This is a genomic window from Methylobacterium nonmethylotrophicum (assembly GCF_004745635.1).
GTDB classification, from domain to species: domain Bacteria; phylum Pseudomonadota; class Alphaproteobacteria; order Rhizobiales; family Beijerinckiaceae; genus Methylobacterium; species Methylobacterium nonmethylotrophicum.
In genome coordinates this window covers 1-47,371 of sequence record NZ_SRLB01000045.1, presented here as the reverse complement: position 1 = coordinate 47,371, position 47,371 = coordinate 1, and the positions used below count along the sequence as shown (strand labels likewise).

Below are 47,371 nucleotides of genomic sequence, written 5' to 3'. Positions count from 1 at the left end.
AAAAGACCGCCGTCAGCTTCATGGGCGTCCTTTGCCTTGCCTCCACACTACTGTGGTTCAAGTGACAACAGGCCCTAGTCCCGGCTCACCGTCCAGGTCGTCGTCCCGTCCTTGTTGTCCTTCACCGTCACGCCAAGCGCCGTCAGGGCCGCGCGGAGGCGGTCGGATTCCGCCCAGTCCTTGCGGGCGCGGGCCGCCTTCCGCTCGGCGATCAGCCCCTCCACCGCCGCCGCGTCGACGCCGGAGGCCGCCACCGCCGCCTGGTCGCGCGCGGTCCGGGTCTGGCCGAGGAGGCCGAGGAGACCCGCGCCGGCCCTGAGCGCCGCCGGGTCGGCGAGGCGGTGGACCTCGCCGAGGGCCGCCGGGGTGTTGAGGTCGTCGAGCAGCGGCTCGAGCACCGTCTCCGGCGCGGGACCGGGCGCGGCGTCGCCGGCGGCCTCGTACCAGCGGTCGAGGGTGCGGCTCGCCTCTTCCAGGCCGCGCAGGGTCCAGTCGATCGGCTGGCGGTAATGGGTGCGCAGCATGGCGAGGCGCACGACCTCGCCGGGCCAGTCCGCCAGCACCGCGCGCAGGGTGACGAAGTTGCCCAGCGACTTCGACATCTTCTCCCCCTCGACCTGCAGGAAGCCGTTGTGGAGCCAGATGTTGGCCATCACGGGCGTGTCGAAGCAGCAGCGCGACTGCGCCACCTCGTTCTCGTGGTGGGGAAACACCAGGTCGATGCCGCCGGCATGGATGTCGAAGGTCTCGCCGAGATGTTTCCAGGCCATCGCCGAGCACTCGATGTGCCAGCCCGGGCGCCCGGGCGCCGCGATGCCGGCCGGCGAGGGCCAGGACGGCTCGGCCGGCTTAGAGGGCTTCCACAGCACGAAGTCGAGGGGCGAGCGCTTGTAGGGCGCGACGTCGACCCGGGCCCCGGCCTCCATCTCGTCGAGGGGGCGGCGCGAGAGCGCGCCGTAATCGGGCATCGACGGCACGTCGAACAGCACGTGGTCCGCGGCGACGTAGGCGTGGCCGGCCATGACCAGCCGGTCGATCAGCGTCGTCATCTCGACGATGTGGTCGGTCGCCCGCGGCTCGATCATCGCCGGCGGCTGGCCCGCGACGTTCACGTCCTCCGGCATCAGGATGCCGAGGCGGCGGATGTCGTCGTGGAACTGCGCCAGGGTCTCGTCGGTGAGGGCCCGGATGGTGATGCCGCGCTCCGCCGCCCGGGCGTTGATCTTGTCGTCGACGTCCGTGACGTTGCGGGCATAGGTGACCGCGTCCGCCCCGTAGAGGTGGCGCAGCAGCCGGAAGAGCAGGTCGAAGACGATCAGCGGCCGGGCGTTGCCGATATGGGCGGCGTCGTAAACGGTCGGCCCGCAGGCATACATCCGCACCCGGCCCGAATCGATCGGCCGGAGCGGCTCCTTGGCCCGGGAAAGCGTGTTGTAGAGGCGCAACAGCGAGGCCATGAAACACCTGCGGGAGGGGGTCGGGCCGGGCCGCCGCGGGGCGCTCCGGCCGAGGTTCTAAGTCGTTGCCGGACCGAGGCTCAGACCCGGCCGGCCCCGGTCCCGGGCGCCGCCGGCGCGGGCGACCGGGCGGCGGCCTGTTGCACGGTGGAGACGCCCCGGCGGGCGGATCCGGGTTAGCCCAATTCGGCGAGCAATTCGAGACGCCAGGCGCCGCGGGCCTCAAGCCCCTGCCGGACCCTGCGTAATCGGTGCGCACGCACGATGCGTACAGAATTTGTTTACCACCCACGCCCAGTGTCGGGCCGGAGCCGGATGCCGACGGCTCCGTTCAGAAGGTTTCCCCCATGCGTCGCACCCTCGCCGTCCTCAGCGCCCTCGGTGTCCTGGTCTTTGCCGGAACGCCGGCCCTGGCCGCCGCGCAGACGGCCGGCGTGGAGAAGACCTTCCTGATCCCCTCCAGCGACGGCTACGGCGTCGCCGAGTGCCTGACGACCGGCGGCGAGTGCGGCCAGGTGGTGGCGGATGCCTGGTGCGAGTCGCAGGGCTACGCCAAGGCGGCCTCCTACGGCGTCGCCGCCCAGGACGAGTATACCGGCGCGATCGAGACGGCCCCGGCCGTGAAGGTCTCCGAGCGCCCGATCCGCATCACCTGCCGGGATTGAACCGGGCGCGAGGTCAGCCCGGCTGCCGTCCGGGCACCCTCCCGACTGCATTCCGGGCTGCGTCCTCCCCGACACTCCGGGGCTCGGCCCGATCGCGTGACGTTTCCCGCCGCGAACACCGCAACGGCGGTGGCCGGGCGGCCATCGGCGGCAGCCCGCAACGATCGTGGCGATGGACCGATCATGCGAATGTCTGCCGAAGATCGGGACGAGGCCATGACCCGGCCCGTGAACACCACGCTGGCCGACAAGGGCTTCGTCGCGCGGGACGAATTCAGCGCAGAGGATGAGGCGGTCATCGGCCACATTGCCGGCATCGACGATATCGTCGGCTTTCACGCCGAGAGCGTGCCGGAACTGGTGAGCGCCTTCCGCGAGGCGGCAGACGATTTCGTCGGGACCTGTGAGCGGATCGGCAAGGCGCCCGAGACGATGTTCTCCGGCGAGCTGATGGTCCGGGTCGATCCGAGCGTTCACGCGCAGGCCGCGCGGGCTGCGGAACGCGCCGGCAAGAGCCTGGCGCAGTGGACCGAAGATGCGCTGCGGGCGGCAGCCCGGAAGAGCCGGCCGAGGGCGCTCTCATCGCGTCACCGGACGACCGGTCGCGCGGAGCGACCATAGGCCCGATCCGGCACTCTTCCAGACCGACGCTACTTCCCCGGCGCCGCGTCGCTCGACGTGGTGAACGTCCCCTCGAACCGGCCGCGCTGGGTGTCGGCCGCGCAGGCGACGGTGGCGCGGCCGGAGGCCGCGGGCGGGAAGCGGCAGGAGCCGACGGTCATCAGGGTGTCGCGGGTGATGCCGCCGTCGGCGCTCTTCACGCTCAGGATCACGGCGCTCACCGGCTGGAGCGCGTCGACGCCGACCTCCTCCTGGCGGTCCTGCGGCATGCCGGTGCCGCTGAAGCTCACCGTGGTGCCGTCGCTGGAGGTGAAGTCGAACGAGGTTCGCCGGCCCTGGACCAGGTTGACGATGCTGTCGCCGCAGGTCGGGCTGACGTCCCGCCCGGCGATGACGAGCTTCTCGCAGGCGCCCTTGAGGACGTTGCGGGTCAGGGGCTGGGCCCGGGACTCGGCGGCGCAGGCCAGGCCGATGAGGAGCAGCAGGGTGACGAGGCGCGTGAGCATGGCGGGGATGTAGGCGTCGGTCCCGGAAAGCCAAACGGGACCTTAGTGCAGGGCCGCCGCGATCGCGTCGGCCGCCCGCTCGCCCTCCGCGAAGGCGCCGCCCGCCGTGCCCCATTGCGCCCGCGACAGGGCCTCGCCGGCAAACCAGATCCGCTCGGCCACCGGCTCCTTCAGGAGGTCGCGGGCCCCGGCATGGCCCGGCGGGACCACCGCCCAGGAGCCGCGGGACCAGGGATCGTGGCGCCACTCGGTCACCGCCGGCACGGCGAGGTCACGCAGGCGCCCGCGGCCGACCTGCTCGGCCAGCGTCTCGCGCACCAGCCGCCGCGCGCCGTCGGCCCCGGCCCGGGCGGCGTCGAGGCGGAGGGCCAGCGGCACGTCGAGCTCGAAATAGTGGAACGGGGTGCCGTCGACCCGCGTCAGCAGGCCCGGCGGCTGCAGCCTGCCGCCGATCAGGCTCGCCAGCCGGTCGCGGCCGCGGAACGGCGAGGACGGCCAGTGCAGCACCACGTGCTCGTAGACGCCCGGGCGAAAGCCGTCGATGGCCGCGCGCACCGGATCCGGCAGGGCGGGGGCGAAGCGCAAGGCCGGGCTCGGCTCCTGCATCACCATCATCGGGGCGGTGACGAGGGCGGCCCGCGCGCGCAGGGCGCCGCGCGGGCCGAGATCGAGCCGTACCCCCTCCGCCGACCAGTCGAGGGCGGCGACGGGCGCATCGAGCGCCACCGGCAGGCCGGCAGCGAGGCGGGAGAGGTAGGCGCCGTAGCCGCCGGCGATGAAGAAGTTGTCGCCGTACTCCATGCTGGGGAAGTCGTGCAGGCTGACCTCGGAGAGCGGCCGGCCGGAGACGAGGCCGTGCACCAGGGCGACCCGCTGCCCCCAGGGCCCGAGGCCGGGCGGCAGGGCGGCGGCGGCGGGCCGGTCGGCGCCGTGGAGCCGGGCGCCGTCGGTCATCGCCCGGTCGGCGACCGCCCAGGCGCGGCCGAAGGCGGCCTCCTCCGCCGGCCTCCCCGGGCGCCGGCCGACCCAGAGATGGCTCTCCTGCGCGGCCCGGCGCAAGGGCTCGCCGCGTTGGAAACCCAGCGTCACCAGGGGGTTGATCGGCCCGGCATGGAGCCAGTGCGCTCCGAGATCGACCGGGTGCCCGCGCAGGGACGTGGTCACCGTGCGGCCGCCGAGCCGCGTGCGGGCCTCCAGCACCGCCACCGACAGGCCGTGGGCCCGCAGGCGCCGCGCCGCGCCGATGCCGGCAGCCCCGGCGCCGATCACCGCGACGTCGGGCGTGGCGGGCAGATCCGCCAGCGGCGGAACGCTGGTGGGCGGCAGGTGCTCATGGGCGGGGTGCTGTTGGGCGGGGTGCTGTTGGGCGGCGCGCGGCATCCGGGTCATCACCCCTTGGTCGATTCGGTTCCGGCCGCCGCCGCGATCCCGTCGAGCCAGCGGGTCAGGCGCGCGCGGCTTGTCGCCGGGACCGGGCAGCCGGCCTGGCTGCGGATGTAGAGCGCGAGGCTGGAACGGCCCTCCCCGCGCCCGACGATCTCGACCGTGACGGTGTCGGGGCAGCGAAGCACGGCGGAGCGGGCGACGTAGCGGTCCTGCTCGCCCCAGCGGTCGGTGAAGACGAGCGCCGTCCGCGGCTCGGCCTCGGCGAACGACCGCACGATCTCGCGCAGGCGCGCGCCCGCGACGGAATAGTCCGGCGGCACCGCGTCGGCCGCGGCCAGCGGACAGACATCGGGCGCGCAGGCGAGCGCATCGGCGCGGGAGGGCCGGCGGCGCAGGGCGGCGAAGTCCACCGGGCCGAGATCCGGCGGGCCGAGGAGGGCGATCCACACCTCCTCGATGCCGCCGGGCTCCTCGCCGCGAGCGACCGCCAGCGCCGCCGCCGCCAGGGCCGCGAGGACGAGGGCGAGGAGCAGGAGTGCGGCGATTCGCCCGATCACCAGAAAAACCTCACGGCGCCGGCCGGAGGCGCCAGACCCGCAACGGCGTGCCCTGCACCGGGACCGGCTCGAGCCCGGGCGGGGCGACCTCGCCGCGGCCGAGCCGGGCCGCGAAGGTCGGCACCTCGTCCGGCTTGGCCGGGGCGGCGCAGGCCACGATGTAGTCCGCCCCCACCCGCGCGGCCACACGCGGCAGGGCCGCAGCTTCCTGGAACGCCTCGAGCGCGGCGGACAGCCCGGGCAGCGCCCGGTGGTAGGGGGCCGCCACGACGGCGTGGTGGCTGTGCAGCAGCAGGTTCGGGCCGAGATCGATCTCGGCGAGGATCAGCCCGGGCGGCAAGACGTCGAGGGCGGCGACCGCCTGCTTGGCGCCGCAGCCCTGCCAGGCGGCGTGGTCGGCCTCCAGGGTCTTGTCGGTGCCGGCGAGCGCCTGCGGCAGGGCGGCGGCCAGGAGCCAGACCTTGCCGCACAGGGCGAGGCTCAAGGCGAGCGCGCCGAGGCGCCGGCGCGGGCTCGCCTCGGGGGCACGCAGGAGCGCGACCGCCCGGTCGAAGACCGGGCCGGCCACCAGGGGCACGAAGGCACCGGCGACGTAAAGGCCGCGGAACTGCACCGCGCCGAGCGCGAGGCCGAGCCAGAGCACGCCGGCCGCGATGCCCATCAGGCGCCGCTCCGCGGACTCCGGCCCCCGCAGGGCCCACAGGCTCGCGGCGGCCGCGCCGAGCAGCACCGGCAGGTAGCCGGCGAGCACCGCCTCGGGCGCCATCCGGGCGACCTGCCAGACCGGCCGCATCTCGCGCACCTGCAGCAGCCAGCCCTCGCGCACGAGATCCGGCATGGCGGTGAACGGCCCGGCGGCGCAGGCGGGGAACAGCGCCAGGAACCCGCCGGCCGTGGCGAGGCCGCCGGCGGCGAGGAGCCCGAGCCGCGCGCCCGGTCCCCCGCGCAGGAGGGCGGCGGCCGCGGCCGTGACGGCGGCCGCGGCGCAGAGCCAGAGCCAGGGGGGCGACAGGGCGTCGCAGGCGCTCGTCGACCACAGCGCCGGCGCGGTCTGGGCGACGTAGAGCGCCGGGGCGACGAACCCGAGGGCGAGGCCGAAGCCCAGGAAGGCCGGCAGGGCCGGGCGGCCTTCCCGAAGCCATGTGGCGGCGAGCACGAGCCCGGCGGCGGCGATGACGGGCAGCGCCTCGAGGCCGACCGCCAGGGAAAGGGCGGCGAGCGCCCCGGCGAGCGCCCCGTCCCGTCCGGTCGGCGCCGGGCGGGCGACGAGAAGGGCGAGGCCGAGCACCGCGCAGATCTGGACGTTGTGGTGATCGATCCGCCCGGGCGCGAACAGGCCTGTGACGAACACCGCCTGCGTGCCGGCGAAGACCGCGAGCGCCCCGGCGCGCCAGCCGAAGGCGCGCCGCACCCCGCGGTAGAGGATCACGGCGTAGAGGCAGAAGAGCAGCAGCGGCCACAGGATCGCGGCCGCGCCCTCCGCCAGGGCCGCGCCGAGGACGGGGCGCGCCAGGATGACGAGGGCGGCGATCGGCGCGTCGACGAGGCGCGACCAGTGCATCGGGGGAGCGCCCGCATGGCGGTGCTGGGCGAGGTCGAACCACGGCTGGCCGGCCAGGAGGTCGCGCACCTGCAGGAGCCGCATCGCGTCGTCCGTATCCGGCAGGCGCAAGGCGCGAAGGACCGCCCCGAGATCGGGCCAGGACAGGACCCCGGCGAGCCCGGCCGCGACGATGAGCCAGACGAGGGCCGGACGCTCGAACGGCGAGCGCCCCGCCGCCTCTCCGGATCGGGCCTGGGGGAGCGGGGCGGCGAGCATGGCGGGATCCTGCGGACCTCGAGATCGGTCGGTCCCGATTCGCACGGCCCCCTTACCCCGCGGTTAGCGGCTTGGCTGGCACGAGTTGGGGTTGAGCGGTTCTTTACCATCCGGGCGGTAAGGCTTGGGGAGTGCCCTCTCCATGCGGAGCGGCCGAGCCGGCCCCGGAGTTGCCCGAGCGATGAGCCTTCACACCGAGACGCTGGTGATCGGCGCGGGACCGGCGGGCCTGACCACCGGCTACATGCTGGCCAAGGCCGGCCGCGACGTCGTGGTGCTGGAGCGCGATCCGACCCAGGTCGGCGGCATCAGCCGCACGGTGGAGTACAAGGGCTTCCTGTTCGACATTGGTGGCCACCGCTTCTTCTCGAAGGCGAAGGAGGTGGTCGATCTCTGGAACGAGATCCTGCCCGACGACTTCATCGAGCGGCCGCGCCTGTCGCGGATCTACTACAAGGGCAAGACCTACGCCTACCCGCTCAGGGCCTTCGAGGCCCTGCGCAACCTCGGGATCCTCGAGAGCACGGCCTGCGTCGCCTCCTATCTCTGGGCCCGGGCCCGGCCGATCGCGGAGCCGCGGAGCTTCCACGACTGGGTCCGCAACCAGTTCGGCGAGCGGCTCTTCTCGATCTTCTTCAAGACCTACACCGAGAAGGTGTGGGGGATGTCGTGCGACGACATCTCGGCCGACTGGGCGGCCCAGCGCATCAAGGGGCTCGACCTCGGCGCCGCGATCCGCGACGGGCTCAAGCGCTCGCTCGGGCTGCACCGGCGGGCGTCCGGCGACGATCCGGTGATCAAGACCCTGATCGAATCGTTCCGCTATCCCCGCCGCGGCCCCGGCATGATGTGGGACGCCGCTGCCGCGGCGATCCGGACGAAGGGCGGCCGGGTCCTCCTCGACCGGCGGGTCGACGGCCTGACCTACGATGCCGGCACGCAGCTCTGGACGGTGAGCGCGCGGCGCGCGGACGGCGGGCGCGAGACCTTCACGGCCCGCCACGTCGTGTCCTCGGCGCCGATCCGCGAGCTCGTCGGCGCGATCCGCCCCGCCCCCCTGAGCACCTTCCAGGCCCGGTCCCTGCGCTACCGCGACTTCCTCACCGTGGCGCTGATCGCCCGGGCGAAGGACAGCTTTCCGGACAACTGGATCTACGTCCACGACCCGGCCGTGAAGGTGGGCCGCGTGCAGAACTTCCGCTCTTGGTCGCCCGAGATGGTGCCGGACGAGTCCTACACGTGCCTGGGCCTCGAATATTTCTGCTTCGAGGGCGACGGCTTGTGGAACGCGCCGGATTCCGAGCTGATCGCCCTCGCCCGCCGGGAGATCGGGCTCATCGGCCTCGTCGACCCGGCCAGCGTGGTCGATGCCTGCGTGGTGCGCCAGCCCAAGGCCTATCCGGTGTACGACGACGCCTACCGCGCCCACGTGGCGACGATCCGCCGGGACCTGGAAGGCAGCTACCCGACCCTCCACCTCGTCGGCCGCAACGGCATGCACAAGTACAACAACCAGGACCACGCGATGATGACCGCGATGCTGACCGCGCGGAACATCCTGCTGGGTGAGCGCCGCTACGACGTCTGGAACGTCAACGAGGACGCGGAATACGCCGAGGCCGGGCTGTCGGGGGCGCGGGAGGCGCTGGGCAGCGAGCGCATGGTGCCGCGCAAGGTCGCCTGAGTCGCGCACGGCGCCCGGCGAAGCCTCGTCGGCGCTGCATCGGCCGTCCACGCGGTCCCGCGACGAGGCCCGACGAGGCCCGGATCTCCGCGGCGACGGCCCTTCCGGGACGATGACGGCCTGCCGGTCAGCGCGCCGCCATCGGCGGCCCACCGGGGCGCTGGCGGATCAGCCGGTCGATCTGGGACGGCGAAAGCCGGCCGGTCGCCTCCTCGCGCAGTCCGCGCTGGTACCTCGCGATCGCCGCCCTGGTGCTCTCCCCCGGGCTGCCGTCGGCCTTGCCGGTATAGTAGCCGGCCCTGCCCAGGGCGTGCTGGACCAGCCGCCAGTCGTCCGGCCGGAGCGCAGCCTCGGTCCTGGTCGGGGCGGGATCGGCCTTCGCCGGCGGGGACGGCGCTCGGGCGGGCACGGGGCTCACGGTGGCCGCCGCACCGGCGAGCGAGTCGCTGAGCGCGGCGAGCCGGATCTTGAGCGCCGACAGCGACCGGTCGACCTCGCCGCCCCCGGCGGAGAGGTCGGCGAGGTGCTGGCGCTCCCGGGACACCGCGTCGCGAACCTCCGCGACCGCCCGCGCGGTCTCCTCCATGCCGTCGATCATCCCGGCGACCCGGTCGAGGGCCGCCCGGACGTCCTGCGCCGTCCTGTCGAGCGCCCCCACGTGGTCGCCGAGCGCGGCAAGGCGGTCGCGAACCTGCCGGATGCCCGCCTCGCCCTCGCTCCGGATGACGTCCGCCTTGCCGGCCTCCTCCGACACCGTCTCGCGCATCGCGCCGAGCCCGGCTCGCGTCGCGGCGATGTCCGTCACCACGGTGGCGAGCGCCTCGCGCTGCTCCGCCGCCTGCGCCCGCAGGGCGGCGGCCTCGCCGGTCGCCGCGTCCAGGACCGCCCGAACCTCGGCGGCACCGGCCGCGGCCGCGGCTGCGGTGCGCCGGCTCTCCTCGGCCTCGTCGGCGGCCCGGCGGGCGGTCTCGGCGCTGCTCCGCAGGCGGGCCGGGAGGGTCTCGTCGGCGGATGCCGCTTCCGCGACGTGCCGCAGACGCGCGATCACGGCATCGAGCGCGCCGAGCTCGTGCTGGCGACGCGCGACGGCCTGCCCGACGGCCTCCATCTCGGCGGCGAGCCGCTGCGACCGCGCCGCAAGCTCCCGCGACGCAGCCGGATCGTCCCGCTCGACCCCGCCGGCGTCGCCGGCCGGCCGGCCGGATGCCTCCTCGGCGGGGGCGGCACGCACCCGGCCGAGGAGGCCGGCGGCGTTCCGGACCCCTTGATCGGCGGACGCCACCAGGGCGGCGACGCCGACCGGCCCGCTTCCGGGCGGAAGGAGCGTCGTCCCGGCGAGGAGGCCGAGGATCACGACCGCCGCGATGCCGGCGGCGAGGCGGTATCCGCGTCCCCGACGGGGCCGCCCGGACGGTGCGACCACAGCCGGCGTCGCGCCTGTCCGGCTCCGGTCGGCCGTCATCTCGGGGAAGCAGCCGGCATTCCGGAGATCGATCAGGATCTGCACGGCTCCCTGAAGCTCGCGCACGCTGACGAGCAGCCGCTCCTTGTCCTCGAGCTTCAGCAGACTCAGCGGAAGCGCCCGATCGACCGCCGCCGCGACGCTCGGAACCTCATCGACGTACCGTGAATACTTCGGGTGATTTCTGAGGATTTTAGCGATGACAGCATATTTGCTGCGAATCGAGTAATAGTTGTCATCCTCGAAACCGCTGTTGATAAACCTCGCGATATCAACCAGTTCGGCGAGTTGACTTGCCAAAATTTCAAGATCGTCGGTCGAAGAACCAGACCTTTCATGGCGTGCCTTCAGCAACATTCGGGCAAACAGCCAGGGTGCCAACGCAAATACCGCGATGAGAGTGGTCAGCGCGACCGCCATGGATGCGTTCGGCATCTTCGTTCCGCCCGTTCATTTGATTTTTTATCGGTATTCGACGATATATTTCCTTCCGTTCGTTGCAAGGATCATCGCCGCATATAGCCGTAAACTCGCTGCCCGCCGACAGCCTCGCGCAATCCTGGGGGCTTCCCGTCCCGGCGACGAGCCTCCGGACGGGCGTGATGGCGGCGACCCGCGCGAACGGCCCCGCGCCGGCGCGCGTCCGGCCCGCAGCGCAGGGTCAGCAGCTCGTCCAGCGTCGGATCGAACCCGGCGACCCACCGCCCCCAGACCGGCGCCGTCGCAGCCGTCAGGGCGAGACCCAGCACGATCCACGGCAGCGCCGCACGCATCACCGGCGGCCCCGCACCAGCAGCGCGCCCATCACCGCCATCGCGGCGCCCCAGGCCAGGAACCCGGCATCCCACCAGGGCCAGGCCGCCCTCGGCACCGTCTCGTTGACGTGGTGCACGCCGAGCACCTGGTGGTCGATCACGCCCTCGACCAGGTTGAACGCGGCCCAGCCGATGAGCACGGAACCGGCGAGGGCCCGGCCGTCATGCGGTCCGCCCCGGCGCCAGAGCAGGAAGACGCCCAGCACCACGAGTACGTAGGTGGCGCTGTGGAAGTAGCCGTCCCAGCGGGTGTTGAGTTCGAGAGCCGCGAGCGAGGTGATCGGGTGCCAGCTGCTCAGCATGTGGTGCCATTGCAGCAGCTGGTGGAGCACGATGCCGTCGAAGAACCCGCCGAGGCCGAGGCCGATCAGGAGGCCGGGGGCGAGGCCGGGACCGGTTCGGATGGGCGGTGTCATGCGGGGCGAACGGTGCCGAACTGCCTGCGTTCCCGGCCCCGCGGCAGCGCCGGAGCTTCACAGGGCCCGTCCCCTCGACTAAGGAGCCGGCACGAGCGCCGGGCCGGTCGCCCCCGGCCGGTGACCCCGGCACGCCCCCTCCGGCCAAGACCCGCGGAAGGACCCCACGACCATGACCGGCTTCGACACCGTCGGCCTGACCCGGCCCGCCTCGCAGCTCGTGACCGTGTTCGGGGGATCGGGCTTCCTCGGCCGCCACGTCGTGCGGGCGCTCGCCAAGCGCGGCTACCGGATCCGGGTGGCGGTGCGCCGGCCCGACCTCGCGCAGTTCCTCCAGCCGCTGGGCCGCGTCGGCCAGATCGTCGGCGTGCAGGCGAACCTCCGCAACCCGGCCTCGATCGTGCGCGCCGCCGAGCACGCCGACATCGTGGTCAACCTCGTGGGCATCCTGCAGGAGAGCGGCAGCCAGAGCTTCCAGCGCCTGCAGGCGGAGGGAGCGGGCGAGGTCGCACGGGCGGCGGCCGCGGTGAACGCCCCGATGGTGCACGTCTCGGCGCTCGGCGCCGACGAGGCCTCGCCCTCCGCCTATGCCCGCTCGAAGGCGATCGGCGAGGCCAACGTATTCGCGGCGCGACCCGACGCGGTGGTCTTCCGTCCGTCGATCGTGTTCGGGCCGGGCGACAGCTTCTTCAACCGCTTCGCCGCGCTCGCCCGGATGCTGCCGGTGCTGCCGCTCGCCGGGGCCGGGGCCCGGATGCAGCCGGTCTTCGTCGGCGACGTCGCCGAGGCGATCGCCCGGGCGGTCGAGGGCCGGCTCCAGGGCGGCCGGGTCTACGAGCTCGGCGGGCCGGAGATCCTGACCCTGCAGCAGCTCGTCGAGTACACCCTGAAGGTCACGATGCGCAGCCGCGTCCTGCTGCCGCTGCCCGCGCCCGCCGCCCGGCTCCAGGCCCGGGCGATGGAACTGGCCGATACCCTGACGCTCGGTCTCCTGCCCGACACCCTGAAGCTCACCCGCGACCAGGTCACCCTGCTGCAGAGCGACAACGTCGTGTCGGAGGCGGCCAGGGCCGAGGGGCGCACGATCGAGGGGATCGGGATCGCGCCGACCGCGATCGAGGCGGTGGTGCCGGGCTATCTCTGGCGCTTCCGCAAGGCCGGCCAGTTCGCCACCGGCCGCGGCTCGCCCGACATGGCCGCGACCCCGGACCTGATGGCCGCCGACCCGATGGGCGAGGGCTCGCAGCACCATCCGGGCAATGCTTCGGGGCCCGCCGTCGGGCAGCTCGCGGCGGGCGCGGGCCCGGCGCCGGGGGTGCGCTGGGGCAAGCGGCAGTGAGGGCGCGCGTCCGGTGAACCGATAGACGCGGACGACGCGCCGACGATCGGGCGCAGAGTGGGAAGGGCCGCCGGCGGCGGCCCTTTCGCGCGATCAGGGCACCGGTTGGTCAGGGCACCACTTGGTCAGGGCACCACTTGGCCCGGGGCCGGGGGCTGCGGCGCGCTGAAGCTCGCGATCGGGATGTCGCAGAAGCAGCGGGCGCCGAGCGGGCGAGGGCCGGGCAGCGGGCAGGAATACGGCCGCGGGCCGGTCAGGCCGCGCTGCACCGCCTCGCAATTGTAGCCGACGGCGCGGCGCGGCGCCGGACGCTCGTACCGCTCGTAGCCATAGCCCGGCGGCGTGTTCTCCCGGTAGTATTGCGCGTGTGCCGCGCCGGTCAGGACCGCGACCAACAGGACGGCCGACGACAGGCCGGCGCGAACGAACCCTCGCATCATTGCGTTCCTCTCTGGCGGGACGGTATCCTGGGCAACGCCGTCAGGTGGCGTGATGCCGTGCCGGCGCGCGGCCGGCCTCCCGGCGCCGCATCGGTAGCCGAACCGGTCCGGCCCGGCAAATCGCGGCCGGTGTCGCGCGACCGAAGTCCTTGAATCCGAGCCCTTGACCCCGAGCCTTGGAGATCCGCCGTGACGACCTCGGCACAGTGGCAGCGCACCCTCGATGCGGTCGTCGTGATCGCGGAGGAGATCGCCCGTCTTTCGCCGGACTGCGCCGACCGGGCGATGCAGATCGTCCGGCTGATCCGCGCCGTCGATCCGCCGGCCCGCCGCGGGGGCGCCGCCACGACCGACGACATGGATGACGACGAGGACCAGGAACTCGGCATCGGCCCGCTGCACCGCAACAAGAGCCAGGACCGGGTCTGAGCGACGGCATGCGGGAGCCAAAAAAGGGGCCGCGCCCCGAGGGGAGCGCGGCCGTCACCGTCGGCGTGCCTCTGCCACCGGCCCCCGACGGGCCGGGCGCCTCTTAGGACGCGGCGTCCTTGGCGGCGTTGGCGGCGTCGTTGGCGGTCTTGCGGGCGGCGTCGGCGCTTTGCTGCATGGCGTTGCGGGCGTGCTCGGCGCCCTGCTGCATCGCCTGCTTGGCGTTCTCGGCACCCTGCTGCATCGCGCTCTGGGCCAGGCCGCCGAACTCGCGGGCCTGCGACTGCATGGCGGCGAACTGGCTGCGCACGAACTCGGCCTGATGCTGCATCGCCTCCTGCACGTCCTTGGAACGGACGAGCTTCTGGGCGAGGTCGAACGCGGCGTTGACGTTCTGCTCGGCGAAGGAGAAGCCGCGGCTCGACACGTCCTGGGCGTTGTTGCGGGCCATCTCGGCCGAACCCTGAAGCGTGTCGGCGGTCTTGCGCGCGGCGCCGAGGAAGGAGTCGAACGCCTTCCGAGCCTGCTCGACGCTCTTCTCCGCGAAGTCCCGCATCTCGGTCGGGATCTCGTAGTTCGGGGTCTGGGTCATGTTCGTCTCCTCATGTTTGGCGCGGCCCTTGGCGCGGCACGCTGTGGGCCCGGCACGTATTGTGCACCGCACAATAACATGCCCTGGGCAAAATGCCACCTTCCCGTGGGTCGTTAAGGTTGACGGCGTGATAACGCCGAGAGTGCGCATTTCGTGCCGGTGCGGGAAGGGGCCAGTTGGTTTAAAGCATCCGGGGTGAGTCCGGTTTCCCACGCGGGTTGCGTCGCGGGACACCGGCCGCTGCGCGCGGCGCGAAGGAGAGGCAGTGGGTCGGGACGTGCTCTTCGAGACGACGATCGAGGCCCTGCGGGCCGTTCCGGCCTTCGGTCAGCGAATCGCCGGACCCGACGCGGCCTTCCTGCTGCTCGACCGGTCCGCCACGCACCTGCTCCACGCCTCCCCGGCCGCCGCCGCGTTGCGGGAGACGATCGCGGACGCCGCCGGGCGGATCGACCCGAAGCTCGGCCTGCCGGCGCAGCTGCGCGGCACCCTGACCCTGCCCGCCGGGACGCAGCAGCCGCGGCTCGAGCGCCTGCGCCTCGCCGGCCGCCTCGCCCCGCCCCTCCTCTGCGCCTGCCTGCCCGCCGCCCTTCCGGACGGCAGCGCCGGCCTCGCCCTCGCGATCCTCGATCCGCTGCCGGGCCGCCGGCCCCGCCGCGCCCCGCCTGCGCCTTCCCCCGTACCGGAGCCGGAGCCGGAACACGCCCTCGCGGCACCCCGGTCCGCGCCCGGTCCCGGCCTGCGCTTCCTGTGGCGCAGCGACGCCCGCGGCTGCCTCGTCGAGGCGACGGCGCGGCTCTCCGACACCATCGGCGCCTCGCCGGTCGGCCGGACCTGGGACGACCTCCTGGCCGGCCCCATCGAGGCGGAAGCCGACCTCGCCGAGGCGCTGGCGCAGCGCCGCACCTTCCGGGCCGTGCCGGTGCGCTGGCGCCGGGCGGGAACCCGCGAGGCCGTGGCGGTCGATCTGTCCGGGGCGCCGCGCCTCGGCCCCGGCCGCGCCTTCGCGGGGTTCAGCGGCTTCGGGGTAATCCATCCGGACAGGGTCGTCCCGGCGGCCGACCGGCCGGAAGCCAGCGAGGCGAAGCCGCCGCGCCCGTCGCTGCGCGAGCGCGCCGCCGCGGTGATCGCCATCGGTCGCCCCCACGCCGGAGAGCCGGACCACCCGCCCGGTGCGATTCCCGCGAGCATCGACCCGACGCCGTTCCCCGCCGCCCGGCCTCGCGCGACGGAGCCGGGGCCGGACGCACCCGATTTCGCGGCGCTGGCCGGGGCCACCATGGCGGAGTTCGCCGGCCTGATGGCGGCGCCCTTCGCCCAGCTCGGGATGAGCTGGGGCTTCGGCACGCGGCTGCCCTGCCCGAACCCCGCGCCGACGGGGACCTCCGCCCCCGCGCCGTCCGCCCCCGAGGCCGCGGCGCCGGAAAGCCGGCGCGGCGAGAGCCAGGTCGACGGGAGCCAGGCCCAGGAGAGTCCGGATGGTGGAAGTCCGGATGGTGGGAGCCCGGATGACGAGCATCCGGTCGATGAAGGCCCGGATCAAGAGAGCCCGGTTCATGGGGCGCCGTCCGTCGCGGCGCCCGAGCCGTCTCCCGAGGTTGTGGCAGAGGAGCGCCCGCGCTCCCTGTCCCTCAACGAGCACGCGGCCTTCCGGGAGATCGCCCGGGCGCTCGGCGCCCGATTCGCCGGCGACCCCGACGGCGCAGAGGTCGTGGCGCCGGCGCCGCAGAGCGTCCGGGGTGCGGTGACGCCGTTCCGGGGCGGGCAAGGGCAGCTCCAGGCCCTGGCCCGCCAGCCGGAGCGCGGCGGCGAGGCGGCCCTGGCGCGCCTCGTCGACCGCCTGCCGGTCGGGCTCCTGGTGCATCGTGGCGACGAGGTGCTGCTCGTCAACCGCCAGCTCCTGACGCTGTCGGGCTACGACAGCGCCGAGGCGCTCGCGACCGCCGGCGGCCCGGGGGTGATCTTCCGCGGCCGCGACCCCGCGGTGCAGACAGGCCCCGGCGAGGGCGGCACCGGCGAAGCGGGCTCCCGTGAAGCGGGCCCGATCGCGCTCGCCACCCGCGCGGGCGGCAGCGTGCCGGTCGGCGTCAGCGTCAGCGTGGTCGAGTGGGACGGGGCGCCGGCGAGCGTCCTCACCGTCCGGCGCCTGCCGGACGCCGACCCGGCCCAGTCCCTCGCGGCGGCCGAGGCCAGCCTCGCCCACCGCGACGCGCATCTGCGCGAGACCACGGCGATCCTCGACGCGGTCACCGACGGCGTCGTGGTCCTCGACGAGGAGGGCCGCGTCGTCGGGATGAACCGGGGCGCGCAGACCCTGCTCGGCACCGACCCGCGCGAGGTCGCGGGCGAGTTCCTGACCAGCCTGCTCGCCCCCGAGAGCCGGCCGGCGGCCCAGGCCGCCCTCCTGCGGGCGAGCACGGGAAGCCCGGCCTCCACCGGCGACGAGGTGCTGGCGCGGGGACCGGACGGGCCGCTGCCCCTCCTCCTCACCCTGGCGCCGGTGGCGAGCCCGCAGCGTCGCACCGCCGCGGTCCTGCGCGACGTCTCGGCCTTCCGGCGCACCGAGGCCGAGCTGGTGCGTGCCCGGCGCGAGGCCGAGCGCGCCAGCGCCCAGAAATCCGACTTCCTGGCCACCATCAGCCACGAGGTCCGCACGCCGCTCAACGCCATCATCGGCTTCGCCGAGGTCATGCTGGAGGAGCAGTTCGGGCCGGTCGGCAGCGAGCGCTACCGCGACTACCTGCGCGACATCCGGGCCTCCGGCGAGCACGTGGTGAGCCTCGTCAACGACCTCCTGGATCTCGCCAAGATCGAGGCCGGCCATCTCGACCTCGCCTTCGCGGGCGTTGCCCTCAACGACCTCGTCGCCGCATCGGTCGCCCTGATGCAGCCTCAGGCCGCCCGGCAGCGGGTGGTGATGCGCACGAGCTTCGCGCCGGGCCTGCCGGCGGTGCTGGCCGACCAGCGCTCCTTGCGTCAGGCGGCCCTCAACGTGATCTCGAACGCGATCAAGTTCACGGATGCGGGCGGGCAGGTGATCGTCTCGACGGCGGCGACCGACCGGGGCGGCGTGGCGCTCCGGGTGCGCGACACCGGCATCGGCATGAGCCCGGAGGAGGTCGAGACCGCGCTCCAGCCGTTCCGCCAGATCGCCACCACCCAGCGCCGCGGCGGCGGCACCGGCCTCGGCCTGCCCCTGACCAAGGCCCTCGTCGAGGCCAACCGGGCCTCGCTGCGCATCACCAGCCGCAAGGGCGAGGGCACGCTGGTCGAGGTGCTGTTTCCCGCAGGCCGCGTGCTCGAATCCTGACCTATCGCCCGGCCTGTCCCGGGCGTAGGCTGGCCGCCGCCGCCCGGATCACCGCCTTCAGGACACGGCCATGCCGCCCCGCCTCGCCGTCACCGCCTGCCTCGTCACACTCCTCGCGTCCCCTGCGGCAGCGGAGGACGGCCTGCGGCTGACGGTGCTGACCGAGCGCAGCGGCCCGATGGCCGCCTCCGGCACGCCGGCGGCGAACGGCGTCTACGACTACCTGACGATGCTCAACCGGCGCGACGGCGGCGTCGGCGGGATCCCCCTCGCGGTCGAGGAATGCGAGACCGGGGGCGAGATGGCCCGGGCCCGCGCCTGCTACGAGGCGGCGGTGGCCCGCGGCAGCGTCGCGGTCGTCCCAGGCAGCGCCGATGCGGCGCTGGCGCTGCTGCCGCGCCTGCCCGCCGACCGGATGCCGCTGGTCGCCTCCGGCTACGGACCGGCCGTGATGGCCCGCGGGGACGCGGCACCCTGGGCCTTCGCGCCGCCCGCCACCGTCTGGGACTCCTTGAGCGCGACCCTCGCCCATCTCGCCCAGGGCGGCAGCGAGGACAGCCCGCAGGGCCGCAGCCTCGCCTACATGCACCGCGACAGCCCGGCCGGGCGCGAGCCGGTGCCGGTGCTGCGGGCGCTGGCGGCGGAGCTCGGCCTCGGCTTCCGCGCCTATGCCCTGCCGGACGAGCCGGGATCCGACCCGGCGGCGCCCGATCCCTGGCGCAGCGCCAAGGCCGCGGATCCCGACTTCGTCGTCCTGGACGCGACGGCCGGCCTCTCCGGCACCCCCTTGCGCGACGCGGCGGCCGCCGGGATCCCGCTCAACCGCATCGTCGCCCTCGGCTGGACCGGCGAGGACGACCTGCTGCGGCCGGGCGCCGCCGGCCGGGACCTCACGGCCAACAATCTCGCGGCCAGGGGCCTGCGCATCGTGACCTGGCATGCGCCGGGCGACAGCTTCCCGGCCTTCGACCAGATCGACCTCCTGGTAGTCGATGCCGGGCTGTCGCGCACGGGCAAGGACGAGGGCGCCGGCCCGCTCTACAACCGCGGGGTCTATGCCGGGGTGATCCTGGCCGAGGGCATCCGCAACGCGCAGGCCCTCGGCGGCGAGCGGCGCATCGACGGTCCCGCGATGCGCCGCGGGCTCGAGGCGATCAATCTCGACCCGGTGCGCTGGAAGGAGCTCGGCCTCGTCGGCTTCGCCCGGCGCCTGCGCCTCTCCTGCGCCGACCACAGCGGCCACCGGCCGGTCGTGGTGCAGGAATGGACCGGGGCCCGCTGGGTGCAGGTCGGCGACGAGATCGCGCCCCTGCGCGAGCGGCTGGCGCCGCATCTCGACGCCGCCGTGGCGGCCTATGCCGAGGGCGCGACCAGCGAGACGGGCGCCTCCGGACTGAAGCCGCGGGACGCCTGCGCGGCGCGGCCGTGAGACGTCTTCGCAAGATGGAAGCGGCGCGGCGGACTGTCGGTCCCGCCCCGCTTCGTGTCTCGACCGTCGATCAGGCCGGGACACAGGAGGCGGTTCCTGCCGTCCCGACCCTGCGTCATGCCGCTAACCTTGCGTCGAGCCGGGCCGTGCCGGAAAAACAGCAGGACGGGCAGCGCTCGGGGCTGTACCCGGGGCGATCCTTCTCTTAGTCCCTGCGCGACGTCGGCGCCCGGCGGAGACCCGCCGCCGACACCTGCCACCCGGCGAGGAGACCGAACCCGCGATGACGACCACCGCCCAGAGCCGGCCCGGAGCCGCGCGGCCCCCCGCCGCCGACAGCCTCGCCTCGCAGGACACCACCATCGCGGCCTACGACAACAAGGCCCGCATCAAGGCCATCATCGGCTCCTCGTCGGGCAACCTCGTCGAGTGGTACGACTTCTACGCCTATGCCTTCACGGCGATCTACTTCAAGGACGTGTTCTTCCCGGGCTCCGACCCGACGGTGCAGCTCATCAACACCGCGGCGGTGTTCGCCATCGGCTTCCTGATGCGGCCGATCGGCGGCTGGCTGTTCGGCCGCGTCGCCGACCGCTACGGCCGCAAGACCTCGATGCTGATCTCCGTGATGATGATGTGCGCCGGCTCGCTCGTCATCGCGATCCTGCCGACCTACGGCCAGATCGGCATCTTCGCGCCGATCCTGCTGCTGCTTGCCCGCATGGCGCAGGGGCTCTCGGTCGGCGGCGAGTACGGCACCTCGGCGACCTACATGAGCGAGGTGGCGCTCAAGGGGAAGCGAGGCTTCTACGGCTCGTTCCAGTACGTCACGCTGATCGGCGGCCAGCTCCTGGCCTCCCTCGTCGTGGTGCTGGTGACGCTCACCCTCGACGACAAGGCGATGACCGCCTGGGGCTGGCGCATCCCGTTCCTGATCGGCGCCGGTGCCGCCGTGGTCGCCCTCTACCTGCGGCGCTCGCTGCACGAGACCTCGACCGCCGAGACCCGCACGTCGCGGGAGGCCGGCAGCATGGCGTCGATCTGGCGCAACCACCGCCGCGCCTTCCTCACCGTGCTCGGCTACACCGCCGGCGGCTCGCTGATCTTCTACACCTTCACCACGTACATGCAGAAGTACCTGGTCAACACCACGCACATGGACAAGAAGACCGCCAACCTGGTGATGACGGCGGTGCTGTTCACCTACATGGTGGCGCAGCCCTTCTTCGGCATGTTCGCGGACAGGTTCGGCCGCAAGACCGCGATGCTGCTGTTCGGCGCCTCGACCACGCTGCTGACGGTGCCGCTGCTGCACGCGATCGCCGATGCGCGGAACCCGATCCTGGCCTACGGGCTGATCACCGCGGCGCTGCTCTGCGTCTCGTTCTACACCTCGATCAGCGGGCTCGTGAAAGCCGAGATGTTCCCGGCCGAGGTGCGGGCGCTGGGCGTCGGCCTGTCCTACGCCATCGCCAACGCGATCTTCGGCGGCTCGGCCGAGTTCGTGGCGCTGAGCTTCAAGGAGGCCGGCTCCGAGACCACCTTCTACTGGTACGTGACGGCGATGTGCGCCGTGGCGTTCCTGGTCTCGCTGCAGATGCCCGACAGCCGCCGCTCCGGCTACCTGCAGGGCGACGGGACGGCGTGAGGCGCACGCTCCCGCGTGCGTTTGTCGGGGCCCGTCCGCCCGCTCATCCGTAGCGACACCCTCCTGGGCGTTCCGGGGCCGCGATGCGGAGCCCGGAACGACCAGGGAGTCGATGAGCGGCGACTCTGATGCTCAGCGCGCCGGCTCCGGCGCGCCGTGATGGTCGTCGACCCCGCGCCAGCGGTTGAGCCGGATCAGGATGTTGCGGATCACCACGTAGAAGACCGGGGTCAGGAACAGGCCGAAGATCGTCGCCCCGAGCATGCCGAACAGCACCGCGGTGCCGAGGGCCTGGCGCATCTCGGCGCCCGGGCCGGTCGCGAAGGCGAGCGGCACCACGCCGAGGATGAACGCGAAGGCGGTCATCAGGATCGGCCGCAGGCGCAGGCGGCAGGCCTCGACGGCGGCGGCGACCGGTCCGCGGCGCTCGCTCTCCTCGATCTGGTGGGCGAACTCGACGATCAGGATCGCGTTCTTGGCCGCCAGACCGATGAGCACGATCAGGCCGATCTGGGTCAGGATGTTGTTGTCCTGCGCCCGGAACTGCACGCCGGCCAGCGCCGCCAGCACGCCGGTCGGCACCACGAGCAGGATCGAGAGCGGCAGCGCCCAGGACTCGTACTGCGCGGCGAGGACCAGGAAAACCAGCAGCACGCCGAGTGCGAAGACGTAGATCGCCGTGTTGCCGACCGCCTTCTCCTGGAACGCGATCTCGGTCCACTCGAAGCTCATGCCGTCCGGCAGGGTCTGGCGGGCGAGCTTCTCCATCGCCTCGAGGGACTGGCCCGAGGACACGCCCGGCCGCGAATCGCCCTGGACGGGAATCGAGTAGTACAGGTTGTAGCGCTGGACGATCTGGGGCCCGGCGATGTCGCGGATGCTGGCGAGCGTGCCCATCGGCACGAGGGCCCCGGTGGAGGAGCGAACCTTCAGCCGCTCGATGTCCTCCTTCTCCATCCGGTAGCGGGCATCGGCCTGGGCCCGGACCTGGTAGATGCGCCCGAAGGTATTGAAGTCGTTGACGTAGGCGCCGCCCAGGTTGACCTGGAGGGTCGAGAACACGTTGGCGAGCGGCACGTTCAGCATGCGCGCCACCGTGCGGTCGATGTCGAGATAAAGCTGCGGCGTGTCGTTGCCGAAGGTGGTGAACACGCGCGTCAGGTTCGGGTCACGGTTGGCCGCGCCGATCAGGTCGCCCGAGACCTGGAGCAGGCGGGCGATATCCGAGCCCTCGCGGCTCTGGACCTGCATCTTGAAGCCGCCGGCATTGCCGAGGCCGCGCACCGGCGGCGGCGGGATCGCGATGATCCGCGCTTCCTGCATCGGGGCGGTCTTGGCGAGCACGTCCTGCAGGATCTTGCCGGCGGTGCGCCCCTTGGCGAGGCGCTCGGCGAAGGGCTTGAGCGGCAGGAACATCACCGCGCCGTTGGTGGTGTTGGTGAAGGTGGCGCCGTCGAAGCCCGAGATCACCACGGTGTTGCCGACGCCGTCGATGTCGAGGGAGCGGCGCGACACCTCCTGCACCACCGCCGTCGTCCGCTCGAGGGACGAGCCCGGCGGCAACTGCACCACCACAAGCAGGTAGCCCTGGTCCTGGAGCGGGATGAAGCCCGTCGGCGTGGTGCGGGCGAGATGCAGCACGCCGTAGATCACCCCGCCATACAGGGCGAGCATCACGAGGAGCGGCACCAGCCGCCCGGTGAGGAAGCGGATCGTCGCCGCGTAGGCGTTCGCCGTCGCGTCGAAGGCGCGGTTGAAGGTGTTGGCCGCCCACGCGCCGAACCGCGCCACGAAGAAGCGCGGCCGGTGATGCTCGGTATGGGGCTTGAGCAAGAGCTTGCAGAGCGCTGGCGACAGCGTCAGCGAGTTGAACATCGAGATGATGGTCGAGGCCGCGATGGTGAGCGCGAACTGCCGGTAGAACTGGCCCGAGATGCCCGGGATGAAGGCGGTCGGGATGAACACCGCCGACAGCACCAGCGCGATCGCCACCACCGCGCCGCCGACCTCGTCCATGGTCTTGTGGGCCGCCTCGCCGGGCGAGAGCCCCTCGGCCATGTTGCGCTCGACGTTCTCCACCACCACGATCGCGTCGTCGACCACGATGCCGATGGCGAGCACGAGGCCGAACAGCGTCAGGTTGTTGAGCGAGAAGCCGAGCAGCGCCATCACCGCGAAGGTGCCGACGAGAGACACCGGGATCGCGATGATCGGGATGATCGCGGTGCGCCAGCTCTGCAGGAAGACCAGGATCACCACCACCACGAGGACGATCGCCTCGCCGAGGGTCTTGTAGACCTCGTGCACCGACTCGGCGATGAACTCGGTCGGGTTGTAGGCGATGCGGTACTCGAGGCCGGGCGGGAAGTCCTTGGCCAGGGTCTTCATCAAGGCCTGCACCTGCTCGGCCGCCTGGAGGGCGTTGGTGCCGGGGCGCTGGAACACGCCGATGCCGATCGCCGGCTGGCCGTTGAGGAACGACTTCGTCGTGTAGTCCTTCTGCCCGAGCTCGACCCGGGCGATGTCGGAGATGCGGACCAGGCGCCCCTCGGCCGCCTTGACGATCACCTTGCGGAACTCGCTCGGGTCCTGGAACCGGCCCTGCGTCTGCACCGTGAGCTGGAACGCCTGGTCGGCGGGGGCCGGCGGCGCGCCGAGCGCGCCGGACGCCACCTGCACGTTCTGCTCCTGCAGCGCGTTGACCACGTCGGTGGTCGAGAGCTGGTAGGAGGCGAGCTTGTTCGGGTCGAGCCAGAGCCGGAGCGCGTATTCGGAGCCGCCGAACACCGTGATGTCGCCGACGCCGTTGAGGCGCAGGAGCGGATCGCGCAGGCGCAGGTAGATGTAGTTGGCGAGATAGTTCTGGTCGAAGGTGCCGTCGGGCGAGAGCACGTGCACGACCATCATCAGGTCGGGCGAGGACTTGCGGACCGTGACGCCGAGGTTGCGCACGTCGCCGGGCAGGCGCGGCTGGGCGACCGAGAGCCGGTTCTGGACCAGCACGTTGGCGATGTCGAGGTTGGTGCCGAGCGCGAAGGTGACGGTCAGCTGCATGTTGCCGTCGTTGGTCGACAGCGACGACATGTACAGCATGTTGTCGACGCCGTTGATCTCCTGCTCGATCGGCGTCGCGATGGTGGCCGCCACGGTCTCGGCGTTGGCACCCGGATAGGAGGCGCGCACCACCACGGTCGGCGGCACGATCTCCGGGTACTGGGAGACCGGCAGCGAGATGTACGAGACGTAGCCGATGATCAGGATGACGATCGAGGTCACCGAGGCGAAGATCGGCCGGTCGACGAAGAAATGGGCAAAACGCATCGGTGGGCCTCTCGCGCCCTGTCCGGGCGTGGCGCCCCCATGACGGGAGCAGTGGCGTCCTGATGGGAGCGCCGCCCGACAAGGCGGCGCGTCGCGGCTTACTGGCGGACCGGCGGCAGGTCCTTGCGCTCGGGCGTGACCTTGGCGCCGGGGCGGACCCGGGTGAGGCCGGTGACCACGATGGTCTCGTCGCCCTTGAGCCCGTCGCGCACCACCCGGTAGCCGTCGATCTTCGGGCCCGGGCGGATGTTGCGCGGCTGGACCACGTTGTCGTCGCCGACGACGTAGACGAGGCGCTTGTCCTGGTTGGCACCGATCGCCTCGTCGGGGATCAGCACGCCGCGATAGGGCCGGGAGGCCGGCATGCTGACGATGCCGAACAGGCCCGGCTTGATGAAGCGGTCCGGGTTCTCGACCGTGGCGCGCAGGAGCACCGTGCCGGTCGCCTCGTCGACGCGGTTGTCGACGAAGTTGAGCGTGCCCTTGCGGGTCGGCTTGTCCTCGCCGGTGAGCGCCACCAGGATCGGCACGGTATGCTCGTTCTGGGTCGCCCCCATGCCGATCTTGAGCGTGCCCTGGTAGGCCAGGAACGACCGCTCGTCGACCGTGAACGAGAAGTAGATCGGGTCGAGGGAGACGATCGTGGTCAGCATCGTCTGGTCGGTGATGACGATGTTGCCCTCGGTGACGAGGCGCTGCGAGATCCGCCCGTCGATCGGCGAACGCACCTCGGTGAAGTCGTAGTTGAGCTGGGCCTGGCGCAGGGCCGCGGTGGCGCTGTCGACGTCGGCCTGGGCGGTGAGCGAGTTCTGCCGGCGCTGGTCGGTGACCTGCTCGGAGATGTTGCCCGAGCGGCTGAGCGTCTGGGCGCGCTCGAGGTCGGTCTGGGTGAAGTTCAGCCGGGCCTGGGCCGAGGCCAGGGCCGCCGTCGCCTGGTCGAGCGCCGCCTTGTAGGGCCGGCGGTCGATGGTGAAGAGCAGGTCGCCCTTCTTCACCACGGCGCCGTCCTGGAAGTGGATCTTCTGCAGGTAGCCGGTGACCCGGGCCCGCACCTCGACATACTCGATCGCGTTGAAGCGGCCGGTGAAGTCGTCGTGCTCGATCACCTCCTTGACCACGGGCTTGGCGACCGTGACCGTGGGGGGCGGCCCGCCGGGAGCCTGGGCCCGCGCCGGGATCCCGGCCATCAGCAGGAGCGCCGGGATCACCGCCGCCAGCCTCAGCCTGCGCATACTCACTCTCCCGTTCATCTCGTGCATGCGGCCCGTCTGACGCGCGTCAGAGATGGGCCGGAACCCATCCGCGTCCAGGGGCTGGCCGTCGACGGGAACCGCGCCGCCCTCGGCGCGGCCCTCCCGGGGCCGGGGGATGTCGAACCGCCCCGAGGGCGGGGATGTCGCGGCCGGAGAACCGGCCGCAATCAGCTACTCCACGGTCTCGCCGGCATTGGCCCAGTCCTTGAACCCGCCCGCATAATGCTCGGTCAGGGGGATGCCCTGGCTCTGGAGGTAGTGCAGCGCACGCGCGGAGCGCACGCCCGCCGCGCAGGACAGGACGGGACGCCGCCCGTCCGCGGCGATCATCGCCTGGAGCTGCTCGACATCGAAGCTCGAGAGCGGGAAGGAGACCGAGCCCGGGATGTGGCCCGAAGAAAATTCGTGCGGCTCGCGAACGTCGATCAGCAGGACCGAGCCGTCCGCCAGACCGTTCTTCACCGCATCCCGATCCAAATCGACGATCGCCATTGTCTCACCCGAACGCCGAACCCCCGGCGACCGCGATACTAGGCGGCGCGGCCGATCCTTGTCACCGCGACGCAACGGAGCGGTGACGATTGCGATAAATCATCATTGCTCAGCGTTGCAAGAGCGACCATCCCGCCTCTCGGCCCCGTCTTGTGCGCTGCCGCACAGGACGGGCCCGGATTGGGCTTTGTCGCTGCGGCTGTGTAGGACGACGGCCACGGATCGTCACCGCATCAAGGACTTCATGCCGAACCCCGCCGTCGCCCTCGACCTCACCCGCCTCGTCACCCGCCTGCGTCACGCGAGCCCGACCGGGATCGACCGGGTCGACCTCGCCTATGCCCGGCACCTGCTGGCGCAGGACGGGGCGCGTTTCGGCGTCGTCTCGACGCGGCTCGGCCCGCGGATCCTCGACCGGGAGCAGATGGCAGGCCTCGTGGAGGCGGCGGTGGCGGCCTGGACCGAATCCGTCGCGGCGGGGGACGACCCGGTCTATCGCGACCTCGCGCCGCCGCTCGGGCTCGCCGTGGAGGCCGCCGGGCCCGGCCCGGCAGCGCCGGACGGGGCGAGGGCCCGGCGGGCGCGGCAGCTGCGGGCCTGGCTCGACGCGCTCCGGGCGCCCGGCCCGGGCCGGCTGCCGGCGGGCAGCCTCTACCTCCACACCTCGCACCTGCGCCTCGACCTGCCGGCGCGGTTCGACTGGCTCTACGACCGGCCCGACGTCAAGCCGGTCTTCTTCGTTCACGACCTGATCCCGATCGCGTATCCCGAATACGGCCGCCCCGGCGAGGCGGAGCGGCACCGGGTGCGGATGGAGACGGTGGCCCGCCACGCCCGGGCCGTGGTGGTGAACTCGGCCGATGTGGGCGCGCGCTTTTCCGCCCACCTCGCCGGGCTCGGGCGCCGGGTGCCGCCGGTCACCGTCGGGCCGCTCGGGATCGAGGCGGTCTTCAGGGGCGCTCCATCGGCGCCCTCGGCCCGGCCGTTCTTCCTGGTCTGCGGCACGATCGAGCCGAGGAAGAACCTGATCACGCTGCTCACCGCCTGGCGCGAGCTCGGCCTCCGGCATGGCGAGGCGACGCCGCGCCTCGTCGTTGTCGGACGCCGGGGCTGGGAGAGCGAGAACGTGGTCGACCTCCTGGAGCGCTGCCCCGCGGTACGGGCTCACGTCACCGAGGTCTCGGGCCTCTCGACCGCCGGGCTGGTGCGGCTGATGGGGAGCGCCACCGCCCTCCTGATGCCCTCCTTCGCCGAGGGCTACGGCCTGCCGGTGGTGGAGGCCGCCGCCTGCGGCCTGCCGGTCGTCGCCTCCGACATCCCGGTCCACCGCGAGATCGCCGGGTCCTTCGCCGAGTTCCTGCACCCGCTCGACGGCCTGGGCTGGATGCGGGTGGTCGAGGAACTGGCGGCACCCGGCTCGGGTTTGCGCGCCGCGATGGCCGGGCGCCTCGCGGGCTACGAGGCGCCGACCTGGGATGACCATTTCGCCCGGGTCGACCCGGCCCTGGCGGCGCTGGCGGGGTAGTTTTTGCGCCTGCGCGCCGGCACGGCTAAGGTTGCTGGACGTTTTCCCCGACGGCCGCCCCGCTCCTCTGGTTGCCGGGCCAGGCGCGGCTCCCCTCTCCCGTATGGGAGAGGGGCCGGGGGTGAGGGTGACACGCTCCAGTGTGAAACGCTGCGCGTCGTGCTCGGAGCGGAACGATCGGAGATCGATCCGGCACCGTCTCCACCCTCACCCCAACCCCTCTCCCACACGGGAGAGGGGATCCCGCGCCTTTCCCGGCCCCCGATGAGCAGTCCCGGCCTCCACCGGATCCGCCCATGACCGATACCCCCTACCCCCGCGACCTCGTCGGCTACGGCCGCACGCCGCCCCACGCGCAATGGCCGGACGGCGCCCGCCTCGCGGTGCAGTTCGTCATCAACTACGAGGAGGGCGGCGAGAACTGCCTGCTGCACGGCGACCGGGCCTCGGAGGCGTTCCTGTCGGAGATCGTCGGCGCGCAGCCCTGGCCGGGCCAGCGCCACATGAGCATGGAATCGATCTACGAGTACGGCTCCCGGGTCGGCTTCTGGCGCCTGCACCGGCTGTTCACCGCGCGCAACCTGCCGGTGACGGTCTACGGCGTCGCGACCGCCCTCCAGCGCAACCCCGAAGCTGTCGCGGCCATGCGCGAGGCCGGCTGGGAGATCGCCTCGCACGGCCTGAAATGGATCGACTACCGCGACTTCTCCTACGAGGAGGAGAAGGCCCACATGAGCGAGGCGATCCGGATCCACACCGAGGTGACGGGCGAGCGCCCGCTCGGCTGGTACACCGGCCGGACCTCGGAAAATACCCTGCGCCTGGTGATGGAGGAGGGCGGCTTCCTCTACTCGGCGGATTCCTATGCCGACGAGCTGCCCTACTGGGTCGACGGCCCACGGGCGCCCCAGCTCGTCGTGCCCTATACCCTCGACGCCAACGACATGCGGTTCGCCACCCCGCAGGGGTTCAACAGCGGCGACCAGTTCTTCGCCTACCTGCGCGACTCGTTCGACGTGCTCTACGCCGAGGGCGCCGAGACGCCCCGGATGCTGTCGGTCGGCCTGCATTGCCGCCTCGTCGGCCGGCCCGGCCGCATCGCGGCGCTCGCGCGCTTCCTCGACCACGTGGCGGCGCATGAGGACGTCTGGGTGACCCGGCGCATCGACATCGCGCGGCACTGGGCCAGGACCCACCCGCCCGCCGGCCTGACCCCGAGCCGGATGGGCCGCGCCCTGTTCGTGGAGAGCTTCGGCGACGTGTTCGAGCACTCGCCCTGGGTGGCCGAGGGCACCGTTGCTGCCGGGCTCTCTGGCATGCAGGACAGCGCCGACGGGCTCCACGCCGCCATGGTGGCGGTGATGCGGGGGGCCGAGCCGGAGCGGCAGCTGGCGCTGATCCGCGCCCATCCCGACCTCGCCGGCCGGGTGGCGGCGGTCGACCTCGCGCCGGAATCCCGCGCCGAGCAGGCCTCGGCCGGCCTCGACGCCCTCGACCAGGAGGGCCGCGCGCGCTTCCTCGACCTCAACGAGCGCTACCGCGCCCGTCACGGCTTCCCGTTCGTGATGGCGGTGCGGGGCAAGGGACCGGACGAGATCCTCTCTCAGCTCAGCCAGCGCCTCGACAATCCGCCAGACGAGGAGCGGGCCCGGGCGCTCGCCGAGATCGAGACCATCGCGCTGCTGCGCCTGAGGCAGAGGCTGCCGTCATTGCCGGACGTGTTCTCGACGACGGGCTGAGAGAGCCGGTCTTTGAAACCCCACGGTACACGACAGTGCAATCCATTGGCGGTCACGTGCCTCCGATCCTCAAACCTCATCCTGAGATGTCAGGCCATCGCAGATGGCCTGACCTCGAAGGAGGGCTCCAGGGATTGCGGAGGCTTCTGGAGCCCTCCTTCGAGGCCCGCTCTGCGGGCACCTCAGGATGAGGTCGCGGGTAGGAGGGCCTGACGCTGCCTCCAAAACCGCACTGTCGTGCAACGGGCTGAAACCCTCATCATTCCGGGGCCGCGAAAGCGGAGCCCGGGATGACTCTGTGGAGTGGAAACCTCGCGGCAGGATGGCGGGGTTCATCCGTCGATGATCAGGGTCCGAACCGCTCCGCCCGCCCATGCGGCGCGTCGTAATCCAGCACCGGCCCGAGCGGCACGATGCCGGTCGGGTTGATGGTCGGGTGGCTCTCGTAATAGTGCCGCTTGATGTGGGTGAGGTTCACCGTCGGGGCGATGCCGGGGGTCTGGTAGAGGTCGCGCAGGTAGGGCGCGAGGTTCGGGTAGTCGGCGATCCGGCGCAGGTTGCACTTGAAGTGCCCGACATAGACCGGGTCGAACCGCACCAGCGTCGTGAACAGCCGGATGTCGGCCTCGGTGAGCCGACCGCCCACCAGGTAGCGGGAGCGGTCGAGGCGGGCATCGAGGGCGTCGAGTTCCTCGAAGAGCGCCGTCACCGCCTCCGCGTAGGCGTCCTGGCTGGTCGCGAAGCCGGCCTTGTAGACGCCGTTGTTCACCCGGTCGTAGACCCGGGCGTTCAGGTCGTCGATCTCCGCGCGCAGGTCCTCCGGGTAGAGATCGGGGCCGGTGCCGCCGAAGGCGGCGTTCAGCATCCGGATGATCTCGGCCGATTCGTTCGACACGATGGTCTGTCGAACCGTGTCCCACAGCACCGGGACGGTGACCCGGCCGGTATAATGCGGGTCGGCCTTGAGGTAGACCTCGGAGAGCCGGGTGGCGCCGTTGACCTTGTCCGGCCCGGCGCCCGGGCTGTCGCCGAACACCCAGCCCTTAGCGCCCATGTGCGGGTCGACCACCGAGACCGAGATCGCGTCCGCGAGCCCCTTGAGAGCCCGCACGATCAGGGTGCGGTGCGCCCACGGGCAGGCGAGCGAGACGTAGAGGTGGTAGCGCCCGGCCTCCGCCGGAAAGCCGCCCTCCCCGCTCGGGCCCGCCGCGCCGTCCGGCGTGATCCAGTTGCGAAAGGCCGCGTCCTTGCGCACGAAGCGCCCGCCGGTCTTGCTGGTGTCGTACCACGCGTCGTGCCAGACGCCGTCGACCAGAAGCCCCATCGCACCCTCCTCACCCGTCCGCTCGCCAAGGTGGGGCGACGGCGCGCCGCCGCAATGGCCGATGCGTCAGATCCCGCTATCGCGGCCCTTGGCAGGAAGGGGCCGCGCCCCCTCGGCCGCGACGTCGAACCGGTCATGCGGCACGCGGGCGAGGAAGCGCTCCGCCACCTCGACCAGCAGCAGGTGCGGGCGCACCCGCTCGACGTAAGCCCAGTCGAGATTCGCCGACCAGACGAAGTGCAGCTCGCGGAAGCTCTCGGCGAGGAGCCCGGTGAGGAAGATCGGGTGGAAGTGCGAGCAGGAATCGCCGAACAGCATCAGGGTCCGGGGATCGGCCGTCGGGCTCGCGTTGTGAAAGACCACGTGGGCGCCGACATGGAGGTCGGCGGCGGTGCCCCGCGCCTCGTGGGCCTCGACCAGCGGGTTGGCGTAGACCCGCACGGCGTCGCGCTGGACCTCGTAGACCCGCATCGTCTCGGTCGGGGCCGGATCGAGCTTGACGCCGAGGTCGAGCACGCCGGCGTGGTCGTGGAAGGGCCTGAGCCCGAGATCGGCCGGCACCGCGGCGCCGAGCGCCCGCATGATCTCCCCGTAGGCCAACCGGCAGCCCTCCTGGCTCCAGTGGGTGTCGGTGCGCAGGTAGAGCGGCGGCTCGGCGTCGCGCGCCGCCCGCAACGGGCCGACGAGGTCGATCCAGGCCCGCGCCGCCCGCGAGCGGGCGAGTTGCGCGCCGAGGCGGCGGGCCGGCGAGAGGGCGGGATCGACGGCGAGCCCGTCGAGGCGGTCGTCGTAGATGCTGAGCTTCTCCGGCACCACGACGTGGAAGGCGCGGGCGCCCAAGGCGGCGGCCCGCGCGGTGCGGGCCTCGATCAGCCGGCGCCAGCGCCACAGCCGCCAGGCCACGGGCAGGCTCGCCCGGTAGAGCTGCCGCACCCGGTTGGTGCCGCCCGTCAGGAAGAGCCAGCCGTCCCGGCCGATATGGACCATGTCGGTGCCGTCGCGCATGGGCGCCGTGTAGCGGGCCGGGACCGGCCTGAACAGCGGCAGGGATCATCGGGACGGATCATCGCGACGGCCCTGGCCATTCCGGCCGCCCGCGCCATTTGGCCGGGAGGATGTCGCAGAACCCCCTGATCCTCACCCTGGAGCTCGACGAGGCCGCCTTCGCGGAGTTCGACGGCCAGCGCCGCCGCCACTTCCCCGAACGCCTCAACCGGATCCCGGCCCACGTGACGCTCTTCCACCACCTGCCGGGCGAGGAGGAACGCGGGATCGCCGAGACCCTGGCGGCGGAGGTGCGGACGGAGAGCGTGATGCCGGTGGCGGTCACGGGCTTGCGCTTCATCGGCCGCGGCGTCGCCTACGCGCTCGACTCCGCCCGCCTGTCGGCCCTGCGCGGGCGGCTCGCCGCCGCGTTCGGGCCCTGGCTGACGCCGCAGGACCGGCAGGGCTTCCGGCCCCACGTCACCGTGCAGAACAAGGTTGCGCCCGAGGAGGCGCGGGCGCTCCACCGCGACCTCGAGGCCGCCTTCGTGCCGCGGGAGATCCGCGGCACCGGCCTCCTGATCTGGCGCTACCTCGGCGGGCCATGGGAGGCGCGGGGGCGCTTCCCGTTCGGGGGCGCCTGATGCGCACGGTGCCGATCCCCTTCGGGCGCCACGCCACGGCGGTGTGGCGGCGCCTGCGCCTCAACGAGATCGGGCCGCTGGCCTCGCTCCTCGCCGTCAGCCTGTTCGGCTTCGGGTTCTTCAAGCTCGCCGACGAGATCCGGGAGGGCGGGTCGTTCGGCTTCGACGACCGGCTGCTGCTGGCGCTGCGGGTGCCCGGCGACCTCGCCCAGCCGATCGGCCCGTCCTGGCTGCCGGAGACGATGCGCGACATCACCGCCTTCGGCAGCGTGTTCGGCATCGTCTACGTCACCGCCTGCGTGGTGCTCTACCTCGCGGTCACGGCGCGCCGGCGCGCCGCCCTGTTCGTCGTGGTGGCGGTCGGCGGCGGCGAATTGCTGTCGACCGGCCTGAAGCTCTTCTTCCGCCGGCCGCGGCCGGACCTCGTGCCCCACGGCATGGAGACCTTCACGGCGAGCTTTCCGAGCGGCCACGCCATGCTGTCGGCGATCGCCTACCTGACGCTAGCGATCCTGCTCGCCCGGGTCGAGCGCTCGCGCAAGGTCAAGGCCTTCGTGATGGGGCTCGGCGTCGTCACGACGCTGCTGGTCGGGGCGAGCCGGGTCTATCTCGGCGTCCACTGGCCGAGCGACGTGCTGGCCGGCTGGTGCGTCGGCGCCGCCTGGGCGTCGCTATGCTGGTTCGTCGCCCTCCAGCTCCAGCGCCAGGACGTGGTCGAGGCGCCGGATCCCCCGCCGCCGGCCTGAAGGCGCTCGTCGCGCGGGCGCTTGCGCGCGGCCCCGCCCTCCCCTAGCCAAGGGCTGAGATGAGCGGGAGGAACGCCGTGGAGTACGAGAACATCCGGGTCGAGACGCGCGGGCGGGTGGCGCTCATCACCCTGCACCGGCCGGCGGCGCTCAACGCCCTGTGCAACGCGCTCATCGCCGAGCTGAACCACGCCCTCGACGGCTACGAGCGCGACGACGGCATCGGCTGCATCGTCATCACCGGCTCCGAGAAGGCTTTCGCCGCCGGCGCCGACATCCGCGAGATGCAGGACCGCACCCATCCGGAATTCTTCATGGCCGACCCGTTCGGCGAGTGGGACAAGGTCGGCCGGCGGCGCAAGCCGATCATCGCGGCAGTGGCGGGCTACGCCCTCGGCGGCGGCTGCGAGCTGGCGCTGATGTGCGACTTCATCGTGGCCGCCGACACCGCGAAGTTCGGCCAGCCCGAGATCAAGCTCGGCGTCATCCCCGGCGCCGGCGGCACCCAGCGCCTGACCCGGGCGGTCGGCAAGGCCAAGGCGATGGACCTCTGCCTCACCGGCCGGATGATGGACGCGGCCGAGGCCGAGCGCTCCGGCCTCGTCGCCCGGGTGGTGCCGGCGGCCGATCTCCTCGGCGAGGCATTGAGGGCCGCCGAGACCATCGCGTCGATGTCCCTGCCCTCCGTGATGGTCGCCAAGGAGAGCGTCGACCGCGCCTTCGAGACGACGCTGACCGAGGGCATCCGCTACGAGCGCCGGGTGTTCTACGGCCTGTTCGCCACCCACGACCAGAAGGAAGGCATGAAAGCCTTCGTCGAGAAGCGCAAACCCAACTTCGAGAACCGCTGATGAGCGTCACGTTCGCCGATGTCGAGGCCGCCGCGGAGCGCATCCGCGGCATCGCCCACCGGACCCCGGTGCTCACCTCCCGCACCGCCGACGCGCGGACGGGCGCCACGCTGTTCTTCAAGGCCGAGCCGCTGCAGCGCGCCGGCGCCTTCAAGTTCCGGGGTGCCTGCAACGCCATCGCGGCGCTCTCGCCCGAGCAGCGCCGGCGCGGGGTGCTGGCCTTCTCGTCCGGCAACCACGCCCAGGCCATCGCCTATGCGGGAGCCCTTCAGACTGTGCCGACCGTGATCGTGATGCCGCACGACGCGCCGGCCATCAAGGTCGCGGCCACCCGCGGCTACGGCGCCGAGATCGTGGTGTACGACCGCTACAAGGAGGACCGCGAGGCGGTGAGCCACCGGCTCGCCGAGGAGCGCGGCCTGTCGATGATCCCGCCTTACGACCACCCGGACGTGATCGCCGGCCAGGGCACGGCCGTGAAGGAGCTGATCGAGGAGGTCGGCCCCCTCGACGTGCTGCTCGTCTGCCTCGGCGGCGGCGGGCTTCTCGCCGGCTCGTGCCTGGCGGCGCGCGCCCTCTCGCCGGGAGTGGAGATCTGGGGCGTCGAGCCCGAGGCCGGCAATGACGGCCAGCAATCGCTGGCCAAGGGCGAGGTCGTGCGCATCCCGGTGCCGGTCTCGATCGCCGACGGGGCGCTTACCACGCATCTCGGCCGGCACACCTTCCCGATCATCCAGCGGGACGCGGCCGGCATCGTGACCGCCACGGACGCCCAGCTCGTCTCCGCCATGCGGTTCTTCGTCGAGCGGATGAAGCTCGTGGTCGAGCCGACCGGCTGCCTCGCGGCGGCGGCGGCCTTCGAGGGGGCGGTAGAGGTCAAGGGCAAGCGCGTCGGCGTGATCCTGTCGGGCGGCAACGTCGACCCGGCGGCGCTCGCCCGCCATCTCGCCGCATGAGCCAGCCCGCATGAGTCCTTCGACCCCGGAGGAGCTGTTCGCCTTCCTCGACCGGCTCGGCATCGCTCACGCCACCGTGAAGCACGTCCCCGTGCATACGGTGGCGGAATCCCGCGACCTCAAGGCGGCGATGCCGGGCGGCCACTCGAAGAACCTCTTCCTGAAGGACAAGCGCGGCCGCCTGTTCCTGGTCGTCGCCGAGGCCGAGGCGCGCATCGACCTCAAGCGCCTGCACGGACCCCTCGGCGCCACCGGCCGCTTCTCCTTCGGCTCGGCCGAGCTGCTCTACGAGCGGCTCGGGGTTCGACCCGGCTCGGTGACGCCCTTCGGGCTGATCAACGACCGCGAGGGCACGGTCAACGTGGTGCTCGATGCCGGGCTGATGGCGCACGACCCGGTCAACTTCCACCCGCTCCACAACGGCGCCACCACGGCGGTCGCCCCCGGCGACCTGATCCGCTTCCTCGAGGCGACGGGGCACCCGCCGCGGGTGATGGCGCTGCCGGAGCCGGCGGCGGAGGACGGAGAGGCGATGACGGCGGAGTGATGTGATGTCCGCCTGATCCGTTGTGAGATCGGGCGCCTCTCCTCCCCAGGCGATCTCGGGCTCGCCCGAGATCGCTCAAGCCTGTGGGGAGGAGTTGGAGGGGGTGTGTGCAGGAGGCACCGCACCGCCAGACGCGGCACCACTCCCAAATCGGATCGTCGATCCCCCAAACCCCTCACCACCCCTTGCTGCGATCCCGGGCAGACCCGCGATCGACTGCGGAGGGGAAAGCGCGCGTGTCCCGTCAGTGCCGGCCGTGGATCAGCCAGCCGAACAGGTAGCCGACCGCGCCCGCGACCAGCAGGGCGGCGAGGTGCTGGTCGCCGACCTGGCGGGCGACCGCCCGGTTCCCGCGCTCGTAATAATGGCGCCCGGCCTCGCGGGCCTGGTCGGCGTAATCGGGCGCGGCGTCGGCGAGGCCGCGCACCGCGTCCTTGGCCTGGCCATAGGCGTTGCGGGCCGCTCCCGTCGCCTGGTCCGCGAAGCCCTGGGCCTGGGTGCCGGCATCGCCCGTCCACTCGCCGATCCGCTGCTGCGCCTTGCCGCCGAGCTCCCTGCCCGCGCCGGTGATTCGATCGGAATCCATCGCGACTCTCCTCCTGGCGCGCGGTCCGCTGCCGCCGCCTTCAGCCTGACAACGCGCCGGAGGGCCGAATGGCCACCATTTGTCAGAGCCTGGAGGGCGAGTCGGAGCCTGGAGGGCGAGCGGACGTCTCGAAGGCCGGCACGGCGGAGCGTCGGACCGGCGAATCGCCCGCGCCCGGGATCCGAGTCATGAAGTTGTTATCTCAGCGATTCTCCGCAGTTGCTTCGGTCCGGGGCGTTCCGTTAATTGGCCTTAACCTTCGGTGAGGCATCCCCGTGACATTCCCCATGACCGCGAGGCCGCCCGGCGGCGCCCAGGCGCGAACCCTCGTCCGCATGCTGGCGCTCGGCATGCTGCTCGGCCTCGGAGGCGTCGGAGCCGGCACCACGTTGGTGCACGCCGCGGACGATGCCGGGGTGCTCAACTTCCTGCTCGGCGACGTGCCGCGCAGCCTCGGGCTGCCGGCGCGGGCGCCGCAGCCACAGCCGGCCCTGCGGGAGCGTCGGGCGCGCTGGACGAGCAGGCCGGACCAGGCCACGGTCGAGCGGGCGCGCTGGGTGACGCCTGCGCCGCGCCGGACCGCATCCCCGCCGGCCGGCCTGGAGTCCCGCCCGGCCCGGGAACCCGGGGGCTTCGCCGGCAGCTACGACCGCGCCGTCTGCGTGCGCACCTGCGACGGCTACGCGTTTCCCCTCGCCAATCTCGACGGGCAGGGCGCCCAGCCGGCGCTCGGGCAGGCCTGCGCCGCGGCCTGCCCGGGGGCCGAGACCGCCCTCTACACCGTGCGGGCGGGCGAGGAGCTCGACCGGGCGGTCGATCTCGACGGACGGCCCTACCGCAGCCTCGCCGCCGCCTTCACCTATCGCAAGCGGCAGGTGCGGAGCTGCTCGTGCCAGCCCGGCCAAGGCGGCTACGCCCGGCTGCTCCTGCGGGACGCGACCCTCCGGCCCGGCGACGCGGTGGCGGGCGCCTCCGGCGCGAAGGTCTTTGCCGGCCGCGACCGGGCCGGGGAGGCCCGCTTCGTCGATTTCCGCCACGCCGCGATGCTCTCGGCGAACGAGCGGCGTGCGCTCGACCGCACCCTCGACGTGAGTCGCCTGGAGCGCGTCCGGGCCGAGTTCCGCCGCTCTCTCGCCGCCGAGGGCCGGGGCGAGTTCGTGCGCCTGCGCTATGCCGCCCGGGCGACGGGTTTCTCCGAGGTCGTCAGCGACGCGAGCTTCGCGCCGGTCCGGGTCGTGTCGCCCTCGCCGTTCCGCTGACGGAGGGCGTGGCCGCTGCCGGTGCCTGTTGCGGGCCGGAGACAGGGGCGGCCTTCCACCCGCCCGGGCCGTCGTGACGCTTGCGCTTCGCGGTCCGGCATGACGAAAGTATCCCGTCCTCGCCGGTACGGACCCTCACTGATCCGCACCGTCAGGCAGATCAAGCCCGACCGGCTTCACGTCTGCCCGTCCCCATAGCCTTTCCGTCCCGCTCCTCCCGCCCTGCCGCTGCCTGCCATGTCGCCCGCGCTCGAGAACCGTCTGCTCCGTTACCGCGAAGTCGCGGCCGTGTTCCTGAGTTCCGGCGTGTTCTTCGCCGGTCTCCTGTGCTGGGCCTGGCTCGCTGGCTGACGCTGTCGCGGATCGCGTCGCTCGGGCGACGGCCCTCGACAGGGTGGATCGCGGCCGCTAACCCGGACGGGTCGCGAGGGGCGCGTCGGGAGGCCGGTCGGTTGAGCGAGTCTGAGGAGCCCGTCTTCCTGCGCGAAGCCCCGGAGAGCGGTCGGGTCGAGGCGGTGTCGCCGCTGATCCGCCGTCTGGTCTGCCCGAATGCCGGGCCCTTCACCCAGAGCGGCACCTGCACCTACATCGTCGGGCGCGGCCGCGTGGCGGTGATCGATCCCGGCCCGGACCACCCGGCGCACCGGGCGGCCCTGCTCGCGGCGCTCGATGGCGAGAGCGTCGAGGCGATCCTCGTCACCCACACCCACCGCGACCACTCGCCGGGCGCCCGCCCGCTGAAAGCAGCGACCGGGGCGCCGATCCTCGGCTGCGGCCTGCACCGGCCGGCCCGCGCCGTCCGCGGCGCCGAGCAGGGGCGCCTCGACGCGGCGGGCGACGGCGACCACCGGCCGGACCGGGAGCTGGCAGAGGGCGAGAGCGTCGCGGGCCCGGGCTGGACCCTGACGGCGCTCGCCACGCCGGGCCACACCATGAACCACCTCGCCTTCGCGCTGCCCGAGGAGGCGACCCTGTTCTCGGGCGACCACGTCATGGCGTGGTCGACCAGCATCGTGGCGCCGCCGGACGGCGCGATGGGGGCCTACATGGCCTCCCTCGACAGGCTGCGCGACCGGCCCGAGACCGTGTACTGGCCGGGCCATGGCGGGCCGGTGCGGGAGCCGCAGCGCTTCGTGCGCGGGCTCCTCACCCATCGCCGCGCCCGCGAGACCGGGATCCTCGAGCGGCTGGCCGGAGGCGAGCGCACGATCCCGGGCATCGTCGCCGCGCTCTATGCCGGGATCGACCCGCGGCTCCACCCCGCCGCCGCCCTCTCGGTCTTCGCCCACCTGGAGGATCTGGTCGCGCGCGGCCGCGTCGCGACCGACGGGCCGCCGGCGCTCGATTCCGAGTACCGGCCGGCCTGAGGCCGGCTTCCTACTTCACCGCCAACGCCAAGTTCCCGATCTCGTCCAGGTAGGCGCGGATGTGGTCGGCGTTCTGGCCGAAATCACGGTCGCCGAAGCGGGTGGCGGAGCGCACGTCGATGCGGGTGCCGTCGGCCCGCGGGTGCAGCCGCACGGTGACGTCGTAGGGCAGCCCGAGCAGGCGCGAGCGCACCACCGCCTCGATGCGCCCGTTCCCGATCCGGCCGCCGGGCTTGTAGGATTCGACCACCTGCCACTTGCGGTTCTGCGCCGCCTTCATGGCGAGGGCGAAGGCCTCGTCGGGCCCGAGATCGAGGGTCAGGGGCGCGATCTGCGGGTAGGCCTCGCGCTGGAGCGCCCGGGCGGCGGGGCTGGAATCGCGCGGCAGGCGCCGGCCCCGGGCCTCCCAGGCGGCGCGGGAGCGCGAGAAGGCGGGCGGGTTCTCGACATCGGTCGAAACATCGGTGAGCGCCGGCAGCATCGCGCCGCGGGCCGCCATGAAGGCCGGGTAGGCCAGGACCAGGGCGGCGAGCACGAGCCCGCCGACCGCGATGCCGAGCCCCCGCGCGCCCTCGCGCCAGATCCGCACGAAGGCCGCGAGGGCGAGCAGCACCGCCAGCATCGCGAGGCCGACCCCGGAGCCGAGCGCCGCGAGCGCCGCATCGGTCTCGGCCCGGGGATCGCGCACCAGGAGCAGCGCGAGCCCGACCACCGCGAGGGACAGCCAGGCGAGGCGCAACGCCCACGGCGCCGCCCGGGTGACGGGCTCCACGACGATCAGGCGGCGCATGGGGCGGAAGCGTGAGAGCGGGGCGGGCGGCGCATGAATCCGGTGGGACACGGCCGCGCCGGGATGGGCGGCCCTGCCCCGGTGTACCGCCCCGCGGCGGCGGGCGCTACGGGGCGGGCGGTGACGGGACCTGCGCGCTCAGGCCGCCCCGGGCAGGCGGTAGTCGCGGAACTGGTCGCGCAGGGCGGTCTTCTGGATCTTGCCGGTGGCGGTGTGGGGGATGGCCTGCACCACCACGACGTCGTCGGGCATCCACCACTTGGCGATGCGCGGCGCCATGAAGGCCAGGATGTCGGCCTTGTCGGGAGTCCGACCCTCCTTCGGCACCACGATGAGCAGCGGGCGCTCGTCCCATTTCGGGTGCTGCACGCCGATCACCGCGGCCTCCGCCACATCCGGGTGGCCGACCGCGAGGTTCTCGAGGTCGATCGAGGAGATCCACTCGCCGCCGGACTTGATCACGTCCTTCGAGCGGTCGGTGATTGCCATGTAGCCGTTGGGATCGATGGTGGCGACGTCGCCGGTGTCGAAGAAGCCGCGATCGTCGAGGATCGGCTCGTCGCTGCGGTAATACGCCTTGGCGACCGCCATCCCGGCGACCTTGAGGCGCCCGAAGGTCTTGCCGTCCCAGGGCAGGTCGCGGCCCTCGTCGTCGGTGAGGCGGAACTCGACGCCGAAGGGGGCGTAGCCCTGCTTCATCTTGAGGTCGAGGCGCTCCTCGCCCTCGAGATGGGCGACCTCGGGCTTGAGCGAGCAGTAGGAGCCGATCGGGCTCATCTCGGTCATGCCCCAGGCGTGGTCGACGGTGACGCCGAAATCGCGCTCGAAGCGCTCGGTCATCGCCCGCGGGCAGGCCGAGCCGCCGATCACCACCCGCTTCAGGTGGCTCAGGCGCTTGCCGGTATTGTCGAGGTATTGCAGCAGGCCGAGCCAGACGGTGGGCACCGCCGCCGTCACGGTGACGCCGGTCTCCTCCAGCAGCGCGTGCACCGAGGCGCCGTCGAGCTTCGGCCCCGGCATCACCAGCCCGGCGCCGGACATCGGCGCGGCGAAGCTGAAGCCCCAGGCATTGGCGTGGAACAGGGGCACCACCGGCATCGCCATGTCGGTGGGCGCGAGCGCGATGAAGGCCGGGTTGTTGACCAGCAGGCCGAGCAGCACGTTCGAGCGGTGCGAGTAGAGCACGCCCTTCGGCAGGCCGGTGGTGCCGGAGGTGTAGCACAGGCCCGCGGCGGTGTTCTCCTCGAACTGCGCCCAGGCGAAGTCGTCGTCGGCCTCGGCCAGCCAGTCCTCGTAGGCGACGGCGTTGCGCAGGGACGTCTGCGGCATGTGGGCGCCGTCGGTGAGGACGACGTAGCGCTCGATCGTCGTCAGCTTGTCGGCCAGGCGCTCGATCAGCGGCACGAAGGTCAGGTCGAGGAGGAGGATCCGGTCCTCGGCGTGGTTGATGATGTAGGCGATCTGGTCCTCGAACAGCCGCGGGTTGACCGTGTGATAGATCGCCCCCACGCCGGTGATGCCGTACCAGGCCTCGAGGTGGCGCCAGGTGTTCCAGGCGAGCGTCGCGACCCGGTCGCCGAGGCGGATGCCGTCGGCGGTGAGGCGCTTCGACAGGCGCAGGGACCGCTGCCGGATCTCGGCGTAGGTGGTCCGGTGCATCGGCCCCTCGACCGAGCGCGAGATGACCGGGCGGGCGCCGTGCTGCACGGCGGCGTAGTCGATGACGCGATGGATCAGCAGGGGCCAGTCCTGCATCAGGCCGAGCATGGCGTGTCTTCCTTCCCTCGTCGGGCGCGCTCGCTCGGGCGCGCCGCCGTCGCCGGGGCTTGGTGCCCGCGGTCCTCGCGTCAGCTTATGGCACTGGTGCCGGGGCGGCTAGAGCGGCACCGTGCATCCTCCGGGGGATGGCGGCGGGCGGGCGGGCGCCGCGCATGGCGCCGAGATGGTTCTGATGTAAACTATCGGCATGATGGCTTCCTCGCGCCCCCACATCCCGACCCGGGCCGACGCCCCGGCCGGGGCCGACCCGCTGCGGGTCTGGTTCCGCTTCATCCGCCTGCACCGGCGCGTCTCGGCCGCGGTGGCGGCGGAGCTGAAGGCGCTCGGGCTGTCGATCCCGCAATTCGACGTGCTCTCGACCCTCTCCGAGCGCGAGGGGCTGACCCAGCAGGACCTCGCCGAACGGCTCTACGTCACCAAGGGCAACGTGTCGGGGCTGATCGACCGGCTGGTCGAGGCCGGCCTCGTCGAGCGCCGCCCGATTCCCGGCGACCGGCGCTCCCACGCCCTGCACCTGACCGAGGCGGGGCTGGCCCTCGCCCGTGCCGGCATCGCGGCGCAGACCGCCTACGTCGCCCGCACCCTCGGCCGGCTGGCGCCCGGCGACGTGGCCGAGCTCGAGCGGGTGGTCCTGGCCTGGCGCGACGCCGCCCGGGCCGACCGCGGCTGACCCCGCCGGGGCATTGCCAGCGCGCCACCGATTTGTATGAGTAATTCGGCCGGCGCGGCGGCGCGCCGGATCGGCCGCACGCGAGAGGCGGCGCGACGGAGGGAACGCGGATGCGTGCATGGATCACGGCGCTCACCTGTGCCTGCGCCCTGCCGGCCAGCCTCGTGCAAGGGAGCCTCTTGCCGGCGATGGCCGGGGAGGCCCGGAAGGCGCCGTTCGGCAACCTGCCCGACGGGCGCGCGGTCGAGGAGGTGACGCTCAGCAATGGCGGCCTCACCGCCCGGATCCTCACCTGGGGGGCGCTGCTGCGCACCCTTGAGGTGCCGGACCGGTCGGGCAAGCCGGCGGACGTGGTGCTCGGCTATCCCGACCTCGCCGGCTACCTCAAGGCACCGAACTATTTCGGGGTCAGCGTCGGGCGCTACGCCAACCGCATCCGCGCCGGCCGTTTCCGCCTCGACGGCAAGGACTACACGCTCGCCCGCAACGACGGCCCGAACGCGCTGCACGGCGGCCGCGAGGGCTTCGACAAGCGGCTGTGGACCCTCGCCGAGGTCAAGGACGGCGCCACCCCCTCCGTCACCTTGACCTATATCAGCCCGGACGGCGAGGAGGGCTATCCCGGCACCCTGACGGCGAGCGTGACCTACGCGCTCGACGCCGCCGGCACGCTCTCGGTCGAGTACCGGGCGACCACGGACAAGCCGACCATCGTCAACCTGACGAATCACAGCTTCTTCAACCTCGCGGGCGAGGGCTCCGGCCGCACGATCCTCGACCACGTCCTGACGATCCCGGCCGAGCGCTACACCCCGGTCGACGCGACACTGATCCCGACCGGCGCGATCGCCCCGGTCGCCGGCACGCCGTTCGACTTCCGCACGGCCATCCCGATCGGCGCGCGCATCCGCGACGGGCGCGACGAGCAGATCCTGCGCGGACGCGGCTACGACCACAATTTCGTGGTGACGAACGCCCCGACCACCGACGCTCACCTCGTGGCCCGGGTCGAGGATCCGGCCTCGGGCCGGGTGATGGAGGTCGCGAGCAACCAGCCCGGGGTGCAGTTCTACGCCGGCAACTTCCTCGACGCGACGGCGGTGGGAAAGTCGGGCCTGTCCTACCGCCAGTCGGACGCCCTGGCGCTGGAGCCGCAGGTGTTTCCGGACACGCCGAACCAGCCCGCCTTCGGCACCGCGCGGCTCGATCCGGGGGCGACGTACCGGAACCTGATCACGTACCGGTTCTCGGCGGGGGCGAAGTAGCTCTCGAGCAACCCGGCTTTCATGCTCCCACCCACAACCTCATCCTGAGGTGCGACCGAAGGAAGCCTCGAAGGAGGGCTCCAGAGGTCTCAGGGCTTACTGGAGGCCTCCTTCGAGGCCCGCTTTGCGGGCACCTCAGGATGAGGTCGCGAGGAGGAGAGCCGGAGACACCGCTGTTTCACTCCGCCATCGACGATTCCGTGTCCGCCAGCGCCAGCCGGATCAGCTCCGCCATCCGGGCCCGCGCCAGCGCCCCCTCCCCCGCCTCGATCGCCTCGTAGAGCGCCCGGTGCTCCGGCAGGGGGTCGCGCGGCAGGGCGCGGCGGCGCTGCTTGTAGATCGTCGTCCAGGTGACGGAAGCGGCGATCGAGCTCGACAGGGCGACCAGCGGGGCGTTGCCGGTCGCCTCCAGGATCGCGTGGTGGAAGGCCTGGTCGGCGGCGCGGCCGGCCGGGACCGCGAGGCCGTGGCGGGCCATGCCGTCGAGCGCGGCGGCCATCCGGGCGAGGTCGCGGGCGGAGCGCCGCAGGGCCGCCAGCTCGGCCGCCGCCGGCTCGACGATCCGGCGCAGCTCGAACAGGTCGCGGATGAAGGCCTCGCCCGGGTCGGTCTCGAAGGCCCAGGCCAGGATGTCGGGATCGAGCAGGTTCCAGCGGCCGCGCTCGCTCACCCGGGTGCCGGCCTTGGGCCGGCTCTCCACCAGGCCCTTGGCGCTCAGGATCCGGATCGCCTCCCGGTAGGCGGTGCGCGAGACCGCATGGGTCGCGGAGGCCGCGATCTCCCCGGGCAGCACCGTGCCGGGCGGGGTGCGCCCGGCCAGGATGGCGATCCCGATGTCGCGGGCGACCGAGCCGTGGAGGCGGTGCGCGGCCGAGGCGAGCGGGAGCACGACGGCGTCGCGCCGGGACGCTGGTCCCTCCCTCGTGTCCTGCGCCGTCATCCCGTGGCCCGCCCGCTCCCCATCAGGGCCCCCCGATGCCCGCCGAGGGCGCGCACGACGATAGATCCGCGCCGCCCGTCACACCACGGTGCGCTTCTCGACCTCGATGACGACGCCGTTCGGGGTCATCCGCTCGCGGGAGAAGAGCCGGTCGCCGGGGCCGAAGATGCCGAGGGCCTCGTCCCGGTCCGGCAGCACCACGGTGGCGCTGCGGTTGACGAAGACCAGGACGTGCCGGTTCTGCGCCAGGGAGGCGACCGCCCAGCGCTTGAGCTGGCCGTAATAGGGCTCCCGGCGCCACATGCCGGGCTGGCTCGGATCGACCTGGACGTGCAGGAAGCGGGTCGTCGGGTCGAGGCTGAGCACCATCTTGGCCTTGTCGGGCTTCCATTCCGGGCCGAGCCAGCCTTCCGTCATCCACAGGCAGTGGAAGGCGCGGCAATGGCCGGGCCTGGTCTCGTGGATGCCGCAGCCCCGGCCGGGCCTGGCGTGGCGGCACCATTCCCCGGCCACGCTCTCGACCGCCGGCACGTCGTAGACCTTGCAGCAGAGGGTGCAGGCGCCACAGGCGCGGCCGGGCGCAGGCGTCGAGACGAAGTGAGCGGGGTCGAGCATGCGCGTCGGTCTGACCAGGATTGTGCGGCGATGCCGCGAGAGCGGCCCGGGTTGTGCGTCGGCATCGCGCCGCTAGTGTGACGGCGCAAGCGAATTCTGCTCCGCCGCCCGGGGCTCGTCCCGAGCGCCCTCTTCAAGGATATGGGGCTCGTTCCCGAGCCCCGTCTCCGAGGACATTGGGGCTCGTCCCGGGCCCCTTCTCCGAGGACGTCCCGGGCCCCGTGCCCGGGCGCCTCCGACAGGAAAGCAACGATGCTCTCGAACCTCGCCACCCGCGACGTCGAAACCCTGATCCACCCCTACACCAACCTGGCGGCCTTCCGGCAGACCGGGCCGCTGGTGCTCGAGCGCGGCCACGGCGTCTGGGTCTACGACACCGACGGCCGGCCCTATCTCGAGGGGATGGCGGGCCTGTGGTGCACGGCGCTCGGCTACTCGAACGAGGAGCTGGTCGAGGCCGCCCGCGAGCAGATGGCCCGGCTGCCCTTCACCCACCTGTTCTCCGGCCGCAGCCACGACCCGGCGATCGAGCTCGCCGAGACCCTGAAGGAGCTGGCGCCGATCCCGGTCTCGAAGGTGTTCTTCACCTCCTCGGGCTCGGAGGCCAACGACACCCAGGTCAAGCTGACCTGGTACCTCAACAACGCGCTCGGCCGGCCGCAGAAGAAGAAGATCATCGGCCGCAACAAGGGCTATCACGGCGTCACGGTGGCGTCGGCCTCGCTCACCGGCCTCATGGCCAACCACGCCGACTGGGACCTGCCGCTGCCGGGCTTCCTGCACGCCGCCTGCCCGCACCATTACCGGGGCGCCGAACCGGGCGAGAGCGAGGAGGCCTATTCGGCGCGCCTCGCGGACGAGCTGGAGGCGATGATCCTGCGCGAGGGCCCCGAGACGGTGGCGGCCTTCATCGCCGAGCCGGTGATGGGCGCGGGCGGCGCCATCGTGCCGCCGAAGGGCTATTTCGCCGCGATCGAGCCGGTGCTCGCCCGCTACGACGTGCGCCTGATCGCCGACGAGGTGATCTGCGGCTTCGGCCGGCTCGGGACCTGGTTCGGCTCGCAGACCGTGGGCATGACGCCCCACAGCCTGTCCTTCGCCAAGGCGCTCACCTCCGCCTACATGCCGCTCGGCGGCGTGACGGTCGACGAGACGCTCTACCAGGCGATGCAGGACCAGAGCCGCAAGATCGGCACCTTCGGGCACGGCACCACCTATTCGGGGCACCCGGTGGCGAGCGCGGTGGCCTTGAAGACCATCGAGATCTACCGGCGCGACCGCATCATCGAGGGGGCGGCCGAGAAGGCGCCGCACTTCCAGCGCCGGCTCTCCGCCCTCGAGGAGCACCCGCTCGTCGGCGAGGCGAAGGGGCTCGGCCTGATCGGCGGCCTCGAGATCGTCGCCGACAAGGCGACGAAGCGCCAGTACGACCCGAAGGCGGGCGTGGCGGCCCGCTGCGTCGCCTTCGCGCAGGAGGAGGGCCTGATCGTCCGCTTCCTCACCGGCGACCGCGTCGCGGTCTGCCCGCCCCTGGTGATCCGTCCGGACGAGATCGACACCCTGTTCGACCGCCTCGGCACGGCGCTCGACCGGACCCACGCCTGGATCCGCGAGCAGGGCCTGGCGGCGGTCTGACCCGGCATCGATGCGGGCTGCGCCCGGGTCACCGGCCGCACGCCCGCGGGGCGGCGCCACACGCCGCCCCGCGGGCGTGGCCGACATCCCGATCGTGAGGGCGATCGGACGGACGCCGCGGGAGCGCCGACGAGGCGGACAGGATGCCCCATACGGTCGGCCTCTCGGCTGCGAGACCGGATCCGGACGATGATGTCCGGATCCGGTTTCACCAGCCCGCGACGGCGGAGCTTCGCTCCGCACGCCTGAGCGACACCGAAATCCGCATCGCGAAGCGATCAATCGGATTTCGGATGACCGCTCCCTGTCGTCGCCTCCCGCCACGCGCCTCATGGTTAACGATTGATGTATTAACGGTTAGGTCTCCGGCGGCAGCGCCCCGCCGCCGCGACCCCGCCTCGGGCGGCAACACTCTGAGCGGCGAACGGTTTCCCGCAGCGGATCACGCGCTCCTGCGGCTGCCGTACGCTGATGACTTATTCTTGAATTACTGTTAGATCCTGAAGACTGGGCCGCATAAAAGTCATTTTAGTTCATCATTAAGATCTTGAATCCAAAAAATTGAGCAGTTTCCGCGCCGGGAGGACTGTCGAGATGTTTCGTAAGCGGCGAGAGAACGTCGCGGAAGCGACACTGGAGGCATTGAAGAAATCTCTCGCGATGATCGAGTTCAATCTCGACGGCACGGTGATTCAGGCCAACGCGAACTTTCTCGCGCTGCTGGACTACCGGCTCGACGAGATCGTCGGCAAGGATCACCGGATGTTCCTCGACAAGGAGACGGCCGCCTCGTCGGACTACGGGATGTTTTGGGACAAGCTGCGACAGGGACAGTTCTTCGCCGGCGAGTTCCTGCGCTTCGGCAACAACGGCAAGCGGGTCTGGCTCGAGGCGACCTACAACCCGGTCCTCGACTCGGCCGGCAAGCCCGTGAAAGTGGTGAAGCTCGCCGCCGACATCACCCGGAAGAAGAACGAGATCAGCCGTCTCCTGACGATGATCGAGGGCATGCCGGTCGCCGTGATGACCGCCGACCCCCGCAACGACTTCCGCATCGACTACATGAACGCCGCCTCGCGGCGCACGCTCGGGCCGCTCGAGCAGTACCTGCCGATCAAGGCCGAGCAGCTCGTCGGCGCGTCGATCGACGTCTTCCACAAGAACCCGTCGCACCAGCGCCGGATGCTCGCCGATGCGAGCCGGCTGCCGCATCGGACCAAGATCAAGCTCGGGCCGGAAACGCTCGACCTGCAGGTCTCGGCGATCATGGGGCCGGACGGCGATTATCAGGGCCCGATGCTGACCTGGTCCGTGGTCACCGGGCAGGTGAACATGGCCGCCGAGGTGACGCAGGTGGTCGGTGCCATGGGGGCGGCGGTCGAGGAGATGCAGCGCTCCGCCGCCGGGCTCGGCCACTCGGCCGATGAGGCGCGCCAGCGCGCCGCGACGGTGGCGGCGGGCTCGGAGGAGATGACGGCCTCGATCCAGGAGATCGCCGGCCAGGTCGG

The 47,371-nt window shown here is 72.4% G+C and carries 40 protein-coding genes; 21 read left to right on the top strand and 19 right to left on the bottom strand.

What is annotated here, in order from left to right:
* Nucleotides 1–74: 74 nt before the first annotated feature.
* The gene (gene cysS, locus EU555_RS32510; RefSeq protein WP_135419473.1) at nt 75–1,457 is read right to left on the bottom strand and encodes a cysteine--tRNA ligase; all 1,383 of its coding nucleotides are present in this window, start codon (nt 1,455–1,457) and stop codon (nt 75–77) included.
* A gap of 347 nt (nt 1,458–1,804) precedes the next feature.
* On the opposite strand from cysS, the gene EU555_RS32505 reads away from it, so the two are divergent.
* Complete coding sequence (locus EU555_RS32505; protein WP_135419472.1) at nt 1,805–2,122, top strand: hypothetical protein; 318 nt, start codon at nt 1,805–1,807, stop codon at nt 2,120–2,122.
* Between the two features lie 96 nt (nt 2,123–2,218).
* Entirely contained in the window at nt 2,219–2,743 is a 525-nt protein-coding gene (locus EU555_RS32500) for a type II toxin-antitoxin system HicB family antitoxin (protein ID WP_342636506.1), read from the top strand.
* Nucleotides 2,744–2,772: 29 nt separating this feature from the next.
* Here the strand turns inward: EU555_RS32500 and EU555_RS32495 are convergent, their stop codons facing one another.
* From EU555_RS32495 to EU555_RS32480, 4 genes are read right to left on the bottom strand one after another with little or no spacing between them, the layout of a single operon-like run.
* Nucleotides 2,773–3,249 (bottom strand): hypothetical protein, encoded by a 477-nt coding sequence (locus EU555_RS32495; RefSeq protein WP_135419471.1) that lies wholly within the window; start codon nt 3,247–3,249, stop codon nt 2,773–2,775.
* Nucleotides 3,250–3,291: 42 nt separating this feature from the next.
* Nucleotides 3,292–4,629 carry a flavin monoamine oxidase family protein gene (locus EU555_RS32490; protein ID WP_135419470.1) on the bottom strand — a complete coding sequence of 446 codons (1,338 nt, stop codon included), beginning with the start codon at nt 4,627–4,629 and terminating at the stop codon, nt 3,292–3,294.
* 8 nt (nt 4,630–4,637) lie between these two features.
* The gene (locus EU555_RS32485) at nt 4,638–5,192 is read right to left on the bottom strand and encodes a hypothetical protein (RefSeq protein WP_245524605.1); all 555 of its coding nucleotides are present in this window, start codon (nt 5,190–5,192) and stop codon (nt 4,638–4,640) included.
* 10 nt (nt 5,193–5,202) lie between these two features.
* A complete protein-coding gene (locus EU555_RS32480; protein ID WP_135419469.1) occupies nt 5,203–7,011 on the bottom strand; it encodes a hypothetical protein in 1,809 nt (602 codons plus the stop codon).
* Nucleotides 7,012–7,192: 181 nt separating this feature from the next.
* Here EU555_RS32480 and EU555_RS32475 point away from each other — a divergent pair, with 181 nt between their 5' ends.
* A complete protein-coding gene (locus EU555_RS32475; protein ID WP_135419468.1) occupies nt 7,193–8,695 on the top strand; it encodes an NAD(P)/FAD-dependent oxidoreductase in 1,503 nt (500 codons plus the stop codon).
* Between the two features lie 127 nt (nt 8,696–8,822).
* On the opposite strand, the gene EU555_RS32470 is transcribed toward EU555_RS32475, so the two are convergent.
* Both EU555_RS32470 and EU555_RS32460 read right to left on the bottom strand, forming a co-directional pair.
* Entirely contained in the window at nt 8,823–10,592 is a 1,770-nt protein-coding gene (locus tag EU555_RS32470) for a peptidoglycan-binding domain-containing protein (protein ID WP_135419467.1), read from the bottom strand.
* Between the two features lie 337 nt (nt 10,593–10,929).
* Nucleotides 10,930–11,388 carry a DUF2243 domain-containing protein gene (locus EU555_RS32460; protein ID WP_135419465.1) on the bottom strand — a complete coding sequence of 153 codons (459 nt, stop codon included), beginning with the start codon at nt 11,386–11,388 and terminating at the stop codon, nt 10,930–10,932.
* 172 nt (nt 11,389–11,560) lie between these two features.
* Here EU555_RS32460 and EU555_RS32455 point away from each other — a divergent pair, with 172 nt between their 5' ends.
* Entirely contained in the window at nt 11,561–12,727 is a 1,167-nt protein-coding gene (locus EU555_RS32455; RefSeq protein ID WP_135419464.1) for a complex I NDUFA9 subunit family protein, read from the top strand.
* A 125-nt stretch (nt 12,728–12,852) separates the two neighbouring features.
* Here EU555_RS32455 and EU555_RS32450 read toward each other — a convergent pair whose 3' ends face one another.
* Nucleotides 12,853–13,164 (bottom strand): hypothetical protein, encoded by a 312-nt coding sequence (locus EU555_RS32450; RefSeq protein ID WP_135419476.1) that lies wholly within the window; start codon nt 13,162–13,164, stop codon nt 12,853–12,855.
* Nucleotides 13,165–13,356: 192 nt separating this feature from the next.
* Between EU555_RS32450 and EU555_RS32445 the strand changes: the two genes are divergently transcribed.
* Nucleotides 13,357–13,596: a hypothetical protein gene (locus EU555_RS32445; protein WP_135419463.1), complete on the top strand. Its 240-nt coding sequence runs from the start codon at nt 13,357–13,359 to the stop codon at nt 13,594–13,596.
* A gap of 103 nt (nt 13,597–13,699) precedes the next feature.
* Here the strand turns inward: EU555_RS32445 and EU555_RS32440 are convergent, their stop codons facing one another.
* Nucleotides 13,700–14,188 carry a phasin gene (locus tag EU555_RS32440; RefSeq protein WP_135419462.1) on the bottom strand — a complete coding sequence of 163 codons (489 nt, stop codon included), beginning with the start codon at nt 14,186–14,188 and terminating at the stop codon, nt 13,700–13,702.
* A gap of 265 nt (nt 14,189–14,453) precedes the next feature.
* On the opposite strand from EU555_RS32440, the gene EU555_RS32435 reads away from it, so the two are divergent.
* The 3 genes from EU555_RS32435 (at nt 14,454) to EU555_RS32425 (ending at nt 20,575) form a co-directional block, all read left to right on the top strand.
* Nucleotides 14,454–17,498: an ATP-binding protein gene (locus EU555_RS32435; RefSeq protein ID WP_135419461.1), complete on the top strand. Its 3,045-nt coding sequence runs from the start codon at nt 14,454–14,456 to the stop codon at nt 17,496–17,498.
* A 70-nt stretch (nt 17,499–17,568) separates the two neighbouring features.
* Complete coding sequence (locus tag EU555_RS32430) at nt 17,569–18,927, top strand: ABC transporter substrate-binding protein (RefSeq protein WP_135419460.1); 1,359 nt, start codon at nt 17,569–17,571, stop codon at nt 18,925–18,927.
* A gap of 283 nt (nt 18,928–19,210) precedes the next feature.
* Entirely contained in the window at nt 19,211–20,575 is a 1,365-nt protein-coding gene (locus EU555_RS32425; RefSeq protein WP_135419459.1) for an MFS family transporter, read from the top strand.
* A gap of 132 nt (nt 20,576–20,707) precedes the next feature.
* Here EU555_RS32425 and EU555_RS32420 read toward each other — a convergent pair whose 3' ends face one another.
* The 3 genes from EU555_RS32420 to EU555_RS32410 all read right to left on the bottom strand — a co-directional run bounded on the left by EU555_RS32420 (nt 20,708) and on the right by EU555_RS32410 (nt 25,641).
* A complete protein-coding gene (locus tag EU555_RS32420) occupies nt 20,708–23,896 on the bottom strand; it encodes an efflux RND transporter permease subunit (RefSeq protein ID WP_135419458.1) in 3,189 nt (1,062 codons plus the stop codon).
* Nucleotides 23,897–23,994: 98 nt separating this feature from the next.
* Complete coding sequence (locus tag EU555_RS32415) at nt 23,995–25,128, bottom strand: efflux RND transporter periplasmic adaptor subunit (RefSeq protein WP_135419457.1); 1,134 nt, start codon at nt 25,126–25,128, stop codon at nt 23,995–23,997.
* 192 nt (nt 25,129–25,320) lie between these two features.
* Nucleotides 25,321–25,641 carry a rhodanese-like domain-containing protein gene (locus tag EU555_RS32410; RefSeq protein WP_135419456.1) on the bottom strand — a complete coding sequence of 107 codons (321 nt, stop codon included), beginning with the start codon at nt 25,639–25,641 and terminating at the stop codon, nt 25,321–25,323.
* Nucleotides 25,642–25,885: 244 nt separating this feature from the next.
* Here EU555_RS32410 and EU555_RS32405 point away from each other — a divergent pair, with 244 nt between their 5' ends.
* Both EU555_RS32405 and puuE read left to right on the top strand, forming a co-directional pair.
* Complete coding sequence (locus EU555_RS32405; RefSeq protein WP_135419455.1) at nt 25,886–27,166, top strand: glycosyltransferase family 4 protein; 1,281 nt, start codon at nt 25,886–25,888, stop codon at nt 27,164–27,166.
* Between the two features lie 296 nt (nt 27,167–27,462).
* The gene (gene puuE, locus EU555_RS32400) at nt 27,463–28,905 is read left to right on the top strand and encodes an allantoinase PuuE (RefSeq protein ID WP_135419454.1); all 1,443 of its coding nucleotides are present in this window, start codon (nt 27,463–27,465) and stop codon (nt 28,903–28,905) included.
* Nucleotides 28,906–29,251: 346 nt separating this feature from the next.
* Here puuE and EU555_RS32395 read toward each other — a convergent pair whose 3' ends face one another.
* Nucleotides 29,252–30,229, bottom strand: a complete 978-nt coding sequence (locus tag EU555_RS32395; RefSeq protein ID WP_135419453.1) for a glutathione S-transferase family protein — start codon at nt 30,227–30,229, stop codon at nt 29,252–29,254.
* A gap of 66 nt (nt 30,230–30,295) precedes the next feature.
* A complete protein-coding gene (locus EU555_RS32390) occupies nt 30,296–31,234 on the bottom strand; it encodes an alginate O-acetyltransferase AlgX-related protein (protein ID WP_135419452.1) in 939 nt (312 codons plus the stop codon).
* Nucleotides 31,235–31,344: 110 nt separating this feature from the next.
* Between EU555_RS32390 and EU555_RS32385 the strand changes: the two genes are divergently transcribed.
* From EU555_RS32385 to EU555_RS32365, 5 genes are all read left to right on the top strand, one after another.
* Nucleotides 31,345–31,857: a 2'-5' RNA ligase family protein gene (locus EU555_RS32385; protein ID WP_135419451.1), complete on the top strand. Its 513-nt coding sequence runs from the start codon at nt 31,345–31,347 to the stop codon at nt 31,855–31,857.
* Nucleotides 31,857–32,603 carry a phosphatase PAP2 family protein gene (locus EU555_RS32380; protein ID WP_135419450.1) on the top strand — a complete coding sequence of 249 codons (747 nt, stop codon included), beginning with the start codon at nt 31,857–31,859 and terminating at the stop codon, nt 32,601–32,603. The genes EU555_RS32385 and EU555_RS32380 overlap by 1 nt, the downstream gene beginning before the upstream one ends.
* 77 nt (nt 32,604–32,680) lie before the next feature.
* Complete coding sequence (locus tag EU555_RS32375) at nt 32,681–33,454, top strand: enoyl-CoA hydratase (protein ID WP_135419475.1); 774 nt, start codon at nt 32,681–32,683, stop codon at nt 33,452–33,454.
* Nucleotides 33,454–34,410 carry a threo-3-hydroxy-L-aspartate ammonia-lyase gene (locus tag EU555_RS32370; RefSeq protein ID WP_135419449.1) on the top strand — a complete coding sequence of 319 codons (957 nt, stop codon included), beginning with the start codon at nt 33,454–33,456 and terminating at the stop codon, nt 34,408–34,410. The genes EU555_RS32375 and EU555_RS32370 overlap by 1 nt, the downstream gene beginning before the upstream one ends.
* A gap of 10 nt (nt 34,411–34,420) precedes the next feature.
* Entirely contained in the window at nt 34,421–34,957 is a 537-nt protein-coding gene (locus EU555_RS32365; RefSeq protein ID WP_135419448.1) for a prolyl-tRNA synthetase associated domain-containing protein, read from the top strand.
* 244 nt (nt 34,958–35,201) lie between these two features.
* On the opposite strand, the gene EU555_RS32360 is transcribed toward EU555_RS32365, so the two are convergent.
* Nucleotides 35,202–35,543 carry a CsbD family protein gene (locus tag EU555_RS32360; RefSeq protein WP_135419447.1) on the bottom strand — a complete coding sequence of 114 codons (342 nt, stop codon included), beginning with the start codon at nt 35,541–35,543 and terminating at the stop codon, nt 35,202–35,204.
* A 287-nt stretch (nt 35,544–35,830) separates the two neighbouring features.
* On the opposite strand from EU555_RS32360, the gene EU555_RS32355 reads away from it, so the two are divergent.
* Together EU555_RS32355 and EU555_RS32350 are read left to right on the top strand one after the other, a co-directional pair.
* Entirely contained in the window at nt 35,831–36,802 is a 972-nt protein-coding gene (locus tag EU555_RS32355) for a DUF2865 domain-containing protein (RefSeq protein ID WP_135419446.1), read from the top strand.
* 452 nt (nt 36,803–37,254) lie between these two features.
* On the top strand, nt 37,255–38,169 hold the full coding sequence (locus EU555_RS32350) for an MBL fold metallo-hydrolase (RefSeq protein WP_135419445.1): 915 nt from the start codon (nt 37,255–37,257) through the stop codon (nt 38,167–38,169).
* 10 nt (nt 38,170–38,179) lie between these two features.
* On the opposite strand, the gene EU555_RS32345 is transcribed toward EU555_RS32350, so the two are convergent.
* Nucleotides 38,180–38,959, bottom strand: a complete 780-nt coding sequence (locus EU555_RS32345; RefSeq protein WP_135419444.1) for a DUF1499 domain-containing protein — start codon at nt 38,957–38,959, stop codon at nt 38,180–38,182.
* A 138-nt stretch (nt 38,960–39,097) separates the two neighbouring features.
* Nucleotides 39,098–40,726, bottom strand: a complete 1,629-nt coding sequence (locus tag EU555_RS32340; RefSeq protein WP_135419443.1) for a long-chain-fatty-acid--CoA ligase — start codon at nt 40,724–40,726, stop codon at nt 39,098–39,100.
* A gap of 202 nt (nt 40,727–40,928) precedes the next feature.
* Between EU555_RS32340 and EU555_RS32335 the strand changes: the two genes are divergently transcribed.
* Together EU555_RS32335 and EU555_RS32330 are read left to right on the top strand one after the other, a co-directional pair.
* Nucleotides 40,929–41,408 carry a MarR family winged helix-turn-helix transcriptional regulator gene (locus EU555_RS32335; RefSeq protein WP_135419474.1) on the top strand — a complete coding sequence of 160 codons (480 nt, stop codon included), beginning with the start codon at nt 40,929–40,931 and terminating at the stop codon, nt 41,406–41,408.
* Between the two features lie 188 nt (nt 41,409–41,596).
* Nucleotides 41,597–42,673, top strand: coding sequence for an aldose epimerase family protein (locus EU555_RS32330; protein ID WP_245524606.1), 1,077 nt, complete (start codon nt 41,597–41,599; stop codon nt 42,671–42,673).
* Between the two features lie 178 nt (nt 42,674–42,851).
* Here EU555_RS32330 and EU555_RS32325 read toward each other — a convergent pair whose 3' ends face one another.
* Both EU555_RS32325 and EU555_RS32320 read right to left on the bottom strand, forming a co-directional pair.
* Nucleotides 42,852–43,562: a FadR/GntR family transcriptional regulator gene (locus EU555_RS32325; protein ID WP_245524603.1), complete on the bottom strand. Its 711-nt coding sequence runs from the start codon at nt 43,560–43,562 to the stop codon at nt 42,852–42,854.
* 129 nt (nt 43,563–43,691) lie between these two features.
* Nucleotides 43,692–44,228: a hypothetical protein gene (locus EU555_RS32320; RefSeq protein ID WP_135419440.1), complete on the bottom strand. Its 537-nt coding sequence runs from the start codon at nt 44,226–44,228 to the stop codon at nt 43,692–43,694.
* A gap of 252 nt (nt 44,229–44,480) precedes the next feature.
* Here EU555_RS32320 and EU555_RS32315 point away from each other — a divergent pair, with 252 nt between their 5' ends.
* A complete protein-coding gene (locus tag EU555_RS32315) occupies nt 44,481–45,863 on the top strand; it encodes an aminotransferase (RefSeq protein ID WP_135419439.1) in 1,383 nt (460 codons plus the stop codon).
* A 594-nt stretch (nt 45,864–46,457) separates the two neighbouring features.
* Nucleotides 46,458–47,371, top strand: a 914-nt coding sequence (locus EU555_RS32310) for a PAS domain-containing protein (RefSeq protein ID WP_135419438.1), incomplete at its 3' end; no start/stop codon positions are given.

Excerpts from the sequence above, each read along its gene's own strand:
- cysS (WP_135419473.1), bottom strand. The coding sequence starts at position 1,457 with ATGGCCTCGCTGTTGCGCCTCTACAACACGCTTTCCCGGGCCAAGGAG.
- puuE (WP_135419454.1), top strand. The coding sequence starts at position 27,463 with ATGACCGATACCCCCTACCCCCGCGACCTCGTCGGCTACGGCCGCACG.
- EU555_RS32405 (WP_135419455.1), top strand. The coding sequence starts at position 25,886 with ATGCCGAACCCCGCCGTCGCCCTCGACCTCACCCGCCTCGTCACCCGC.
- EU555_RS32355 (WP_135419446.1), top strand. The coding sequence starts at position 35,831 with ATGACCGCGAGGCCGCCCGGCGGCGCCCAGGCGCGAACCCTCGTCCGC.
- EU555_RS32320 (WP_135419440.1), bottom strand. The coding sequence starts at position 44,228 with ATGCTCGACCCCGCTCACTTCGTCTCGACGCCTGCGCCCGGCCGCGCC.
- EU555_RS32480 (WP_135419469.1), bottom strand. The coding sequence starts at position 7,011 with ATGCTCGCCGCCCCGCTCCCCCAGGCCCGATCCGGAGAGGCGGCGGGG.
- EU555_RS32395 (WP_135419453.1), bottom strand. The coding sequence starts at position 30,229 with ATGGGGCTTCTGGTCGACGGCGTCTGGCACGACGCGTGGTACGACACC.
- EU555_RS32315 (WP_135419439.1), top strand. The coding sequence starts at position 44,481 with ATGCTCTCGAACCTCGCCACCCGCGACGTCGAAACCCTGATCCACCCC.
- EU555_RS32370 (WP_135419449.1), top strand. The coding sequence starts at position 33,454 with ATGAGCGTCACGTTCGCCGATGTCGAGGCCGCCGCGGAGCGCATCCGC.
- EU555_RS32330 (WP_245524606.1), top strand. The coding sequence starts at position 41,597 with ATGGCCGGGGAGGCCCGGAAGGCGCCGTTCGGCAACCTGCCCGACGGG.
- EU555_RS32345 (WP_135419444.1), bottom strand. The coding sequence starts at position 38,959 with ATGCGCCGCCTGATCGTCGTGGAGCCCGTCACCCGGGCGGCGCCGTGG.
- EU555_RS32505 (WP_135419472.1), top strand. The coding sequence starts at position 1,805 with ATGCGTCGCACCCTCGCCGTCCTCAGCGCCCTCGGTGTCCTGGTCTTT.
- EU555_RS32390 (WP_135419452.1), bottom strand. The coding sequence starts at position 31,234 with ATGCGCGACGGCACCGACATGGTCCATATCGGCCGGGACGGCTGGCTC.
- EU555_RS32460 (WP_135419465.1), bottom strand. The coding sequence starts at position 11,388 with ATGACACCGCCCATCCGAACCGGTCCCGGCCTCGCCCCCGGCCTCCTG.
- EU555_RS32420 (WP_135419458.1), bottom strand. The coding sequence starts at position 23,896 with ATGCGTTTTGCCCATTTCTTCGTCGACCGGCCGATCTTCGCCTCGGTG.
- EU555_RS32430 (WP_135419460.1), top strand. The coding sequence starts at position 17,569 with ATGCCGCCCCGCCTCGCCGTCACCGCCTGCCTCGTCACACTCCTCGCG.
- EU555_RS32380 (WP_135419450.1), top strand. The coding sequence starts at position 31,857 with ATGCGCACGGTGCCGATCCCCTTCGGGCGCCACGCCACGGCGGTGTGG.
- EU555_RS32340 (WP_135419443.1), bottom strand. The coding sequence starts at position 40,726 with ATGCTCGGCCTGATGCAGGACTGGCCCCTGCTGATCCATCGCGTCATC.
- EU555_RS32475 (WP_135419468.1), top strand. The coding sequence starts at position 7,193 with ATGAGCCTTCACACCGAGACGCTGGTGATCGGCGCGGGACCGGCGGGC.
- EU555_RS32360 (WP_135419447.1), bottom strand. The coding sequence starts at position 35,543 with ATGGATTCCGATCGAATCACCGGCGCGGGCAGGGAGCTCGGCGGCAAG.
- EU555_RS32455 (WP_135419464.1), top strand. The coding sequence starts at position 11,561 with ATGACCGGCTTCGACACCGTCGGCCTGACCCGGCCCGCCTCGCAGCTC.
- EU555_RS32490 (WP_135419470.1), bottom strand. The coding sequence starts at position 4,629 with ATGCCGCGCGCCGCCCAACAGCACCCCGCCCAACAGCACCCCGCCCAT.
- EU555_RS32385 (WP_135419451.1), top strand. The coding sequence starts at position 31,345 with ATGTCGCAGAACCCCCTGATCCTCACCCTGGAGCTCGACGAGGCCGCC.
- EU555_RS32440 (WP_135419462.1), bottom strand. The coding sequence starts at position 14,188 with ATGACCCAGACCCCGAACTACGAGATCCCGACCGAGATGCGGGACTTC.
- EU555_RS32495 (WP_135419471.1), bottom strand. The coding sequence starts at position 3,249 with ATGCTCACGCGCCTCGTCACCCTGCTGCTCCTCATCGGCCTGGCCTGC.
- EU555_RS32365 (WP_135419448.1), top strand. The coding sequence starts at position 34,421 with ATGAGTCCTTCGACCCCGGAGGAGCTGTTCGCCTTCCTCGACCGGCTC.
- EU555_RS32425 (WP_135419459.1), top strand. The coding sequence starts at position 19,211 with ATGACGACCACCGCCCAGAGCCGGCCCGGAGCCGCGCGGCCCCCCGCC.
- EU555_RS32450 (WP_135419476.1), bottom strand. The coding sequence starts at position 13,164 with ATGCGAGGGTTCGTTCGCGCCGGCCTGTCGTCGGCCGTCCTGTTGGTC.
- EU555_RS32470 (WP_135419467.1), bottom strand. The coding sequence starts at position 10,592 with ATGCCGAACGCATCCATGGCGGTCGCGCTGACCACTCTCATCGCGGTA.
- EU555_RS32415 (WP_135419457.1), bottom strand. The coding sequence starts at position 25,128 with ATGCGCAGGCTGAGGCTGGCGGCGGTGATCCCGGCGCTCCTGCTGATG.
- EU555_RS32335 (WP_135419474.1), top strand. The coding sequence starts at position 40,929 with ATGGCTTCCTCGCGCCCCCACATCCCGACCCGGGCCGACGCCCCGGCC.
- EU555_RS32410 (WP_135419456.1), bottom strand. The coding sequence starts at position 25,641 with ATGGCGATCGTCGATTTGGATCGGGATGCGGTGAAGAACGGTCTGGCG.